Source organism: Rhizobium sp. 01T444, from assembly GCF_056398305.1.
On sequence record NZ_JBFTPD010000002.1, the window covers coordinates 57672 to 113076 of the forward strand.

Annotated in this window: 56 protein-coding genes (2 of these 56 only partly in view); 26 read left to right on the top strand and 30 right to left on the bottom strand. The window is 60.5% G+C overall.

Annotation, left to right across the window (positions count from 1 at the left end; translation table 11 throughout):
- Positions 1-266, bottom strand: the 5' end (the start) of a protein-coding gene (locus AC1DTN_RS03030; RefSeq protein ID WP_037104230.1) for a glycosyltransferase family 8 protein. 646 nt of this gene lie to the left of the window's left edge; 266 of the gene's 912 nt are visible here — the first part of the coding sequence; its start codon is at positions 264-266; its stop codon lies off the left edge, out of view.
- Between the two features lie 283 nt (positions 267-549).
- Here AC1DTN_RS03030 and AC1DTN_RS03035 point away from each other — a divergent pair, with 283 nt between their 5' ends.
- Positions 550-846, top strand: coding sequence for a hypothetical protein (locus AC1DTN_RS03035; protein WP_113181748.1), 297 nt, complete (start codon positions 550-552; stop codon positions 844-846).
- A gap of 29 nt (positions 847-875) precedes the next feature.
- On the opposite strand, the gene AC1DTN_RS03040 is transcribed toward AC1DTN_RS03035, so the two are convergent.
- The 5 genes from AC1DTN_RS03040 to AC1DTN_RS03060 form a co-directional block, all read right to left on the bottom strand.
- Positions 876-2327 (bottom strand): hypothetical protein, encoded by a 1452-nt coding sequence (locus AC1DTN_RS03040; protein ID WP_113322672.1) that lies wholly within the window; start codon positions 2325-2327, stop codon positions 876-878.
- A gap of 133 nt (positions 2328-2460) precedes the next feature.
- Complete coding sequence (locus AC1DTN_RS03045; protein WP_113322670.1) at positions 2461-3828, bottom strand: polysaccharide biosynthesis/export family protein; 1368 nt, start codon at positions 3826-3828, stop codon at positions 2461-2463.
- Between the two features lie 8 nt (positions 3829-3836).
- Positions 3837-4787: a glycosyltransferase family 2 protein gene (locus AC1DTN_RS03050; protein WP_113322669.1), complete on the bottom strand. Its 951-nt coding sequence runs from the start codon at positions 4785-4787 to the stop codon at positions 3837-3839.
- A complete protein-coding gene (locus AC1DTN_RS03055) occupies positions 4784-6535 on the bottom strand; it encodes a tyrosine-protein kinase domain-containing protein (RefSeq protein ID WP_477919938.1) in 1752 nt (583 codons plus the stop codon). The genes AC1DTN_RS03050 and AC1DTN_RS03055 overlap by 4 nt, the downstream gene beginning before the upstream one ends.
- An 89-nt stretch (positions 6536-6624) precedes the next feature.
- Positions 6625-7338 carry a sugar transferase gene (locus tag AC1DTN_RS03060; protein WP_113322667.1) on the bottom strand — a complete coding sequence of 238 codons (714 nt, stop codon included), beginning with the start codon at positions 7336-7338 and terminating at the stop codon, positions 6625-6627.
- A gap of 472 nt (positions 7339-7810) precedes the next feature.
- Between AC1DTN_RS03060 and AC1DTN_RS03065 the strand changes: the two genes are divergently transcribed.
- From AC1DTN_RS03065 to AC1DTN_RS03085, 5 genes are all read left to right on the top strand, one after another.
- Positions 7811-8548 (top strand): Crp/Fnr family transcriptional regulator, encoded by a 738-nt coding sequence (locus AC1DTN_RS03065; protein WP_007820756.1) that lies wholly within the window; start codon positions 7811-7813, stop codon positions 8546-8548.
- 119 nt (positions 8549-8667) lie between these two features.
- A complete protein-coding gene (locus AC1DTN_RS03070; RefSeq protein ID WP_442206924.1) occupies positions 8668-10059 on the top strand; it encodes a glycosyltransferase family 4 protein in 1392 nt (463 codons plus the stop codon).
- Positions 10060-10091: 32 nt separating this feature from the next.
- Positions 10092-11300: a glycosyltransferase gene (locus AC1DTN_RS03075; protein ID WP_442206938.1), complete on the top strand. Its 1209-nt coding sequence runs from the start codon at positions 10092-10094 to the stop codon at positions 11298-11300.
- 77 nt (positions 11301-11377) lie between these two features.
- A complete protein-coding gene (locus tag AC1DTN_RS03080) occupies positions 11378-12859 on the top strand; it encodes a lipopolysaccharide biosynthesis protein (protein ID WP_477919941.1) in 1482 nt (493 codons plus the stop codon).
- Positions 12860-12909: 50 nt separating this feature from the next.
- Positions 12910-13740, top strand: coding sequence for a glycoside hydrolase family 16 protein (locus tag AC1DTN_RS03085; RefSeq protein ID WP_442206923.1), 831 nt, complete (start codon positions 12910-12912; stop codon positions 13738-13740).
- Here AC1DTN_RS03085 and AC1DTN_RS03090 read toward each other — a convergent pair.
- Positions 13737-14618: a LysR family transcriptional regulator gene (locus AC1DTN_RS03090; protein WP_477919942.1), complete on the bottom strand. Its 882-nt coding sequence runs from the start codon at positions 14616-14618 to the stop codon at positions 13737-13739. The two genes, AC1DTN_RS03085 and AC1DTN_RS03090, sit on opposite strands and share 4 nt — an antisense overlap.
- A 93-nt stretch (positions 14619-14711) precedes the next feature.
- On the opposite strand from AC1DTN_RS03090, the gene AC1DTN_RS03095 reads away from it, so the two are divergent.
- The 3 genes from AC1DTN_RS03095 to AC1DTN_RS03105 are packed head-to-tail and all read left to right on the top strand — an operon-like array spanning position 14712 to position 17135.
- Entirely contained in the window at positions 14712-15497 is a 786-nt protein-coding gene (locus AC1DTN_RS03095; RefSeq protein ID WP_162748009.1) for an SDR family oxidoreductase, read from the top strand.
- 10 nt (positions 15498-15507) lie between these two features.
- Entirely contained in the window at positions 15508-16212 is a 705-nt protein-coding gene (locus AC1DTN_RS03100; protein WP_113322662.1) for a ribonuclease activity regulator RraA, read from the top strand.
- Positions 16209-17135, top strand: a complete 927-nt coding sequence (locus AC1DTN_RS03105; RefSeq protein WP_113322661.1) for a dihydrodipicolinate synthase family protein — start codon at positions 16209-16211, stop codon at positions 17133-17135. Before AC1DTN_RS03100 ends, AC1DTN_RS03105 begins: the two co-directional genes overlap by 4 nt.
- A 111-nt stretch (positions 17136-17246) precedes the next feature.
- Here AC1DTN_RS03105 and AC1DTN_RS03110 read toward each other — a convergent pair whose 3' ends face one another.
- From AC1DTN_RS03110 to AC1DTN_RS03120, 3 genes are all read right to left on the bottom strand, one after another.
- On the bottom strand, positions 17247-18218 hold the full coding sequence (locus AC1DTN_RS03110; protein WP_113322660.1) for a D-2-hydroxyacid dehydrogenase family protein: 972 nt from the start codon (positions 18216-18218) through the stop codon (positions 17247-17249).
- Between the two features lie 107 nt (positions 18219-18325).
- Entirely contained in the window at positions 18326-19522 is a 1197-nt protein-coding gene (locus AC1DTN_RS03115) for a LysR family transcriptional regulator (protein ID WP_477919945.1), read from the bottom strand.
- Positions 19523-19553: 31 nt separating this feature from the next.
- Positions 19554-20474 carry a methylenetetrahydrofolate reductase gene (locus tag AC1DTN_RS03120; protein ID WP_113319497.1) on the bottom strand — a complete coding sequence of 307 codons (921 nt, stop codon included), beginning with the start codon at positions 20472-20474 and terminating at the stop codon, positions 19554-19556.
- Positions 20475-20982: 508 nt separating this feature from the next.
- Between AC1DTN_RS03120 and AC1DTN_RS03125 the strand changes: the two genes are divergently transcribed.
- The 5 genes from AC1DTN_RS03125 (at position 20983) to AC1DTN_RS03145 (ending at position 25329) form a co-directional block, all read left to right on the top strand.
- Complete coding sequence (locus AC1DTN_RS03125) at positions 20983-21942, top strand: VOC family protein (RefSeq protein WP_477919947.1); 960 nt, start codon at positions 20983-20985, stop codon at positions 21940-21942.
- A 3-nt stretch (positions 21943-21945) separates the two neighbouring features.
- On the top strand, positions 21946-22674 hold the full coding sequence (locus AC1DTN_RS03130; protein WP_310386047.1) for a PIG-L deacetylase family protein: 729 nt from the start codon (positions 21946-21948) through the stop codon (positions 22672-22674).
- Positions 22674-23345, top strand: a complete 672-nt coding sequence (locus tag AC1DTN_RS03135; protein WP_310386045.1) for a 4-carboxy-4-hydroxy-2-oxoadipate aldolase/oxaloacetate decarboxylase — start codon at positions 22674-22676, stop codon at positions 23343-23345. The genes AC1DTN_RS03130 and AC1DTN_RS03135 overlap by 1 nt, the downstream gene beginning before the upstream one ends.
- On the top strand, positions 23338-24396 hold the full coding sequence (locus AC1DTN_RS03140; protein WP_477919949.1) for a 4-oxalomesaconate tautomerase: 1059 nt from the start codon (positions 23338-23340) through the stop codon (positions 24394-24396). Before AC1DTN_RS03135 ends, AC1DTN_RS03140 begins: the two co-directional genes overlap by 8 nt.
- A gap of 66 nt (positions 24397-24462) precedes the next feature.
- A complete protein-coding gene (locus tag AC1DTN_RS03145) occupies positions 24463-25329 on the top strand; it encodes an NAD(P)-dependent oxidoreductase (RefSeq protein ID WP_113319577.1) in 867 nt (288 codons plus the stop codon).
- Positions 25330-25482: 153 nt separating this feature from the next.
- Here the strand turns inward: AC1DTN_RS03145 and AC1DTN_RS03150 are convergent, their stop codons facing one another.
- From AC1DTN_RS03150 to AC1DTN_RS03160, 3 genes are read right to left on the bottom strand one after another with little or no spacing between them, the layout of a single operon-like run.
- A complete protein-coding gene (locus AC1DTN_RS03150) occupies positions 25483-25809 on the bottom strand; it encodes a YciI family protein (protein WP_113319501.1) in 327 nt (108 codons plus the stop codon).
- A complete protein-coding gene (locus AC1DTN_RS03155) occupies positions 25809-26651 on the bottom strand; it encodes a class III extradiol dioxygenase family protein (RefSeq protein ID WP_310386039.1) in 843 nt (280 codons plus the stop codon). The genes AC1DTN_RS03150 and AC1DTN_RS03155 overlap by 1 nt, the downstream gene beginning before the upstream one ends.
- Positions 26644-27699, bottom strand: a complete 1056-nt coding sequence (locus AC1DTN_RS03160; RefSeq protein ID WP_113319502.1) for an alpha/beta fold hydrolase — start codon at positions 27697-27699, stop codon at positions 26644-26646. Before AC1DTN_RS03160 ends, AC1DTN_RS03155 begins: the two co-directional genes overlap by 8 nt.
- 198 nt (positions 27700-27897) lie before the next feature.
- On the opposite strand from AC1DTN_RS03160, the gene AC1DTN_RS03165 reads away from it, so the two are divergent.
- The 3 genes from AC1DTN_RS03165 (at position 27898) to murA (ending at position 31718) form a co-directional block, all read left to right on the top strand.
- On the top strand, positions 27898-28632 hold the full coding sequence (locus AC1DTN_RS03165) for a GntR family transcriptional regulator (RefSeq protein ID WP_113319503.1): 735 nt from the start codon (positions 27898-27900) through the stop codon (positions 28630-28632).
- Between the two features lie 156 nt (positions 28633-28788).
- On the top strand, positions 28789-30201 hold the full coding sequence (ligM, locus tag AC1DTN_RS03170; protein WP_113319504.1) for a vanillate/3-O-methylgallate O-demethylase: 1413 nt from the start codon (positions 28789-28791) through the stop codon (positions 30199-30201).
- Between the two features lie 194 nt (positions 30202-30395).
- On the top strand, positions 30396-31718 hold the full coding sequence (murA, locus tag AC1DTN_RS03175) for a UDP-N-acetylglucosamine 1-carboxyvinyltransferase (protein WP_477919951.1): 1323 nt from the start codon (positions 30396-30398) through the stop codon (positions 31716-31718).
- A 2-nt stretch (positions 31719-31720) separates the two neighbouring features.
- Here murA and AC1DTN_RS03180 read toward each other — a convergent pair whose 3' ends face one another.
- The 6 genes from AC1DTN_RS03180 to AC1DTN_RS03205 are packed head-to-tail and all read right to left on the bottom strand — an operon-like array spanning position 31721 to position 36618.
- On the bottom strand, positions 31721-32419 hold the full coding sequence (locus AC1DTN_RS03180; protein WP_477919952.1) for an ABC transporter ATP-binding protein: 699 nt from the start codon (positions 32417-32419) through the stop codon (positions 31721-31723).
- Positions 32419-33165: an ABC transporter ATP-binding protein gene (locus AC1DTN_RS03185; protein WP_113319507.1), complete on the bottom strand. Its 747-nt coding sequence runs from the start codon at positions 33163-33165 to the stop codon at positions 32419-32421. Before AC1DTN_RS03185 ends, AC1DTN_RS03180 begins: the two co-directional genes overlap by 1 nt.
- Positions 33162-34196, bottom strand: coding sequence for a branched-chain amino acid ABC transporter permease (locus tag AC1DTN_RS03190; RefSeq protein WP_477919954.1), 1035 nt, complete (start codon positions 34194-34196; stop codon positions 33162-33164). The genes AC1DTN_RS03185 and AC1DTN_RS03190 overlap by 4 nt, the downstream gene beginning before the upstream one ends.
- Positions 34193-35053, bottom strand: a complete 861-nt coding sequence (locus tag AC1DTN_RS03195; protein WP_477919956.1) for a branched-chain amino acid ABC transporter permease — start codon at positions 35051-35053, stop codon at positions 34193-34195. The genes AC1DTN_RS03190 and AC1DTN_RS03195 overlap by 4 nt, the downstream gene beginning before the upstream one ends.
- A gap of 54 nt (positions 35054-35107) precedes the next feature.
- Positions 35108-36283: an ABC transporter substrate-binding protein gene (locus AC1DTN_RS03200; RefSeq protein WP_439016381.1), complete on the bottom strand. Its 1176-nt coding sequence runs from the start codon at positions 36281-36283 to the stop codon at positions 35108-35110.
- Complete coding sequence (locus AC1DTN_RS03205) at positions 36253-36618, bottom strand: hypothetical protein (protein ID WP_477919958.1); 366 nt, start codon at positions 36616-36618, stop codon at positions 36253-36255. Before AC1DTN_RS03205 ends, AC1DTN_RS03200 begins: the two co-directional genes overlap by 31 nt.
- On the opposite strand from AC1DTN_RS03205, the gene ppk2 reads away from it, so the two are divergent.
- Positions 36617-37525 (top strand): polyphosphate kinase 2, encoded by a 909-nt coding sequence (gene ppk2 / locus AC1DTN_RS03210; protein ID WP_477919959.1) that lies wholly within the window; start codon positions 36617-36619, stop codon positions 37523-37525. The genes AC1DTN_RS03205 and ppk2 overlap by 2 nt on opposite strands.
- A 91-nt stretch (positions 37526-37616) precedes the next feature.
- On the opposite strand, the gene AC1DTN_RS03215 is transcribed toward ppk2, so the two are convergent.
- From AC1DTN_RS03215 to AC1DTN_RS03230, 4 genes are all read right to left on the bottom strand, one after another.
- Positions 37617-38459, bottom strand: a complete 843-nt coding sequence (locus AC1DTN_RS03215; protein ID WP_018114719.1) for an ABC transporter permease — start codon at positions 38457-38459, stop codon at positions 37617-37619.
- 3 nt (positions 38460-38462) lie between these two features.
- Positions 38463-39347: an ABC transporter permease gene (locus tag AC1DTN_RS03220; protein ID WP_477919960.1), complete on the bottom strand. Its 885-nt coding sequence runs from the start codon at positions 39345-39347 to the stop codon at positions 38463-38465.
- Positions 39344-40447, bottom strand: coding sequence for an ABC transporter ATP-binding protein (locus tag AC1DTN_RS03225; protein WP_442206918.1), 1104 nt, complete (start codon positions 40445-40447; stop codon positions 39344-39346). Before AC1DTN_RS03225 ends, AC1DTN_RS03220 begins: the two co-directional genes overlap by 4 nt.
- A 165-nt stretch (positions 40448-40612) precedes the next feature.
- Entirely contained in the window at positions 40613-41788 is a 1176-nt protein-coding gene (locus tag AC1DTN_RS03230) for an extracellular solute-binding protein (protein ID WP_442206917.1), read from the bottom strand.
- A gap of 237 nt (positions 41789-42025) precedes the next feature.
- On the opposite strand from AC1DTN_RS03230, the gene AC1DTN_RS03235 reads away from it, so the two are divergent.
- On the top strand, positions 42026-42748 hold the full coding sequence (locus AC1DTN_RS03235; RefSeq protein ID WP_442206916.1) for a GntR family transcriptional regulator: 723 nt from the start codon (positions 42026-42028) through the stop codon (positions 42746-42748).
- Between the two features lie 44 nt (positions 42749-42792).
- Entirely contained in the window at positions 42793-43980 is a 1188-nt protein-coding gene (gene uxuA / locus AC1DTN_RS03240; protein ID WP_442206915.1) for a mannonate dehydratase, read from the top strand.
- 60 nt (positions 43981-44040) lie between these two features.
- On the opposite strand, the gene AC1DTN_RS03245 is transcribed toward uxuA, so the two are convergent.
- The 7 genes from AC1DTN_RS03245 to AC1DTN_RS03275 form a co-directional block, all read right to left on the bottom strand.
- Positions 44041-44451 carry an ACT domain-containing protein gene (locus tag AC1DTN_RS03245; RefSeq protein ID WP_477919962.1) on the bottom strand — a complete coding sequence of 137 codons (411 nt, stop codon included), beginning with the start codon at positions 44449-44451 and terminating at the stop codon, positions 44041-44043.
- A 24-nt stretch (positions 44452-44475) separates the two neighbouring features.
- The gene (locus AC1DTN_RS03250; RefSeq protein WP_477919964.1) at positions 44476-45225 is read right to left on the bottom strand and encodes a GntR family transcriptional regulator; all 750 of its coding nucleotides are present in this window, start codon (positions 45223-45225) and stop codon (positions 44476-44478) included.
- Positions 45226-45466: 241 nt separating this feature from the next.
- Entirely contained in the window at positions 45467-46201 is a 735-nt protein-coding gene (locus AC1DTN_RS03255) for a helix-turn-helix transcriptional regulator (protein ID WP_439016375.1), read from the bottom strand.
- Positions 46202-46267: 66 nt separating this feature from the next.
- Positions 46268-46474: a hypothetical protein gene (locus AC1DTN_RS03260; RefSeq protein ID WP_007820832.1), complete on the bottom strand. Its 207-nt coding sequence runs from the start codon at positions 46472-46474 to the stop codon at positions 46268-46270.
- A gap of 150 nt (positions 46475-46624) precedes the next feature.
- A complete protein-coding gene (locus AC1DTN_RS03265) occupies positions 46625-46993 on the bottom strand; it encodes a response regulator transcription factor (RefSeq protein ID WP_113319520.1) in 369 nt (122 codons plus the stop codon).
- 93 nt (positions 46994-47086) lie between these two features.
- Entirely contained in the window at positions 47087-47734 is a 648-nt protein-coding gene (locus tag AC1DTN_RS03270) for a response regulator transcription factor (RefSeq protein ID WP_113319521.1), read from the bottom strand.
- Positions 47721-49310 (bottom strand): ATP-binding protein, encoded by a 1590-nt coding sequence (locus AC1DTN_RS03275; RefSeq protein ID WP_439016374.1) that lies wholly within the window; start codon positions 49308-49310, stop codon positions 47721-47723. The genes AC1DTN_RS03270 and AC1DTN_RS03275 overlap by 14 nt, the downstream gene beginning before the upstream one ends.
- Before the next feature lie 564 nt (positions 49311-49874).
- On the opposite strand from AC1DTN_RS03275, the gene AC1DTN_RS03280 reads away from it, so the two are divergent.
- The 6 genes from AC1DTN_RS03280 to AC1DTN_RS03305 form a co-directional block, all read left to right on the top strand.
- A complete protein-coding gene (locus AC1DTN_RS03280; protein ID WP_113319523.1) occupies positions 49875-50861 on the top strand; it encodes an HlyD family secretion protein in 987 nt (328 codons plus the stop codon).
- A gap of 1 nt (position 50862) precedes the next feature.
- A complete protein-coding gene (locus AC1DTN_RS03285; protein ID WP_439016372.1) occupies positions 50863-52074 on the top strand; it encodes an ABC transporter permease in 1212 nt (403 codons plus the stop codon).
- A complete protein-coding gene (locus AC1DTN_RS03290) occupies positions 52071-53243 on the top strand; it encodes an ABC transporter permease (RefSeq protein WP_113319525.1) in 1173 nt (390 codons plus the stop codon). Before AC1DTN_RS03285 ends, AC1DTN_RS03290 begins: the two co-directional genes overlap by 4 nt.
- Before the next feature lie 105 nt (positions 53244-53348).
- Entirely contained in the window at positions 53349-54344 is a 996-nt protein-coding gene (locus tag AC1DTN_RS03295) for an aldo/keto reductase (RefSeq protein ID WP_113319526.1), read from the top strand.
- A gap of 33 nt (positions 54345-54377) precedes the next feature.
- Positions 54378-54887 carry a formaldehyde-activating enzyme gene (gene fae, locus AC1DTN_RS03300; RefSeq protein WP_113319527.1) on the top strand — a complete coding sequence of 170 codons (510 nt, stop codon included), beginning with the start codon at positions 54378-54380 and terminating at the stop codon, positions 54885-54887.
- A 1-nt stretch (position 54888) separates the two neighbouring features.
- Positions 54889-55405 carry the start of an NAD-dependent succinate-semialdehyde dehydrogenase gene (locus AC1DTN_RS03305; protein ID WP_113319528.1) on the top strand. 929 nt of this gene lie beyond the right edge of the window, so 517 of the gene's 1446 nt are visible here — the first part of the coding sequence; its start codon is at positions 54889-54891; its stop codon lies off the right edge, out of view.

Sequence of the window (55405 nt, forward strand, 5' to 3'; positions counted from 1 at the left end):
GCCATGGTGCTGACGCTGATACGGCCCATGAAATGCGAACCATCGAGCTTGCCGAGGGATTGGTGCAGTGCTTCCGTCGCATCCATCAGCTTGACGCCGCTCAACGCCAGCAGGCTCTTCAGCTCCTCAAAATTGTCCAGATGTTCCGACATAAGAACACAGACATCCGTCTCAGGATTTGCAAATTTTCGGGCCTGGAGCGCCGAGAGAATAGTCGGAAAGGAATATTCGACATCCGTAACGTAGGCCACGCACTGATTACTCATGGTACAATCCTTCTCGTAGTTTTTCGTCGGCAAGTGTCTTTATTGAGTCTGTAAAAAATTTCTCTTTGTCGAGTTGCTGCCCTGTACTTGTCACAAGCGAGTAATTTCTCATCCGGTCGGGAGCCAATCGTGCCTCGTCGGCGTTTTGATCACGGCGGATTGTGAGAAAATTAACCATTGCTATCGCTCCACTACCAAAAGCCGGGTGTTGTGGATTAAGCCCTGTAATGTGAAGATCGGCACGGGGCGCGTGTGGGACGATAGAAAGGAATAAGGCATCGCAATGCTGAACGGCACGATCATTGTGATACTGATTTCGCTCGCAGCCGGAGCGGCCATTCGCGCCTGGGCCTTCGCGATATTCGCGATCGTTGTCGCCCTCGGTTTCGGCATCGTGGCTCATCAAAACGCGTCGCTGCTTGAAGCCGCGCTTTACGGTCTCGCTATCCTCGTGCTGATGCAGGTCTGCTATGTGACAGGTGTCTTCGTGGCCGGGCTTTGGCGCCGCAGCCGCAAGCCGTCCAAGGAGAGTGCGATCGTCGACCCGGCGCCCGTGCCAAGCAAGCAGCAGCAGGGCTGACATCACCGACATGTTTTCTGCCCCGCACATCATCGTGATGGAAATACCGGCGTACTCATCAGAGATGCCGGCGTCCTCTGCAGACGGGTCATGCGGTTCTGCTGCCCGTAGGGGGCGGTCAGGCAACCGCTTGCGAGCCCGGCCGTAATGCTGAAAAGCAGGCCGAGGTCGGTGCTGCTTCCGGAAATCGTCGCCGAGGCAATCTGCGCGACGGAGGCGAAAACGGCAGCCATCCCAATCGCCCGGTTTTCACGGCTCGCCAGCTTGCTGCGAGCAGCAGCCGTCAGGAGGCTGTAAAGGAAGAGCAAGAACAGGGCCGTCCCGGTGAGGCCGACGTTCGACAGAAGTGCGGCGGCGAAGCTCGATGCGCGCACGGTGCCGAGGCCTGCCCCGAAAGTGGCTGTTTCCACGAAAGAGACCAGCGCCAATGTGTTCCAGGCGGTGCGCTCCTCGCCGGATTGCGATTCGAGCTTATTGGCCAGGGTGACGTTCGCCAAATCGCCGACGGCGTTCCACGCGCTCGGGATCAGGGCCACAGCCATGATCACGCAGGGCACCATGAGCAGAGTGATCAAAAGGAAGGTCGCATAGGGACGTGTGGCCTGGCCGCTCAAAAGCCGCTTGAGGCTAAACAGGATCGCAACACCGATCATGAAGAGGCCGGCGACATAGGCCGTCGTCGAGGTGCAGAGGATCACGGTCAGGCCGACCGATACCGTTGCAAAGCCGGTGAAGCGGCTCGGGAAGCGCTCAAGCCAGAGGATGAGGGTGAAGCTGAAAAACACCAGAGCCGCCGCACCATAGGCACTTGCCTCCGGGAAGGAACCGACGATGCGCTTGAAGCCGCCGATGACCTCGGCTGTGTGCATCGTATAGTTGGCGTTGCGCATGAAATCGAGCAGGTCAGGCTGACCTATCGTGAACGTTGCGATATCGAGCAGGGCGAAACCCAGGCAGACAAGCGCCGTGACGATGAGCTGGCGGGCGATGAAGCGCCCGTGCCCGAGCCGGGCAAAACCGCAGACGACAGCGAAGCAGATGAGGTCGCCGAGCAGGTAGACGGACTGCGTGAGATTGGAGGAACCCGGCGCCAGCGGCGATGCCATGATCGACATCAAGCCGGAACTGCTGCGTGCGGATGAATAAACCAGTGTCGCGCCGGCGAAAATGCGGGGCAGGAAGAAGGCCGATACGGCGGAAAACAGAACATAGGCCGCAAACCAGAAGCCGGGTCCGGGATAGGCCAGGCTAGTCAGGGCCGCCTGTTTCTGGCGCGGACGCAGCAGCACACCGATCGTGACGAAGAGCAGCAGCAGATGGCTAGGCTGAATGCTGCTGCCGCCGAGTGCGGGAAGCTGGAAGGCTGCGGCTGCACCGAGCAGCGTGGAGATGCAGAGCGCCGTGATTGCAAAGCGGGATCCATAGTAGACGAGCGCCAGGCCGAGCAGGAAGACGAGGAAGCCGATCGGTTCAATTGTCATGCCGCTACCTCCGAACCGGGTCGAGGATTCTCTGCCGTCACGCCACGCAGACCCTGCGTGCGGCGCAAAAAGACGGCAAATGCAGACATGAACTGAACTCCGACGCTAACAGGCATAATCCTACAGTGGTCTCCTAGTTCGATCCCGTCTGCGATACCCAGTTCGGACGGGGCGCATCGCTTCGGGCTACATTAGGGATGAGGGCGGCGGCCGGCTGCTGGGGCTGCGATGCAGCAGATGAGGCATCGGCAGCTGCCTCGACGCCGATCTCGATGATGTCATGCGGCAACAGGGCGGTGTTTTCATCTGCCACGATATTGGTGTAGCTGCCGTCCTCGTTGCGGCGAATGATCTTGAAGTTCTTCTTCGTCGTGCCGAGGAGCGTCGATTCTGCACCCATGCGGGCGAGTTCGGCGCTGTATCCGGCCTGATCGCCGAGGAGTTGCGCGACCTGCATGTCAATGCCCGCTTTGTTGATGGCGAGGCTGAGCGTGTTCAGCTCCTGCTGGTTTTCGGCGTTCCGCTTGTTGATGATGGTTGCCTTTTCGCGCTGGCTCTCGTTCAGCCCCTGGCGGGACTTGGTCAGCGCGATCTCGAGGTCCAGCAGTTCGCTCTGGGTTTCAGCCAGGCCGCGGTCCACCGAATATTGGCGGGTATTGCTGGTCAGGCCCTTGCTGACGAGGCTGTTGACGTTGTTCAGCTCCTGCTGCGCAAGATCGATCTGTCGTTTCTGGGAGACGATCTTGGCCTCCAGCGACTGGATTTCCTGCGTATAGAGGCGGCTCAGATCGTCTGCCGCCTCAATCTGGCTGTTGGACTCGACAGCCCGTAGGCGCATCAGGTTCAGTTCCTCCGCCTTGAGCTTGTCGATATCCGGCACGCCGGCGATCTCGGCAGGAATGTCGAAATCCGACTGACCGGCGATCTCGGCGCGCAGGCGGGCTGCACGCATCAAGAGATCTCGGCGATTCAGGAGGGCTGAGCGATAGTCGCCGGCCGACTGGATTCGGTCTCGCTGATAGTAGCTGCTGTCGTCACGCGACCGCATGTAGCCGCCTGCAATGCTGACGGCCTTGATGACGGTCATATTGGCCTCGAAGGGATAGCGTCCCGGCCGCTCGATGCTGCCGTTGACGAAGATCGGCGCGTGCTGGTCGATTTCGACAGCGATGAAAGGCCTTCCGGGAAGGTCGGCCTTGTCGGCCAGTGCATCTGAAATGGCATCCGACAGCTGCTCGGTCGTCTGGCCGGAGGCTCTGATTTGACCGGCGATCGGGATCGAAAGATTGCCCGCATCATCGACGCTGTAGGTTCCATCGAGAGCTTCCCAGCTCGCATATTTGGAATCGGTGGAACGCCATTCCACGACCCGCAGCTTTATCTTATCCTCGGGGACGAGCGTGTAGCTGTCGGCGTGGGCAGCACTCCATCCCATCGCGCAGGTAAAGACGGCGGCAAGGCCAACGAATGGAAGACGATCAAGGAAAGACATGGGCCACATGGCGTCTGTTACCTCCGTTTTGCCGCGATGGATGGTGAAGGCATCTCGCGATTTGAGGACTGGCTGAGTTCGAGGATGCGCATGGGAGATGCACGTCCCATCAGCAGATCGGATAAAGCCAGGAAATTGCCGTTCAGCCGGCCACGACGGTCGACCGCGCGATCATTGAGCAGGGTGCCCCGGGCGTTCGCCAGGATATTCCGGCCGATCTGCGCCAGCGCGCGGGTCAAGGACATGGTGCCCTTGCGCATCAGATGCACGGGATTTGCGACTTGCGAATAGCCGAGCCTCTTGCCGGGCTGGCGTCCGGACTTGACGCCGAGATGGACGCCGCAGGCGCCCGAAATATGCACCGATCGTCCGTAGCGAGCGATGGACCGGCTGAAATCGACATCTTCGAGCCAGCCGTAGAGTGGCAACTCCTCGTCGAAGGCGAGCCCGTGGCCGACAATTGGCGCCAGCCGAACCGCCATGTTGCATCCATAGGCGTTATAGATTTCGGTCACCTGCTCGCCTCTTTCGCCTGTGGTCTTGATGACATGCATGGCTTCGGACTGGGTCAGCCCCTTGCCGAGAATGCCGTCGGCGAGGACGTCTCCGGTCGCGATGACCACATCCGGATTGTCGGCGAAAACGGCTGCCATGCGCGGAATAAAGCCGGGCGCGGGAATGAAGTCGTCGTCGAGGAAGATCAGCACGTCCATATCCGCGCTTGCGGCTTCAATGATCCGATTGCGCTGGCAGGTCAGGCCGCGGGGGCCGACCTTCAATTCCACGCCCTTTCGGTCGGCGAGCCCGGCAGCGTCATCCAGGTTGGGGACGCATATGATGATACGCTCCGGGTGAGGCTGGAGGCTGTCGATATAGGTTACCGTCTCCAGAAGCGTCGCGGGCCGGCCCGCCGAGGCAATGCCGACGGCGATCTTCAGCTTCGGTGCTTGTGGGGTCGGAGCCATCATGTCTGAACACTCGCTGGTGTGTTGTTGATGATCGCGCCAAGAATTTCTGCGCCGACATTGCGCATGCTGTCGATGACGCGAACGGTCTCGTCAATCGAAGTGCGGCCGTAAGAGGTTACGACAAGAACGCCGTCCAGCTCCGGAGCGATCGCATTGGCGTCAGGCGACGAGGTGAAGGCGGAGATATCGACGAATATGGCGTCGAATTCCTTCTTCAGATCGCTGAAGTTGAGCTGAGTGCGGCGCGAGCTTAGACGGACGGCGGGCGTCACGGCGCGGACCTTGCCAAGAGGCAGGAACTTGAGCGTCGGTGTCAGTGACAGGGTGGCGGTGCGGATTGCCTCGATATTGTCGAGCACGTCGATCAGGCCGGCTGAACTGTTCGGCGCAATGGACTTGCTCAGGGAAGATCTTGTCGCCGCGGCATCGATCAGCAGGGTACGCGAACCTGATATTGCCGAGAGCACGGCAAGCTCGCAGGCGATGGTGGATGCTCCTCCGCCCGGGTTAACGGCCACGATGCCGATCACCACGCGCCGTCTGCGGCGAAAGCCTGTGACAGTCGCACCAAGTTCGGCCATTCCGGGGATCATTGGATAGGCGACGGTGCCGCTATCATTGGCAGTAGGCAACGCCGCCGCGCGGCCAGCCCTTTTTGCGCGTCCAAGGGGTGTGACGAAAGACAGGCCGGCCGCCTGCGAGAGCTGGTTGGTGCGCATGATGCGCCGGTCGCTGACATGGCGGATCATGGCCAGGCCAAGGCCGGAACCGGCGCCTACGATCAGCGCGAAGGCGAGGATCAGCGAATTGTTCGGCTGCGCCTTGGAGAGCGGTGAGGTGGCCCGCGAAACGATGGTGGCGTCGGAGACCGGATAGGAAATGCGCTGCTTGGCCTCGGTGTACTGCGTGAGGGTGTTTTCGAAGAGGGTGCGGCGGGCGTCGGTCGCGCTCTGCAACTCAGCAAGCTTGAACTGGTCGCGCGGGTTCGCCTTGAAGGTGGCAAGCGCACTTGCGGCATCGGCAAGTCCGCGCTGCTGTTCATTGACGAACTGTTCTAGCCATTCGCTGTACTGCTGGGCCGCAGCGGCCTTCATCTGGACATTCTTGCGGATGTATTGCTGGGCAACCGCATCGGCGATCTCAACCGCCGTCTGCGGGTTGGATGCGGATGCGGATATTTCGAGGATCGTCGATTGGCCGATGCGGCGCATCGCGACAATATTGCGCAGCCGTGCGATCGCCCGGTCGGTCCGCTGCGCTTCCTGGCTCGTCGCAGCTGGCTGGGCATTGCCCGAGGTTGCATCACCCTGTGCCGTCTCCGGTGGGGCGGTGGTGGTGGCGTTGCCCGTCAGCCAGTCCTTGACCTTGTCCTGCAGGGACAGGGACTGATTGGAGAAGGCCGGATCGTTGGCGAGGTTCAGCGCGCTGGCGGCGCCGCCAAGCACGTCGCTGGACTTCGCTATTTCAAGCTGTGCATCGATGAAGGCGTCTTCGGCGAACGCGCGTTGAGCGTCCGAGCCGTTCACCTGCGGGAAGACCATAAGCTGGGTACTGGCCACGTAGGTCGGCTTGGCGATGAGGAGATAGGCAGCGGCAAGTGCCAGGAAGACCAGGATGGTAGACACGATCCAAGGCCAACGCATCCTGACGAAAAAGGACATGTCCCGCAGCGTCAGCGACGAACTACCGCTGGCCGTGGCCGGCAAAGATATCGGGGAGACGCTGCTGAAGACGTGATTTGAGTTCATAGTGTCCTGATCCAAAGGGCGAGAGTGTCTTCTTCGTTGATATCCAGCAGGTGCGTATGGCCCGGGTCGGGCTATGCGTCGTTCTTGGATTAGTAGCAGCCGCGCTGCGAGAACAGGGCGGGAACGGTCTTTGCGATGATGATGAAATCGCGCGCGAGCGACCAGTCGCGGACATATTGGACATCAAGCGCAACTCGATATTCGTAGCTGACATCGTTGCGGCCGCTGGTCTGCCACTGTCCGGTCAGGCCTGGTCTTGCGGCCATATAGCTCGTGACATGCTCGCCGTAGCGGGCGAGTTCTTCAGCCGTCACCGGCCGCGGGCCTACAACGCTCATTTCGCCGCGCAGGATATTGATGAGCTGAGGGAGCTCATCGATGCTGGACTTCCTCAGGATCTCACCGACAGTGGTGATGCGCGGATCGTTCTTCAGCTTCCGCGTCGTTTCCCACTCGGCCCGCGCTGAGGGATTGGCGCGCAGCAACTCGGCGAGCTGTGCGGCGGCATCGGTCTTCATGGTGCGGAACTTGAGACAGCCGAAGGCGGCGCCCCCATATCCAATCCGCGTATGCGAATAGAAGACTGGCCCGGGATCGCTCAACTTTACGATGAGTGCTACGATCAGCATCAGAGGTGACAGCAGAACCAGAGCGGTGGTTGCCACGACGATATCAACCGCGCGCTTGGATGCCCTTCCGACCACATGAGGCCGTGATACTATGCGACGATCGTTATTCGGCGCGGACTGGTCAACGTTCGGCCAGGATTCACGAACTTCAATACTCTGTGTTTCCCAAGTCATCGACCGACTCCAAAAGTTTCCGGTTAGAACCTTATGAAGTTTGGTGCAGCGCAATGTGCTTGTCTGTGACCGCGGTCATAATGATTAGCAAATTCTTTATGCTAATACTGTAATGCTACGGAGTTCTCTACGAATTCGGCGGCAGGGGATTTCTACATCCTATTTTTATTCGAAAATTTAACTTACATGTCGTCTAAGGCGCACGGCTTGAATAGATGAAGCCGGGCGTTGTAGCTATTTTTTGAACAATTTTGATAGGGACCGCCCCAAAAATAGGCGGTTTGGCTTAATACCTCTCCTGAATTCGACGGATACTAGAAAAAATATAATCTATATAACTGGTGGTATTGTCACTATTATTTGAGATGCTCTTGTCATCTTCGATTGTTATTTGACTCTCAAGTTAGGACAATATAAATGATGCAGTGCAGCATCAGCTACGACCAATCTGTTTTGTTGGGGAGTTATGCGCATGGACGGAGCTACACAAACGAGAGACTATAGGGTCGCTGTGGGCAATGCGGCTATTAGCGTTGTTCCGGATACATCTTTGAACAATCGCATCTCAAGTGACGACGACTTCCCGTTCTGCCGCGCGACTATACGAAATTTTCGTCGCGGCGAACTTATTGCAGGCGCTGGAGTCTTTGTAGATATGTTTGCTCGCGTGCAGCGCGGGCTAGTCAGCGCCAGTACGATGCTGCCAGACGGCAGGGAGTTCATTGTGGAGATCATTCCGAGGGGCGGTTTGATCGGTGAGCTCGAAGTATTACGTAAGCAAATACTGAATCTGGAGTATAGAGCCAGTTCGGATTGCGAGCTATACTTCTTCGAAGGCCGGCTGCTGCGGGAAAGGTACGCCACCGATCCGCAGTTCCAGGAGAAGGTTTTTTCGAGAACGCTTGCGCGTGTTTCCGAGCTGGAGCGCCGCATCATTTCGAACGCCGGATCCAGCCTTCAGTCGCGGCTGGCGGCAATGCTTCTGCGGCTATCTTCGGTCTACGGAAAGGATACGCCGGCGAACCGGGACGTGCTGATAATTTCCCAGAACGATCTGGCGGCGACGCTTCCGGCTTCTCGTGAAAAAGTCAACCAGTGCTTGCGTCGCCTGCGTGAATGCAAGGTGATCGACGGAGCCCAGGGCAGGATTCGTATCCTCAACCGCAAGGCGCTGGAAGCCTATGCCGACGGTGCGGCGTCGGCAAAATAATGCACTTCGTCACGATCCGGCTGCCGTTCGCAGCCGGTCCGTGACCACTTCACCCTCATGGACGGTTAGGGGCCTGGCCGTCAAAAAGCATCCATTGTGTCTGTCGTCGGAGAGCTTCTATGAACGACATCGGCCAACTGCGTCCTGATGAGAATGGGCCTGCCGTTTCGACGTTGCGGTGGCCGGCTTCCGGACGCTACGCAAAAATATGGAGGGACGGCATCGCGGCGCACCCGGCGCTCGACCGTGTGGTCGTCATTGACGATTATTCGACGGCGAGGGGTGGGGCGACGGCCCTTGCGGTCCTGTCGGCGAAGCTCTTCTGCGGACTCGGCATTGCCGTGACCTATATCTGCGGCGACGATGGAGCGAACGAGGAGCTTGCTTCCCTCGGCGTTTCAATCGTCAAGCTGAATAGCCGCGATCTCTTGAGTTCCAACCGAGCCAAGGCCTTCGCGACCGGCATTCATAATCCGGCAGCCGGCAGCATGATTTCCGCCTGGGTGCGGGCCAATGATACGCCCAGGACAGCCTATCATGTTCATGGCTGGCATCAGATCCTGTCACCGGCGGTCTTCGACGCGCTTGCACCCGTTGCCGACCGATGCGTCGTTCACGCCCATGATTTCTTTACCGGTTGTCCCAATGGGGCCTTTTTCGACTATCAGGCGCAGGAGATCTGCCAGCGGCGTCCGCTCGGGGCAGGCTGCATCACCACCTCCTGCGACAAGCGAAGCTATGCGCAAAAGCTGTGGCGCGCGGCCCGCGGCGCCAATCTCTTGCGCGCGCTGAGAAGCCGTCCCGCCTTTAGCAGGATCATCCTGCTCCACGAAAAGATGGCAGAGTTCCTGGTGGGCTCCGGCTACCAGCCGGAACGGCTCGTCACCATCCGCAATCCGATCGCGCCACTGACGGCCGAGCGAGTCATGGCCGAGGACAATGATGAGTTCGTCTTCATCGGCCGACTGGACGAGGAAAAGGGCATCGAAGACGCGCTTGCTGCGGTGCGCAGGGCTGGTGCAAGGCTTTGCGTGATTGGCGACGGACCGCTGATGCCGAAGGTCGTGGCGGCGGGCGATCATGTCCGGGCCATGGGCTGGCAGTCGCATGCGGAGATCGGCCGGATCATCCGCACCGCAAGCGCGCTTGTCATGCCGTCTCGCTATCCGGAGCCGTTCGGCCTTGTGGCGATCGAGGCGGCGCGCAGCGGCCTTCCCGTTATCATGACCAAGGGTGCTTTCCTTGCCGAGGAAATGGAGAGGGCCGGAATGGCGATCTCCTGCAACACGATGGACGAGGAAGCCTTCGCCACAACGCTGATGGCCTTCCGCAAAATGCCGAAGGAGGATGTTCGCCTCATGAGCGAACGCGCCTTCCGGCTGTCGCCCAATCTGGCAACGACACACGAAGAATGGCGCGATGCCCTTCTCGCGCAATACCGCAGTCTGATTCCGACGAATGTAGTGCCCGAGCCGAGGGGCGGGGCGATCGTACAAGGAGCGTTCAGGTGACTGTTAAAGTAGCAAGCTCTCTCCCCGAAGCAATGGCATTCCGGGGCGACGCGCCCGTCGTGGCAAGAAGCCGGGTCGTCGAAGCCGGCAGTAGGGTCGATGCGAAGCAGCCTCGCGTCGCTATCGTCCACTACTGGCTGGTATCGATGCGCGGTGGCGAAAAGGTGGTGGAAGAACTCTGCCGTATGTTCCCTCAGGCAGACATCTTCACGCTGGTGCATAATCCCGAGCGTACCAGCGATTTCCTGAACAGCCGCAACATCCAAACGTCCTTCCTGCAGAAGATCCCGCGTTCTACGCGCCATTACACAAAGATGCTGCCGCTCATGCCCTTCGCGCTCGAGCACTTTGACCTGCAGGACTATGATCTTGTCATTTCAAGTGAATCCGGCCCCGCCAAGGGTGTCATCACCCGGGCGGATGCACTCCACATCTGCTACTGCCATTCGCCGATGCGCTACATCTGGGATCAGTTCCATGTGTACCGGCGCGGTGTTTCATGGATCGGCAAGGCAATGATGTCACTCACGGCTCCGATGCTGCGGGCCTGGGATGTGACGACCGCCTCGCGCGTCGATACGTTCGTAGCGAATTCCAGCTATGTCGCGGGCCGTATCCGCCGCTTCTATGACCGTGACGCCGTTGTTATCTATCCGCCGGTCGCGACCGACGATTTCGCCATCGGGCAGGGCAAGGGCGAATTCTATCTCTATGCGGGCCAGCTCACCGCCTATAAGCGGCCGGATATTGCCGTGAAGGCCTGCACGGAAATGGGCCGCAATCTGGTCGTGATCGGTGAGGGCGAGCAGGAGGCCTATCTTAGGTCAATCGCCGGACCGACGGTACAGTTTCTCGGGCATCAGCCGTTCCCGGTTCTGCGCGATCACCTGTCGCGCTGCCGCGCGCTGCTGTTCCCCGGCATCGAAGACTTCGGCATTCTGCCGGTGGAAGCGATGGCGTCCGGCCGGCCGGTTCTGGCCTTCGATGCTGGCGGCGCACGCGAGACTGTCTGCGCACCGCATGTCGGCTTCCGCTTTGCCGAGCAGAGTACGGAAGCGTTGATGGAAACGATGGCAGCCTTCGAAGCGGTCGAGGACACGCTCGATCCGGTGGCGATCCATAATCACGCCCTGATATTCTCCGCAGCGGTGTTTCGCGACCGCCTCGGCTCGCTCATCGATGAGCAACTCGCCAAGCATGGTCATCAGGCCGCAAGCCCCGTCAGGAGGAAAGTAAGCTGACACGCACAAAAACCCCGGAGCGTCGGCACCCGGCGCTCCCCAGAAGAGGTTCGTTGCTCATGGCCAAGGAATAGATCGTGTCAAGCGTATCGCATAGAACGGCGACAGCAAGCATCTGGACAATCAGCGGAAAATTCCTGGCACGACTGCTCGATTTCGTGAGCCTGCTCATTCTTGCAAGACTTTTGAGCCCGGCCGATTTCGGAATCGTCGCCATTGCCACGTCGGTTCTTGTCATCGTCGAGGCGATCCTCGATCTGCCGCTCACCCAGGCGTTGGTGCGTGTTCCCTTGCCAACTGAGCGGATGTTTGCAACGGCCTTTACGTTGAGCCTCCTAAGAGGAACGGCGATCAGCCTGTTGATGRTCGTCATCGCCTGGCCGATGGCTCTCATCTACAACGATCCGCGGCTTTTCCAACTGGTTGCTGTGGTTTCTATCGCGCCTGCGATGCGTAGTGTGATCAGCCCGCGCATGGTGCTCTTCATGCAGCGCTTCGACTTCCGGCGCGAATTTGCCCTCGACATCATCGCCAAGGGATCGACTCTGATCTTCGGCGTCGGTGTCGCGCTTGCGACCGACAGTTACTGGGGGCTGGCGATTGGCGCCGTTGCCGGACCGACGGCGTCGACCATCKTCTCCTATATCTTCGCGCCGATGCGGCCGAGGCTCAGCCTTTCGGAATGGAAGCACTTCCAGGACATGATCGGCTGGAACACGATTTCGCAGGTTCTCAATTCACTCAACTGGCAGATGGACCGGCTGCTGCTGCCGCGCTTTACGAGCCTTTCCACCTACGGTGCCTTCAGCGTCGCGGATAATCTTGCCGGTATTCCCTATCAGACATTCGTCGGTCCGCTGATGCGCCCGCTGATGGCCGCCTTTTCCAATGTCAGCGACCGAGGCAAGCAGATTACCGCCTATTTGAAGGCCACCAATGCAATCATGGTCGTGGCGGCTCCCATCCTGTTCGTCATCATTTTCCTGGCCGAACCGATCCTGCGCATCGTCGTCGGCGAGAAGTGGGCCTTTGCGGCGCCGATCCTGCAGTGGCTCTGCGCCGTCAGCCTGATCGGTCTGCCGACGACCATCATGCCGCCGCTCGTTATGGTTCTCGACAAGACCCGCTATGTGGCGCTCAGGATGTTTGCTGAATTCGCAGTGAGGGCACCGGTTACGGTGCTCGGCGTCGTGATGTTCGGGCTTGACGGTGCGCTGGCAGCGCGCGTCATCGCCGCTGTCGTTGCCTATGTCGTCTGCCTTGTTATCACGCAGCGGCTGATCGGTGCCTCGATTGGCGCGCAGCTCTATGCGTTTGTCCGGCCGCTTGCGGCCTGCCTGCCGATGATCGGTTTCCTGCTCTGGGTTCAGCCTGTTCTCATCGCCATGCCGCTCGGCATCGAACTCGTCATCGGCGTCGGTCTCTGCAGCGTTGCGGCGCTTGCAATCTTCTGGGTTTCCTCCCTGCTCTTGTGGCAGGCCGTAGGGCGGCCCGACGGGCTGGAAGCCATCGTCGTCAGAAAGATCATGCCCTGGCGAAACGGAGTCGTCGTTTCATGATCGGCTCCCAAAACCCCACAACGGGGTCGAAATCTCCTGGAGGGAGAAACATGCACCACACGAAATTTGCCGGAAGATTTGCGCTTCTTATCGTCATCGGCCTTTTCGGCCCACCAAGTCCGCGGCCGAGCGAGGCAGAAGAGCCGCTCAATCTCGACGATTTTCAGCTGACCTTTGCCGAAGACTTCAACACGCTCGATGCTTCGGCCTGGGGCGAGAACGGATCGCGCTGGATCGCGCATACACCGTGGAATGGCGATTTCGGCGATGCTCAGTTTACCGACCCGATGGACGGTTTCCCTTTTACGGTCAATGACGGCATCTTGCGGATCGAGGCTCGGAAGGATGCGGATGGTAAGTGGCGCTCCGGCCTGCTTGCCTCTACCAATCCGAAGGGCGAAGGCTTCTCTCAGACGTTCGGTTATTTTGAAGCGCGTATGAAGCTGCCGCCCGGCAAGGGCGTCTGGCCGGCTTTCTGGCTGATCGGCCTCGATCGGTCCAAATTTACCTCGGAAATCGACGTGATCGAATATTACGGCCGTGCGCCCGGCGAGTTCAGCATGGGCTATCATGTCTGGCGCCCGAGCAACCAGCACACGACGGACGGCCATCTGACGAATGTGCCCGAAGGCTCGCTCAGCAGCGACTATCACACTTTTGGCGTCGATATCGGCCCGCAGAAATCAACATTCTATCTGGATCGCAATCCCCTTTGGAGCTTCGATACGCCGCCGGAATTCCACATGCCCTTCTATCCGCTGGTCAATCTTGCGCTCGGCTCAGGCTGGCCGATCGATGAAACGCCGAACCCGTCCTATCTGCTGGTCGATTACATCCATGTCTATCAGCGCAAGAACCTGATTTCGGCCAAAAACAATTAGGGCCGGATGGCGGTCTGCGAGCGTTTGAGCGCGTCGAGTACGATGCCGGTCAACCGGCGCGATGGGGAGCTGCGCGGCCACAGCATCCCGACCTCACGCGGTGGAAAGGGCACAGGCAGTTCGAGGATAGCGAGGTTGAGGCCTTCCGGCCAGGGTCTTGCCCAGTCCGGCACCAGAGAGACGCCGAGCCCATTGGCGACCATGACCGAGATCGCTTCGAGGGAATCGAGTTCCAGACGTTCAGCCGGCTTCAAACCCTGTCTTTGAAGATATTCGTCGGCAAGGCGGCCGCCCCAGTTGTTCCGGTCGTAGCGGATGAAGGGGCGGGTCTTCAGGAGCGCGTGCGGGTTCTCGCCCCGGCAATCGGCAGGCGCTACGAGAACCAGACGTTCGGCCCGCAGCAGTTCCCATTCCAATGTTTTCGGTATCGAAAAAGGTGGCTTTACGATGATTGCCGCGTCGATATCCCGGTCTATCAGCCGCTGGTAGAGATCGGTCGACGGGCCTGGCAGCAGGAAAACCTCGACCAGCGGCATACTGGCGAAGACTTCATGCAGGGCTGAGGGCAGCAGTCCGGTCAGCGCTGTCGTGATGGCGCCGAGACGAAGCTCGCCGGAAGGCAGATCGGCATTGGCAAGGCTGCGCAGATCGCGGACCTCTGCGAGGATCCTGCGGCTCTTTTCGATGATGGCGTGGCCGGTATCGGTCGGGCGGACACGGCGGCCAACCCGGGTCAGCAGCGGCACGCCGACATCGTCTTCCAGCGCCTGCATGCGCTGGGCGACCGCGGCCGGCGTGATGCCGAGGCGACGGGAGGCTTCGGCCAGCGATCCGAGTTCGGCAACCAGCAGGAAGGTATCGAGAAAGCGCGTTTCCATAAGAAAAGTTTTTCTATCTTCTGAAACTGGAAAAAGCGAGATTTTTCTTCTTTTCGTGATCGCCATAATGCTGACGAAACCGGAGTATCTGCCTTGGATATGCAATTGAATGGAAAGACCGCGCTGGTGTTCGGCGCTGGTGGTGGTTTGGGTGGCGCGATTGCCCGGTCGCTGGCCTCGGAAGGCGTTCGCGTCGCCGTTGCCGATATCGATGAAGCCGCGGCCAGGAAGACGGCGGAAGGCATCGTTTCCGCTGGAGGGAAGGCGCTGGCGATCGGCTGGGATATCGCCGATCTCTCTGTTATCGAGGCGAGGCTGGCTGTGATCGCCGATACTTTTGGGGCCGTCGATATCCTCGTCAACAATACGGGCGGACCGCCACCAACACCGGCCTCCGGTCAATCGGCGGAAACCTGGTCGAAATATTTCGACATGATGGTGCGTTCGGTGATTGCCGTGACGGATGCCGTATTGCCCGGCATGAAGGCGCGCGGTTGGGGCCGTGTCATTACGTCCACGTCATCTGGCGTCGTGGCGCCGATCCCCAATCTGGGTATTTCCAACAGCCTGCGTCTGGCGTTGGTCGGCTGGTCGAAGACGCTCGCCCGTGAGATCGGCCGCGATGGGATTACCGCCAATATCGTGCTGCCGGGGCGCATCGCGACCGGCCGCATTACTTTCCTCGACGAGCAGAAGGCGAAGCGCGAAAACCGGCCGGTGGAAGAAGTGACGGCGGAGAGCACAGCCGCCATTCCTGTCGGGCGTTACGGCCGGCCGGAGGAATATGGCGACACGGTTGCTTTTCTCGCCAGCCCGCGCGCATCCTATATTACCGGCTCCGTCATCCGCATCGACGGCGGCCTCATCCAGAGCATATGAGGTGCAATCCATGTCTCTAGATCCAGCCGTTATCGAAACTCTGAAGGGCGTCTCCACGGCGACTCTGACAACCGTGCTTCTGAAAAAGGGGCTCAGGAATGTCTGGATGCGCGGTACAAAGCCGCTAAGGCCGGGCCAGGAGCGGGTGGTCGGCCCAGCCTTCACGCTGCGTTTCGTACCGGCGCGTGAGGATCTGGCAACGCCCGAAAGCTGGGCTTCGCCGATCTCCACGCGGGCGGCGATCGAGGATATGCCCGAGGGATGCATCGCCGTGGTCGATGCGATGGGGGTGCAGGATGCCGGTATCTTCGGCGATATTCTGTGCGCCCGGATGATGAAGCGTAAGGTCGCGGCCTTGGTCAGCGATGGTGTGGTGCGCGATCTGGAAGGGGTGCTTGCGAGCGAGTTGCCCGTCTGGTGCGATGGCATGGCTGCGCCGCCCTCGGTCGCCGGGCTGACCTTCGTCGGCTGGCAACAGCCGATCGCCTGCGGTGGTGTTGCTGTTTTCCCCGGCGATATCGTCGTTGCGGACAAGGACGGCGCCGTGCTTATCCCAGCCGCCTTGCTCGATGCGGTGCTTGCCGAAGCGCCGGAACAGGAGCGCATGGAAGGCTGGATCATGACCGAAATCGACCGGGGCGTGCCTCTGCCTGGTCTCTATCCCATGAACGCGGAAACGAAGGCACGCTATCAGGCGTGGAAGGATGCACAATGAGCTTCGGAACTGACGCAAAGGGCGTCTATGCAATTGCGACCACGCCATTCCTGCCTGATGGTACTCTCGACGCGCCTTCAATCGACAAGTTGACCGACTTCTATCAGGACAGCGGCGTTACCGGCATGACCATCCTCGGGATCATGGGCGAGGCTCCGAAGCTTGAGCCGGCGGAATCGCGAGCAATCATTCGCCAGGTGGTCGGCCGTTCAAGAGTGCCGGTCGTTGTCGGCGTCTCTGCACCTGGCTTTGCGGCGATGCGTTCGCTCGCCCGCGATGCGATGGACATGGGGGCTGCCGGCGTGATGATCGCGCCGACGCCGGCGCTTCGCACCGATGAGCAGATCGTCCAGTATTTTGCGCAGGCTGTTGAGGCCGTCGGCACTGACGTTCCGTGGGTGCTACAGGATTATCCACTGACGCTGACGGTCGTCATGTCGGCCAGCGTGGTTGCCAAGATCATTTCCGATCATCCCTCCTGCGTCATGCTCAAGCACGAGGACTGGCCGGGGCTGGAGAAGATCTCAAAGTTGCGCGCCATGCAGAAAGCCGGCGAGCTTCGGCCCTTCTCGATACTCTGCGGCAATGGCGGCATGTTCCTCGATTTCGAGCCGGAGCGTGGTGCTGACGGCGCCATGACCGGCTACGGTTTCCCGGACATGCTTGTCGAACTGGTCAATCTGTTTGCTGCGGGAAAACGCGATGAGGCGCATGATCTCTTTGATGCCCATCTGCCGCTGATCCGCTACGAGCAGCAGCTCGGCGTCGGCCTTGCCGTCCGCAAGCATGTTCTCATGCGCCGGGGCGTCATCACCTCGGATGCGCAGCGCAAGCCTGGAAGCGCGCTCAGTGCAACGGCACGGGCTGAGGTCGACTACCTGCTGCGCCGCCTTGCGCGGCACGATCCTCGCGCACCGGTCTGACGAACAAGGCTCCCCGCGGCAAAGCGGGGAGCCTTGTTGTTCAAAATGCACCGCCGCTCGCTCGATGGCGGCGCTCGCCTGCGAGGCAATGTGTAAGCAGTCGTTCTCGCCCTACTTCGGAGAATTCAGAACCCGGACCGGTTTTCCGTCGATCCACGCGGCGATATCCTCCACGGCATCCCGATAGAAGATGCGATAGGTTTCCTCCGTCACATAGCCGAGATGCGGGGTCGCCACGACATTGGCGAGCCGCCGGAACGCGTGGTTTGCGGGTAGGGGCTCCTCGTCGAAGACATCAAGGCCGGCGCCGCCGAGATGGCCGCTTTCCAGTGTTGTGACCAGTGCCTGCTCGTCGACAAGTGGTCCCCGGGATGTGTTGAGAATTATGGCACCCGGTTTCATGCGGTCGAGTTCGCGCTTGCCGATGATGCCTTTTGTTTCAGCATTGAGGGTGAGATGCAGCGTGACGATATCGGCGGCGGATAGCAGTTCATCGAGGGAGGCGGCGTAGCCGATGCCGAGATCGGCACTTTTCTGCGGCGTGTTGGAGCGCGACCAGCCGATGACGTTCATGCCGAAGGTGCGGCCGTAAGTGGCGACCTGCTGGCCGAGCTTGCCGAGGCCGACGACGCCGAGTGTCAGCCCCCTGAGGTCGCGCCCGACGGAGAGTTGCCACGGATTTTGCGCTGCGCGGAAGTTGGCGACTTCCGAGGGGATATGGCGAACCAGCGCCATCAGCAGCGCCCAGGTGAGTTCAGCGGCTGAGCCGACAAAACCGCGCGTGCCGGCAACCGTGATGCCGAGGCGGGTGGCAGCGGCCATGTCGATCGAGGCATTGGCCATGCCGGTCGTGATCAGCAGTTTCAGCTTCGGCAGCCGACCGAGGCGTTCGGCGTCGAAAGGGGTGCGTTCCCGCATGGCGATGATGATGTCATAGTCCGCCAGCCGGCCGATCAGCGTGTCGGTATCGGCTATATGGTCGTCGAAACGATTGATCTCGACCTTCCCCTCGATGCCGCTCCAGTCGGCCATGGAGAGGGCGACGCGCTGGTAATCATCGAGAATGGCACAGCGTAAAGGCATTCGAAGAACTCCATGAAATATCGGTGTTTGGCGCCCTGGTCAGAGAACCATTATCGCATATTCCGAGGATATGGTGGCCGCTCGCGCAATCGTGAGAGAGGCATAGGCTAGTCGAGTTCTGCCGAATGCTCCCTGAGCAAAGCCAGAAACTCCGCCTGAAGGGCCGTCGGCAGCCAATGGCGGCGCAGCGTGACACCGACGGGGCGGCGCGAATCCGGCAGCGGATAATCCATCGCGGCGAGAAAGCCTGCCTCTAGCTCATAGCGGATCTGATGGCGGGAGAGCAGGGCGAGGTGATCGGACTTCAGGAGCACGCCCCTGATGGCATTGAGCGAGCCGGTCTCGACGCTCTGGCGGGCAGGCTTGTCCTTCGGAAAGGTTGCTGCCACGGTGTTGAAGGTTTCGCGCGAGGGCGTGTCGCGGCGGGCGACGACCCAGGGGTAGTTTGCGAGATCGTCAGGGGTGATCTCCCGGCGCTGCGTCAGGGGATGGTTGGCCCGTCCGACGACGCTGAGATCGAAATCGAAGAGCGGTTCCTGATGCAGCGTTTTCGAGATGAGGCTTCTGCGCAGCGCGCCGACGAGGATATCGATACGGCCGCGCTCGAGATCGTCGATCAGCACCCCGTAGCTGCCCTCCACGATTTCGAAGCGCGCGAGCGGATAGCGGCTGGCGAGAAGTGCGACTACGTCGGGCACCAGGAAGGTTCGGGTCAGTGGCAGGGTGCCGATCGAGATACGGCCGGCATAGTGATTGCGTGCCTCCAGCAGCTCGTGGCGAAGGTTTTCGAATTCAGAAATCGCCAGGTTGAACCAGCGGGCGGCGGAAAGGCCTGCAGCCGTCAGGCGGACATTGCGACCGGAATTTTCGAAAAGGGAAATGCCGATGATGGCTTCGGCTTCGCGAGCGGCGCGTTGTACGGCCGGTTCCGATTGCTCCAGCGTGCGGGCAGCGGCGCTGAAGCTGCCATGTTCGGCAAATGTCGCAATGGCGCGCAGGTGCGGCCATGTGAGGCGCATCTCGATAACGCCGATTGCCGCTTTTGGCGCTGGTCCACAGGCCTGACGGATAAGACCAAGAAGGCGACGGAACCGCTGTTGGGCGATCTTGCCTTCTGCCGTCAGCGTCATGGCGTCGCGTTCGACCAGGGTKRCGTCCAGAAGCTSTTCCAGYCGCCGCAAGGCCTGGGATGCTGCRGGCTGGGTGATACCGAGAATGGCYGCGGCYGATGTCAGCGAGCCGGTCTCGGCGCAGGCGACGAACAGCCTGATATGTCTGATATTTGGATGGTTGGGCGTCGGCATGGCTCTTCCTGAGGACCCGGGGAGGGGCTTCTCAGGGTAGCGCGACCGATGTTTCGACGGAACGGTGTTTGTTCATCCAGTCTGCCGCCACCTGGATGCCGCCGAGCGGGAAGATATGCAGTTGGCCGATGAGGCTTTCAGGCTTTTCTGCTTTGTAATCGGCAAAGGCAGCGACCAGATCGGTCGGCTCGTAGGGCAAGAGCAGCTTGCTCATGTCCATGGCGCGCTTCTGCAGCACCTTGATCGAGGGGCCAATGCCGCAGGAGATTGCGTATTTGATCAATGTCTGCAGCTTGGCTGGACCGGCAATGCCGACATGAATGGGCATGGTGACGCCGGCTGCCTGGATGCGTTCCGCCCAGTCGATGACAGGCTGAGGATCGAAGGTGAATTGAGTGGTGATGGCAAGCTGCGCATCGGTACGCGAGGCGAAATCCTGTTTCCAGAGCAGTGCCCGATCGGCCAGGGCAGTTGATCCGTCCGGATCGACATCACGGCTGCCTTCCGGATGACCGGCAAAATGCAGATGCGTGAAGCCGTGATGGTCGAAAAGCCCGGTCTCGATCAATTGTGTGGAACTGTGAAAATCGCCTACAGGCGTGTTCCTGCCGCCACCGAGCAGGAGAGCCTGGCGGACATCGGCTTCGCCCCGATATCGTTCCAGCCAGTCCGCCAATGTGCTGACATCAGGAATACTGCGGGCCGGGAGATGCGGCATGACTGCAAACCCTTGTGCGCTTAGCCGCCTTGCCGTCGCCACCATATCATCGATCGGGGTGCCGTCGAGATGAGCGATATAGACTCGGGTCCCCGTCGGCAGGAATGCACGAAAGTCATCGATCTTAGCGGCCGTACGTGGCATGACCTCGATCGACCAACCCTCGATCATGTCTGCGAATTCCGGCTCAGGAGTGCGTTCCCTGGATTTGCCGGCAAAATTCAACAACGCCATTTCATCACTCCCTTCGGCACCCCTCTGCGCCTCTCAAAATGTATACATAAAGAAATCTATTTCAATCCAGATGAGTCAATTTCGGGTGAAATTGCGATAAATCTGCAGATATCTCGATCTATAGGTATTCATTTAACTCGAAAAGAACAGGAACGTGCCTGTCGTGTAGGCGGCGCATTCGCTCCGGCAGCGTCAAGAAATCCGGGCAGGGCCGCTAAAGGCGGCATCGAGGGCCCCGACAATTATATCGAGCTGAAAACCATCCATTTTGTCTAGGTGCGGGCGGGGTGGACGGTCGCTAGAGCAGGGCTTGGCAGCCGTCCTTTCAGCCCACTTCTGCCCCTATCTGTAACCTCAGCTTATGACCCGTCAGCAGAACGAAGTTGCCTGCTGCTGCCAACCTTCCTAGTATTTTCAATGGCAGGCGGACGTGGAGGCGTTCGCCTGCGAGGAGGATCATCATGAGATTTTTGAAAGCTGGTGAGGCCATCGCCTGGGAGCCTGCCGGATGACCGAGCCCTGTTTTGACGTCGCCCATCTCGGTCATGTGGAGCTCTACAGCGACCGTTTCGATGAGAGCCTGGATTTCTTCACAAGGGTCTATGGGCTCACACCCAGCCTGATCGAAGATGGCGTCGCCTATCTGCGCGCCTTCGATGATTATGAATTTCATACGTTGAAGCTGGTGCGCCATCACACGACGGGCGTCGGCCATGTCGGCTACCGCACGTCGTCTCCGGAAGCTCTGGAGCGGCGTGTGAAGGTGATCGAGGAAATGGGCTGTGGCCTCGGCTGGGTGGATGGCGATGCGGGACATGGCCGCGCCTATCGCTTTACCGATCCGGACGGTCATATTTTCGAGCTCTATTACGACACGCATGTCTATGAGGCGCCCGAAGGGGAGCGTCCAGCGCTGAAGAATATCGCCCAGCGCTATCATGGGCGCGGCGCCAGTCCGCGCCGGCTCGACCACCTGAACCTGCTCGCAAGCGATATCAGGGCAATCCGCGACTTCATGACGAAAGCGCTTGGCAGCCGGGTGACGGAGCAGATCCAGCTTGACAATGGCCGGCTTGGAGGCTGCTGGTTCACGGTCAACAACAAGACCTATGACATCGCCTATTCCGAGGACCATACCGGTGCGAAGGGTCGCTTCCATCACGTGACCTACGCGGTCGACCAGCGCGAGGACATTCTGCGCGCGGCCGATATCTTTCTGGAGAACGGCGTCCATATCGAAACCGGGCCGCACAAGCATGCGATCCAGGGCACCTTTTTCCTCTACGTCTGGGAGCCGGCGGGCAACCGTGTCGAGCTCGCCAATGCCGGCGCTCGGCTGATCCTCAGCCCCGATTGGCCGACCGTGACCTGGACAGAGACGGAGCGCAAGAAAGGCCAGGCCTGGGGCCTGAAAACGATCGAGACATTTCACACGCATGGCACGCCCCCTGTGGCGAGGAAGGACTAGTTCATGGCAAAGACGGCCTTGGTCATCAGCGCGCATTCGGCGGATTTCGTCTGGCGCTGCGGCGGTGCGATCGCGCTGCATCAGGAAAAGGGTTACGAGGTGACGGTCGTGTGCCTCTCCTACGGCGAGCGTGGCGAGAGCGCCAAGCTCTGGAAGAATGCCGGGATGACCCTGGAAAAGGTAAAGGCAGGGCGGCGTATCGAAGCGGAAAATGCGGCCAAGGCGCTTGGCGTGCACGATATCCAGTTCTTCGATCTCGGGGACTATCCGCTGGTCGTGGATCAGGAGGCAAAGTATCGGCTGGTCGATGTGATCCGTGCCGTGCAGCCGGAATTCATGCTCAGCCACTCCAAGTGGGATCCCTATAATACCGACCATATGTACGCGACACAGGTGGCGCTCGAAGCGCGGATGATCGCGCAGGCCTGGGGGCATAAGCCCGGCGAGAAGGTCCTTGGCGCGCCGCAGCTCTATCTCTTCGAGCCGCATCAGACAGAGCAGATGGAATGGAAGCCCGACGTCTTCCTCGATATTTCACCGGTCTGGGAGAAGAAATGGGCGGCGATCCAGTGCATGGAGGGGCAGGAGCATCTCTGGCACTATTACAAGAATGTCGCCGAGAACCGCGGCAATCATTTCATGCGGAATTCCGGGGGCCAGTCGGGCGGCCGCAAGGCAACACATGCCGAGGGCTTCCAGTCGGTGTTCCCGCGAACGGTGGATGAACTCTGATGGGCGTCGTCGTTCAGAACATCGAGAGGGCGGAACAATCCGTTATCGATCGTCTCGCTGCCTGCGGGGTGGCGACCGTGCATGAGGCGCAGGGCCGCAAGGGCCTGCTCGCAAGCTACATGCGACCGATCTATCCGGGTGCGAGGATTGCGGCGAGCGCGGTGACTATTTCCGCCCCTCCGGGCGACAACTGGATGCTCCATGTGGCTATCGAGCAGATCAGAGCGGGTGATATCCTGCTGCTTGCGCCAACCAGCCCCTGCGAGGACGGTTATTTCGGCGATCTTCTGGCGACGTCTGCCATGGCGCGTGGCTGCTGCGGGCTGGTGATCGATGCCGGCGTACGCGATGTTGCCGATCTCAAGACGATGAACTTTCCCGTTTGGTCGAAGGCGATCTCTGCGCAGGGGACGGTCAAGGAGACGCTAGGCTCGGTCAATATTCCCGTCGTCTGCGCCGCTGCACTGGTCAATCCAGGTGACGTGATCGTTGCCGACGATGATGGCGTCTGTGTCGTGCGGCGGGAGGAGGCTGCTGACGTTGCCGGCAAGGCCGAGCAGCGGGTCGCGGCGGAAGAGGAGAAGCGCCGGCGGCTTGCCGCAGGCGAACTCGGGCTTGATATCTACAAGATGCGCGAACGGCTGACGGAGAAGGGGCTGAAATATGTCTAGGGCCGCCGCGCAAGACGGCGTTCGCTGCATGTGGATGCGCGGCGGCACCTCCAAGGGCGGTTATCTCCTGGCTGAGGATCTGCCCGAGGATCGCGATGGATTTCTGCTGCGCGTGATGGGCTCGCCCGATCCGCGACAGATCGACGGCATGGGAGGTGCCGACCCGCTGACCTCTAAGATCGCTGTCGTCCAGCGGTCCGAGAGGCCCGGCGTCGATATCGACTATCTTTTCCTGCAGGTTTATGTCGACGAGCCCATCGTCACCGATGCGCAGAATTGCGGTAATATCCTTGCCGGCGTCGGGCCTTTTGCCATTGAGCGCGGCCTGATCGAGGCCGAGGATGAGCAGACCGAAGTCCGCATCTTCATGGAAAATACCGGGCAGGTCGCCACCGCCAAGATCGCCACGCCGGATCGCCGTGTGACCTATGCGGGTGACGCTCGTATCGACGGCGTGCCGGGCACGGCGGCGGCGGTGCCGATCACCTTTGCAGATACGGCAGGTTCAAGCTGTGGAGCCCTGCTGCCGACCGGCCATGCCGTCGATATCATCGAGGGTGTCGCATGCACGTTGATCGATAATGGAATGCCCTGTGTCGTCATGCTCGCCAGCGATCTCGGCATCGAGGGGACGGAAACGCCTGATACGCTCGAAGCCGATGGAAACCTCAAAGCAAAACTTGAGGCGATCCGGTTGAAGGCAGGGCCGATGATGAATCTTGGCGATGTCGCGAAGAAATCCGTGCCGAAGATGACCATGGTTTCGTCGGCAAGAGCTGGCGGCGCGATCTCGACGCGCACCTTCATTCCGCATCGCTGCCATGATGCGATCGGCGTGCTCGGCGCCGTCAGTGTGGCGACGGCCTGCCTGCTGCCCGAAGGGCCGGCGGCAAAACTGGCTGTCGTGCCCGATGGCAACGAGAAACTGATCTCGGTCGAGCATCCGACTGGGGAGATGAGTGTGGTCGCGACCGTCAGGGACGGTGTCGTGACCGATGCTGCAGTGCTGCGGACCGCCCGTAAGCTTTTCGACGGATATGTCTTTGCGTAAATGCTGCTGCACTTTGTTGCTGATCAATAAGGACAGGCCGTCATATCCGCAAAACAGGAGGCTGAGATGAGGATCGGGTTTCTAGGTTACGGCGAAGCGGCGCGAGCTTTTCACGAGGGCTTGAGCCGGCCGGGCCTGAGCTTCATCGCCTATGATATCCTGCTTGCCTCGGGCGGCGAGGCCGTGCGCGAAGCGATGCGGAACCGCGGCGCCGATATTTCCGAGACCATTGCGGGGCTCTCAGAAGCGGACTGGGTGTTCAGCGCCGTGACTGCCGACCAGAGCCTGCTTGCGGTCGAACCGCTGCTGCCGCATCTGCGTCAGGGGCAGGTGGTGATCGATATCAATTCCGTGTCTCCCGGCCGAAAACGGGGGACAGCTCTCGCTGTAGAAGCGGCGGGCGGCGATTATCTCGACATGGCGGTCATGGCGCCGGTTCACCCGCGCAAGCACCAGACGCCCGTACTGCTCGCCGGTGCTCCGGCTGAGCGGCTGTTGCCGGAGCTTCTGGGTTTCGGCTTTTCGGCAGAGATTGCGGGGCCGGCAGCCGGTGCTGCAACAGCGATCAAGATGGTACGTTCACTATTTGTGAAAGGGCTGGAGGCGATCACTGTCGAGGCCTTGCTCGCAGCAAAGGCATCCGGCTGTTACGAGGAAATCCTCTCTTCGCTTTCAGGGTCTTTTCCTGGTCTCAACTGGCCGCAATTTGCCGAATACCAGATGGAGCGTACGACGCGGCACGGGCGTCGGCGAGCGGCGGAGATGCGCGAAAGCGCTGCGACGCTCGATGCGCTTGGGCTTCGAGGCGGCTTGGCGATGGAGATTGCCGAGGTGCAGGAGCGCATGGGTGCTTGCGGCCTCGGCCAGACTGGCGAGCTGGAAGAAACTGTCCGACGTGCGCTGGAATTGCGGTTGAGGCCTCACAGGGGATGAGCATCCGAGGTCGGGATCGTAAGGCCCGGATGAGGGGGCCGTAGCTCACAAGCGACCGTCCCTCTCGGTCCGATCGTTCCCTCTCTTGCTTTGCCAGCCCCCTCATCTGCCCCTCTCCGGGGCACCCCTCCCGCTCGTGGCGGAACTAAAACTCTATGTCCTCGGTGTCATCGGATCACGGATGCGTCCGGCCTGGAATGTCGCAGGCAATGGCGTGAGTTCGATCTTTGCCACAATGCCTGCCCTGTTGAAAGGGTCGCCCTCTGCAAAGGCTGTCGCTTCGGCGATACCAGCCGTTTCCAATATGCCGAAATTGCCGATCGAGGTCCCGCCGTCATCGAGCAGGGCAGAGCCGATCAGCACCGTAGCGAGGCCTTCACCGCCGGATTGCACCCAGGCGCGATGGGCCGGGCGGTGCAGGTCGCGGGCGCTATCCTGCCCGGAATGGTGCAAGCAGCGCATGAGGAAGAAGGCGGGCATCAAGCGGCGTTTTCCAGAACGATCATGCCGGCACCGGTCATGGAGGCAGGGGCATGATAGTGCTTGTGGACGAGGTTTACCTGCTCGTTCATGGCGGCACGCATGACCAGCCACATGATGAGCTCTGCGCCTTCAGAACCGAACTGCTCGACATAATCCTCGCGGCTCATGGCGCGATAAGGTTCAGGATTGGCAGCAATGCCGTCCAGCCAGGCGCGATCCGCCGTCTGGTTGATGAAGCCGGCGCGGGCGCCTTGAAGCTGATGCGACAGGCCGCCGGTGCCGAGGATGACGACGCGTTCGTCACCCGGCCAGCTTTCGATCGCCTCGCGCAATACCTTGCCCATTTCCCAGCAGCGCTGCGGGGTGGGGATCGGATACTGGATCGTGTTGACCCAGATCGGCAAAACCTTGACCGGCCAACGCTCCGGCCGGCCGAAGAAGAGTTCCATCGGCACCTGCAGGCCGTGATCGACCTCGATCTCGCGGCAGACCAGCGGATCGAAGTGGCGCTCGACCAGCTTGTCGACGAAGTGCCAGGAAAAATCGACCGCACCTTCGAAGGCGGGAATGGACCGTGGTCCCCAGCCTTCATCGACCGGCCGATAGGTTTCCGCCACGCCGACGGCAAAGGTCGGCACGCGGTCGAGGAAGAAGCTGTTGCCGTGATCGTTGAAGACGACGACGGCGATATCGGGCTTCGCCTCGCGCATCCATTGCTTGCCTGCCTCGTAGCCATCGAAGAAAGGCTTCCAGTCCGGCGTGTCGCGCAGGCCCTTGTCGAGTGCTGCGCCGATCGAGGGAACGTGGCTCGTTCCGAGGCCGCCGATGATCTTAGCCATTTCTTTTCTTTCCCAGTCTTTCGTAGAGGAAATCCTCATGCGACATGCCGGCCTGTGCAGCGCCGATCTGAGTGATCGGTGTCGGGTCGACGGCGGCGATCTTCAGGATGAAGAACAGGTTGCCGCCGAGGCGCACCATCTCGTGCCAGTCACGGTTTTTGACGGCGGCTTTTTCCTCATCGTCCAGGCCGAAGCGGGCAAGATAGGCATCCTCATCCGCCTTGAAGGCGTCGCGGTTAGCAGGCTGACCAAGCGCCATCGCCATCTTGTTGAGCTGGTAGCCACGGATCGAGCCGGCCCGGTCGAAGAGCGGCGTATCGGGAATGGTCGCGGTATTCTCAAGCATAATTCCTCCAAATCTGCGCGTCAGCCAGCTGGCGATTGCGGCCGTAACTTCGACTGGCCGCTCTACGGGTGCGAAGTGCCCGGCATCTTCGATGATGACGAGTTCTGTATCGGATGCCGCGTCCGCGATTTCCTGATGCTGGACGATCGGGCTCCAACCATCGTGGCGCGCTGCGACAAGCAGAATGGGACAGCCGAGTTCGGCTATATAGGCGCTAGCGTTCGGCCGGTTGATCAATGCGCGGATCTGCCGCTCATGCATATCGGGGTCGGCTCGCAGCACCATGGCGCGCAGGCTCGCGATGAGTTCCGCATCCGTCAGCCGAGCTGGGCTCAGCATGGGCGGCAGCCACTCGTCGGCCAGTTCTTCCATGCTGCGGTGGCCAAGGTCGATCATCTGCTGGCGTCTGATTTCCTCGCCGTCGCGTTTCGGGTGATGGCCGGTATTGGCGAGCACCAGGCCGCGCATGCGGTCCGGTGCGATACGTGCCATTTCCATGGCGACGCGCCCGCCCATGGAGTGGCCGACCGCAATGAGATCGCCGTCGGTGGCAGCGAGAATGCTTTCCGCCATGGTCGGTATCGAGGAGGTGCGAGAGACGTCGGCTGCATGCACCGCCATGTGCTGCGCGACAGCCTCGGCAAGTGGCGCCCATACAATGCTGTCGGACACGAGCCCCGGAATGAGCACGAGCGTTGCCATCGATTTTCCTCCCGCAAGACAGACATCATATATGTATACATTGTGTCAAGGGATTGGCGGATATGGCTATGATAATTGCCGTACTTTGCGGACATTACCTCTGATATGCATACAAATCTGTGCTAGAGTGATGGCTTGAAGCGGGGTTTTGTATGCGTTCGCGCTGTTATATACATTTAGCCGGGATTGGAGGCGCCGATGAAGCAGAGTGAAGCCGCAACGCATGGCCGTCGCGCCGTTATCGAGTTGCGGGAAAAGATTTTGAGCGGCGAACTGCAGGGCGGCACGCGCCTCTTCGAAGTGCCTTTAGCGGAGGCGCTTGATATTTCACGCACACCGGTGCGCGAGGCGATGTCGCGGCTGACGGAGGAGGGGCTGCTCGATCGTCTGCCCAATGGCGGCTTTGTGGTCCGTCGCTTCGGCTTTGCCGATGTGGTCGATTCCATCGAGGTGCGTGGCGTCATGGAAGGCATGGCGGCAAGGCTCGCTGCCGAACGAGGTGCCACACCTGATGCGCTTGAGGATATCCGGCAGACGGTGCTCAAGCTCGACGCCTGTTTTGGCGAGCAGCTCGACGATGTGGATTTCGACGCCTATTCCGACCTGAACGAAAAATTCCACCATCAGCTTGCAGCACTTGCCGGCAGCGAGATCATTCGGCGTGAGGTGGAGCGGGCAAGTTCGCTGCCCTTTGCCTCGCCGTCGGCCTTCCTGCCCGACAAGGCTGATATCACCGCCTTCCGTCGTTCGCTGCGCTCCGCGCAGGACCAGCACAAGGCGCTTGTCAGTGCGATCGAAGCGCGCGAAGGCAGCCGCGCGGAAGCGATCGCCAGGGAGCACGCACGGACGGCGCGGCGCAATCTTGAATACATTCTGGCGGAGGACCCAACCCTGATCGAGCAGATCAGGGGGCTTGCGCTGATTCACCGGTAATTTCAGATAATTCGCGCTTCAACAGGGCGGCTCGTGGCCGCCCTTTTTCATTTTCGGTGCATTGAACTGGGCGCTGCCGGGAGAAAATAGGCTTGCAATCTGATCGCTTTGGGCATTTCATGTATACATTATCGCATGCCAATGGGAGGATATCAGGTGGCGAGATCGAACCTATCCGAAGTTTTGAAGTCGGCCGGCAATACGGTGGAGTTGCTGCGCAATTCCAAGGTCGGCATGTATGTATACCCGGTCGTGGCGGCCGAGTTTTCCAACTGGCGTTCGGAGCAGGCCGCGTGGCGCAACTCCGCCGTCCTCTTCGATCAGTCGCACCATATGGACGAGCTGACTGTTGAAGGCCCGGATGCGGAGAAGTTCCTCGCCTATCACGGCGTCAACTCCTTCTCGAATTTCGATACGAACCGCGCCAAGCATTTCGTGCCGGTCACGCCTGCCGGTCATGTCATCGGCGACCAGATCATCTTCCGTGAGCGCGAAGACAAGTTCATCCTCGTCGGCCGTTCGCCGACTTCCAACTGGCTGATGTTCTGTGCTGCCTACGGCAAATGGAATGTGCGCCTGAAATATGATCCGCGTTCGCCCTCCCGCCCGGAAGGCGAACGGGTGCTGCGCACGCATTACCGCTACCAGATCCAGGGACCGGATGCCCCAAAGATCTTCGAGAAGATGAATGGCGGGCCGATCCCTGACATCAAGTTCTTCCATGTCGACAAGATCAAGGTCGGCTCGAAGACGGTGAATGCGCTGCGCCACGGCATGTCCGGCGCGCCGGGCCTGGAAATCTGGGGCCCTTACGAAGACAAGGCCTATATCCACTCGGTCATCATGGAATCCGCAAAGGCGGCCGGCGTCGATCTCGTTCGCTGCGGCAGCCGCGCCTATTCCACCAACACGCTGGAATCCGGCTGGATCCCGTCGCCGCTGCCCGGCATTTATACGGGCGACGGCATGCTGGCGGCCTATCGCGACTGGCTCGGCGCCGACAGCTATGAGGCAACCGGTGCCATCGGCGGCAGCTTCGTTTCCAGCAATATCGAGGATTATTACGTCACGCCGTTCGAACTCGGCTACGACTTCTACATCGGCTGGAAGAAGGACGATTTCATCGGCAAGTCCGCGCTCGAGAAGATGAAGGGCCAGACGAGCCGCAAGAAGGTGACCTTCGAGTGGAACGCCGAAGACGTCGTCAACGTCATCGCCTCGGCCTTCCGTCCGGGCGAGGATCACTTCAAGTGGATCGATTTCCCGCAGCCGAACTATGCCTCGACCAGCGCCGACAAGATCATGCGCGATGGCAAGATGGTCGGCATGTCGATGTTCAACGGCTACAGCTACAACGAACGCTGCATGCTTTCGCTCGGCATCGTTGATGCAGATGTCGAGATCGGCGATGTCTTGACCCTCGTCTGGGGCGAGCCCGATGGCGGCTCCGGCAAGACGTCGGTCGAGCCGCACAAGCAGGCGGAAATCCGTGTGCGCGTTTCGCCCACGCCCTATGCCAGCGAAGCCCGCGAGAATTACGCCGACAGCTGGCGTAGCAAGAAGGGCTGAAATCCGACACCTCCATCCACGGTGTTAACGACGGCGCCCGGGAGGGCGCCGTTTTTTGTGGATTCGTCCCGTCGTCTTGCCTCTAGCCGTCCGTGCGCAGCAGCGCTAAAAACAGCCACACTTCCCGATCAGCGATCACTCCGATGTCACAATGACAACGCAGATATGCCCCCTGAAAATCGAATCGAACAAGGATGACAGCAGTGGCACAGGCCCAGCCGCATGAGCGAATTCAGTACATCGTCGAGGGCGGCCATCGCCTTGCCGGCGAGATCCAACCAAGCGGCAACAAGAATGCCGCCCTGCCGATCATTGCCGCCTCGCTTTTGACCGACAAGCTCGTGCATCTGACCAACGTGCCGCGCATCCGCGATGTCGAAGCACTGGTCGAGCTGATCCAATCCGTCGGCGCCAAGGCGCGCTGGCTCGGCCGCAACGAACTCGAGATCGAGGCGAGTGATCTCAAGCCCGCCGATCTCGATCCGGCGCTCTGCGCCCGCATTCGCGCATCCATCCTGCTTGCCGGTCCGATGCTGGCGCGCTGCGGCGAGATCACACTGCCGCCGCCGGGCGGCGATGTCATCGGCCGCCGCCGCGTTGACACACACTTTCTCGCACTGGAGCAACTCGGTGCGGAGATCAGCGTCAACGGCTCCTATAGTTTCCGCGCCAGGCACCTGCGCGGTGCGGACGTTTTCCTGGACGAACCCTCCGTCACGGCGACGGAAAATGCGCTCTGCGCGGCAGTCGCTGCAGAAGGCAAGACGATCCTGCGCAATTGCGCCTCCGAGCCGCATGTCCAGGATCTCGCACATTTCCTCATTGCCATGGGTGCGAAGATCGAGGGCATTGGAACCAATACGATGATCATTCACGGCGGCGAGCCGCTTGGCGGCGCGTCGCATCGTATCGGCCCTGACCATAACGAAATCGGCTCGCTGATCGGCCTTGCTGCCGTCACCGGTTCTGAAATCACCATCCGCCGGGCGGGCGTGGAACATCTGCGCTCAACGCTGATGACCTTCGAGCGTCTTGGCATCCGCTGCCGCATCGAGGGCGACGATCTCGTGGTGCCGGCGGGGCAGGAGATGAAAATCCAGCCGGATTTCGGCGGGCACATTCCAAAGATCGAGGATCAGCCCTGGCCAGCATTTCCGGCAGACACCATGTCGATTGCCATTGTTACCGCCTCGCAGTGCGATGGCGTGGTGCTGATGTTCGAGAAGATGTTCGAAAGCCGGATGTTCTTCGTCGACAAGCTGATTACCATGGGCGCCCGCATAGTTCTTTGCGATCCGCATCGCGCGATCGTCGCCGGTCCGTCCAAGCTGCGCGCTGCGCAGGTGGAGAGCCCCGATATCCGCGCTGGCATGGCGATGCTGATCGCCGCCATGTGCGCCGAGGGCACCAGCGTCATCAACAATGCCCAGCAGATCGAGCGCGGCTATGAGCGGATCGAGGAGCGGCTGAACGCGCTCGGTGCGCGCATCACCCGTGTACCGCCGCGCGAGGCATAATCTCAGACGCTGAGATGCGCGTCGAGGGTCTCCGGTGAGGCGAGAAGTGCCTCGGACGCGTTGCGGTAGGTGACTGCGCCGCGTTCAAGCACGATGACCTCATCCGTCAGCGGCAGCACCTTGCGAGCCTTCTGCTCGACAATGATCGCCGACATGCCCTCACCGGTGACGATGCGGCGCAGTGCGGCCAGAAGTTCGTCGACGATGATCGGCGCGAGGCCTTCCAGCGGCTCATCGAGCAGCAGGATCTTCGGATTGAGCATCAGGGCGCGGGCGATCGCGAGCATCTGCTGCTCGCCGCCGGAGAGCTGGTTGCCGAGGTTGCGACGGCGTTCCTGCAGACGTGGGAACATCTGGTAGACGCGGCCGACATTCCATGCGCCGGGGCGGGCGCTCGCCGTCAGGTTTTCCTCCACCGTCAGCGAACGGAAGATATTGCGTTCCTGCGGCACCCAGCCGATGCCGAGCGGCGCGCGCTTTTCCGCCCTGAGCCGGGTGATGTCGCGCTGCTGCAGGTGGATGGAGCCGGCGTGGTGGGTGGTGACGCCGATAATGGTGTTGAKCAGCGTCGTCTTGCCGGCGCCGTTGCGGCCGAGCAATGCCAGCGAACGGCCTTCCTCCAGCGAGACATCGACCTTGGCAAGCACCTGCGCTTCGCCATAACCGGCGACGAGGCGCTCAATCCGCAGCAATTCGGCCATCAGGCATCCTCCCCGAGATAGATGGCTTTCACCTGCGGGTCTTTCGAGATCTCGGCGACGGTTCCCTCGGCAAAGAGCGCCCCGGCGGCGAGTACCGAGATACGGTCTGCGAATGAGAAGACGAGATCCATATCGTGTTCGATCAGCACGACGGTGACATTGGCCGGCAGCTCGCGGACGATGCCGAGAACCTCGTGCCGCTCCTCTTCGGGAACGCCGGCGGCGGGCTCATCGAGCAGCAGCACCTTCGGCTGCATGGCAATCGCAAGGGCGATCTCCAGCAGGCGCTGCTTGCCATAGGGCAGGAGTGTCGTCGGCGTGCCCATGACATCGACCAAACGAAAGCGCTCCAGCAGTGCGGCGGCTTCATCGGCGACTTCGCGGTCGGCCGAGAGCGGCCGCCAGGCGAAGCGGCCATGGCCCTTGCGTTCGCTGATCGCCAGCATGACGGAATCGAGCGGCGTGAAATCGCCGAAGAGCTGATTGATCTGAAAGGTACGGGCAAGACCCTTGCCGACGCGGCGATAGGAAGAGACACCGGTAATGTCCTCACCAGCGAGCAGGATCTCGCCACTGTTCGGTGTCAGTACGCCGGTCAGCAGGTTGATGATCGTGGTCTTGCCGGCTCCGTTCGGGCCGATCAGGGCATGGCGGGCACCTTGGCGGATCTGCAGCGAGACATCGTTGGTGGCGATGAAGCCGCCAAAGCGCTTGACGAGATGACGGGTTTCGAGGGCGAGCGTCATTTGCTTTCCTCCGCGACGGCTTGTTGCATGCCGGCTTCGCGCTTGCGGGCTGAGCCTGGTAGCAGGGTCTGCCAGCGTGTCAGGCGCTCGCGGCCGACCAGAACGATGATGATAAGCACGAGGCCGATCCAGAACATCCAGTATTGCGGCGTGATGACCGACAGCCAGTTGCGCAGGATGGAGAAGATCACCGCGCCGAAGACGCCGCCATAGAGATAGCCGGCGCCGCCGATGACCAGCACCAGCAGCACTTCGGCTGAACGGTGGAAAGCGAGCACGTCTGGCGAGACGAAGCTTGTCGTCTGGGTCAGCAGCGCGCCTGCGATACCGGCATAGGCCGCCGAGATCGTGTAGATCGCGACGATGCGGCGGGTAGGCGAGATGCCGAGCATGGAGGCGCGGCGCTGGTTGCGCTTGATCGCCTTCAGCGACAGGCCGAAGGGCGAATTGACGATGCGACGGGCAATGTAGGTCAGAGCGACAAGCACGATAAGGCAGTAGACATAGCCGGTACGACCCCAGAGATCGAATTCGAAATAGCCGAGGATCGGGTTGATAATGATACCGCTGAGCCCGTCAGCGCCGCCGGTAAGCCAGGCCGCCTGATTAACCGATTCGGCAAGCAGCATGGCGACGCCAAAGGTGGTCATCAGGCGGGTGAGATCGGAACCGCGCAACACAAGGAAACTCGTCAGGAAGCCGAAGAGGCCGCTGACAAGGCCAGCCGCCAACAGGCCGATCACCGGCTCGCCGGAGACATGGACGGCAAAGAGGCCTGCTGCGTAAGCGCCGAGGCCGAAGAAGGCGGTGTGGCCGAGCGAAACGATGCCGGCATAACCGAGGATAAGATCCAACGAGACGGCAAAGAGCGCCAGGATGGCGATCTCCGTCAGGATCAGCATCTGCGATGGCAGGACGAAGATCGCAGCGATGGCCGCCAGCCACAGCGCTAATTCCCAGATCTGCCAGCGGCCGGCGTGCCTCAGGAGCCCCATGGCCTGCGTGGAGGCGTTGTTGCGTTCGCCGCTCATCGGCCGCCCTCCCGGGAGAAGAGGCCATGGGGCCGGAGGATCAGCACAAGGATCATCACGGCATAGATGATGAAGGCGCCGAGTTGCGGCACGTAATATTTGCCGGCGACGTCGGCGATGCCGAGCAGAAGTGCTGCGATGAACGGGCCGGTGATGGACGAGGTGCCGCCAACGGTGACGACGATCATGAAATAGATGAGGTATTTCAGCGGAAAGTTCGGATCGAGGCCGAGCAGTTCGGTGCCGAGTGCGCCACCAAGGCCGGCGAGACCGGAGCCGAGCGCGAAGGTCAGCGCGAAGATGACCGAGACATTGATGCCCATGCCGCGGGCGACGCGTCCGTCATCGACGGCCGCACGTAGCTGGCTGCCAAAGCGGGTTCGGGTGAGCGCCAGTTGCAGCGCGACCGTCAGCACCGCGCAGATGACGATGATGAAAAGCCGGTAGCGGCCGATATCGATACCGAGGAAGTCGAAGCGGCCGCTGAGCTCAGGTGGCAGGTTGATGAGTTGCTGCTGCCCGCCCATGAAATAGTCGATTGCCGCGATCGCCATGAAGACGAGGCCGATCGAAAACAGCACCTGATCGAGATGCGAAGCCGAATAGAGGCGGCGGTAAAGCAGCCGTTCCAACACAACGCCGGCAAGCGCTGTGACGATGAAGGCGGCCGGCAGGCACCAGTAGAAGGAGATGCCGTAGCTATTCATCATGATGACGGTGACGTAACCGCCTGCCATGGCAAAGGCGCCATGCGCCAGATTGACGAAATTCATCAGGCCCAGCGTGACCGACAATCCGCAGGCGAGAACAAAGAGAAGCATGCCATAGGCGATGCCATCGAACAGGATTGTCAGCATGAGACCTCACTGCATCCAGGCGGCGGAATTGCTTCCGCCGCCTGTTCCAAAGGCTTACTTAGCAGCCGTATTCGGATCGTGGATCTTCGGGTAAGTCGCGAACTCGACATTGTAGAGTTCGCCATTCTTCTCCTTGACCTCGCGCATGTAGATGTCCTGCACGATGTCGCGGGTATCAGGATCGATGGTGATAGGCCCGCGCGGGCTGACGAATTCCATGCCCTTCATGGCGTCGACAAGCTTCGTGCCATCAGTATCGCCGCCAGTCTTTTCGAGCGCTGCATAGGCGACATGCATCGCGTCATAACCGCCGACCGACATGAAGTTCGGGCGCATGTTCTTGTTGGCCTTGCGAACTTCTGCAACGAAGGCCTTGTTTTCCGGGCTGTCGTGGTCGGTCGAATAGAAGTGGCCGGTGATGACGCCCTTGGCGGCCGGTCCCATGCCGTTCAGGAGATCGTCATCGGTGACGTCGCCRGTGGCGATCAGCTTGATGCCGGCATCYGCAAGRCCYCGRTCGATGAACTGYTTCATGAAGATCGCGCCGACRCCCGARGGCACGAAGACGAAGAGGGCATCCGGCTTGGCATCRCGYACRCGCTGAAGGAAGGGTGCAAAATCGGGGTTCTGCAGGGGAACGCGGAGTGCTTCGACAACCGTGCCCCCTTCCTTCTTGAACTGGTCGGTAAAGCCCTTTTCGATGTCGATGCCCGGACCGTAATCGGTCACCAGCGTGACGACCCGCTTCAGATTGTTCTGGACGGCCCACGTGGCGACCGGAACGGCGGATTGCGGACCGCCCATAGAGGTGCGCACGAAATAGGGCGACTGCTTCATGATGGCCGAGGTCGTGGCCGAGGTGATGATCGCCGGAACCTTCGCTTGGTTGAGAACCGGGGCGACACCCATGGCAAGCGGCGTCAGGCCGAAACCGACCAGCATCTTGACGCCGTCATTGACGACGAGTTCCTGGGCGATGCGGCGGGTCTGGTCGGCAGTGCCGGCATCATCACGCAGGACGAGCTCGACCTTCTTGCCTGCAACCGTATCGCCGTTGATTGCCATGTATGCGCGAGCGCCGGCCTCGACCTGGCGTCCGGTTGAGGCGAAAGGGCCGGTCATCGGCAGGATCACGCCGATCTTCACTGTTTCCTGTGCAAATGCAGGCGCTCCGGCGAGTGTGGCGAGCGCAGCGCCAGCTACGAATAGTCTTCTTGAAAACGAAACCATGTATACTCCTCCCAATGTTGTGCACCATATCTCTCTTCCGGAGACATGCCCGCGACCTGAGCGTTTTCCTTCGCTCCTCCGAAGAAAACGCCGCCATCGCGAAAATTGCTCAGCAAGTCCAATGTATACATAAAACTTGACATGGCACAAGCCGCGGCCATCCGTAGAACCAGTCGATTGCGACCGCCGGGACGACCATGAAAGGCGGGGCAAGCCGGTGTTTCGGCCTTATAATTTTGCGTTTTGCCAAAGCAAATTTTCGATCGTCGCAACTCTGTCATATAGCTATGGCGAGAACGTGCTTTATCGAGCGAATTGAACAGGGAGCGTGCCATGATCGAAAACACTGAGCTCGACCGTATCAAGAACGAGATTGCAGACAGCTTCGATGAAGAGCTGGAAATGCAGATGGAGGAGGACCGGCTCGACGAGCTGGTCGCCGAGGGCATGTCCGGCCCGGCCGAACAGACGCTCGAACGCAAGCTCTATTTCCGAGAGCTTTTCCGCCTGCAGCATGAACTTGTCCGCCTTCAGGACTGGGTCCACTACAAGAAACTCAAGGTCGTCGTGCTCTTCGAAGGCCGCGATTCCGCCGGTAAAGGCGGCGCGATCAAGCGCGTGACCCAGCGGCTCAACCCGCGCGTCTGCCGCGTCGTGGCACTTCCGGCGCCGACCGAGCGCGAGCGGAACCAGTGGTATTTTCAGCGCTATACTCCGCATCTGCCGTCGGCAGGCGAAATGGTGCTCTTCGACCGCAGCTGGTACAACCGCGCCGGCGTCGAGCGTGTCATGGGCTTCTGCAGCAAGGACGAGCTGGAAGAGTTCTTCCGCTCSGTGCCTGAGTTCGAGCGCATGCTSGTGCGCTCSGGCATCAWCCTCATCAAGTACTGGTTCTCSATCACCGACGAKGAGCAGGAATTCCGCTTCAACATGCGTATCCACGATCCGCTGAAGCAGTGGAAGCTTTCGCCGATGGATCTGCAGAGCCGTGTCCACTGGGAAGAATACACCAAGGCCAAGGAAGAGATGCTGGATCGCACGCATATCGACGAAGCACCGTGGTGGGTCGTCCAGGCCGTGGACAAGAAGCGGGCGCGTCTGAACTGCATCGCGCATCTGCTGAGCCAGATTCCTTACGAGGATGTGCCGAAGGAAGAGATCGTACTTCCCGAGCGCGTGCGTCACGAAGACTATCAGCGTATCCCGGTTCCGCCGGAACTCTACGTTCCCGAAGTTTACTGATTTCTTGGAGCCGCTGCCGGTTCTGCCGGCAGCGGCTCTTTTTTTGCATGTCGTTATCGCAAAACCGCTTCACACTTTTGCGCGACATGCTTCAATGCGCCGATTGCTGCTTGGCGCGGGCGACGATCTGCGTCGGATTGACGAATTGCAGCGCGATGATGAGCCAGAAAAGCGTCGTCACCATATAGATCACCGCCATCGCATCGATTGATTGGCTGGCTCGTACGCCGGATGCAAAGACCGCGTAATAAAGAGAGACGACGAGCGTCTGGGTCTGCGGTCCGGCGATGAGGAAGGTCAGCTCGAACATGGCAAGCGTGCGCACTAGAACGAGCAGCAACGCGGCCAGCATGCCGGGCAGCAGGAGCGGCAGCAGAATACGGATGAAGAGGCTGGTCGTACCGGCGCCGAAGACGCGGGCGGCTGCCTCGATGCGCGGATCGATCTGCTCGATGAAAGGGATCATGACGAGCACGACGAAGGGGAAGGATGGCACGAGGTTGATCAGCACCACGCCCCAGAAGGTGCCGCCGAGTCCGAGCTGGTAGAGCACGGTTGCCAGCGGAATGCCATAGGTCAGCGGTGGGATCAGCAGCGGCAGCAGGAACAAGAGGATGATGGCGCGCTTGCCCGGAAAATCGCGCCGTGCCAGCGCATAGGCTGTCAATACGCCCAGAATGCCCGAGATGATGACGACGACAAACGCCATCTCGAAGGTGACGATGACGACGCTGGAAAGCTGGAACTCGCTCCAGGCGCTGAAATACCAGCGGTCCGTCCAGCCGCGTGGCAGCCATGTGCCGAGCCAGCGTGTGGCGAAAGAGTTGACGATCACGGCCGCGATGACCGCAAGCAGGTTGAGGACAAAGAGGGTCGCGAGCGCCCAGACGGCGATGCGCCAGATCTTAGAGGTAAGGCCCTGGTCACGGATCATGGCTCAGCCTTTCGTGCCGCCGGCCGGGCCGCGGTAGAAGAACGAACGCGCGCCGAGGATGGCGACGACAACAATGAGCTCGACGCCACCCATGATCAGGGCGATCGCCGTGCCGTATGAATGGTCATATTGCTCGAAAGCGGCCTGATAGGCTGCAATCGAGATGACGCGTGTCGGACCGGCCGGCGCGCCGAGCAGGACGGCCGATGGGAAAACGGCAAAAGCCTGCACGAAGGAAAGGCAGAAGGTCACGGCAAGGCCAGGCACCAGCAGCGGCAGGAAGACGCGCGTAAAGCGCTGGCGCGCATTGGCGCCGAGCGTGGCGGCGGCCTGCTCGATCGCCGGATCGATGCCGGTGATGTAGGACAGCGTCAGCAGGAAGGCGAAGGGAAAGCCTGTTATCAGCAGCGAGGCAAAGACGCCCCAATAATTGTTGGTAAGCTTGACTGGCGAATCCAGGATGCCGAACAGGATGAGCGTTTCGTTGAACCAGCCGCGCGGGCCGAGAAAGGTCAGCAGACCATCAGCGACGAAGACGGTACCGAGCGTGATCGGCAGCACGAGGATCGTCGTCAGCAGACGCTGGCGGCGCATCAGCCGGACGCGGAAGGCAACGGGGACTGCGAAGGCCAGGTTGACGATGGTGACCGGCAAGGCGAGCCACATGGTGTTGGCGATCGTGCCGAACTGGAACTGGTCGGAGAAGAACTTCGCGTAATTTTCGTACCAGAGCCCGCCATCCTTCGGCATCAGCGAATCCGCGACGCCGTAGATGAAGGGGTAGATGAAGAGCGCGATCATGAAGAGCAGGCCCGGCAGCACGAGCAGCGTCGTGCCGTCGAGGCCTTGTGCGGCTAGCCGGGTTTTCAGTGAGGGGCGGCCGTTCATGCAGGTGAGCCTTTGAAGACCAGAGAACGGCCTGCAACCGGCTGCAGGGTGGTGGCAGAGCCACGCGGCAGGGCATCGTCGGAGCGGAAATAGAGCTCCGATCCGTCGGCCGAGCGGGCCATGCCGAAGAAGGCGCGGCCGCGATATTCGGTGCTCGCGACGATGACGGGAATGCCGTCGGTGGTRGCAACGAGATCTTCCGGGCGCACGGAGAGTACAGCGGCATCGCCGACTTTCAACGTGTCGCGCATGGTGCCGGTCAGCCGTGCGCCGGCGGCTTCGATTTCCGCCTCAGTGCCCGACACAGAGACGACGCGACCGGGAATGCGGGTGCGGAAGCCCATGAAATCGGCAACATTGAGATTGACCGGTCGCTGGTAGAGATCCTGCGGCGTGCCGATCTGCTGAATATGGCCTTGGCTCATSACSACGATRCGGTCKGCMAGCGAMAGYGCCTCATCCTGGTCGTGTGTGACATAGATGGTGGTCGAGCCGATCTGATCGTGGATGCCGCGAATTTCGGCGCGCATTTCCAGGCGCAGCTTGGCGTCGAGGTTGGACAGCGGCTCATCCATCAGGACGATCGGCGGGCGGATGACGATAGCGCGGGCGATCGCGACGCGCTGCTGCTGGCCGCCGGAGAGCTGGCCGGGCAGCTTGTCGGCCTGGCTTTCGAGGCGCACCAGCGCCAGTGCATCGATGACGCGCTTGTCGGCCTCGGCGCCGCGAATGCCTTGCATGGCAAGGCCGAAGCCGACATTCTTGCGCACGCTCATATGTGGGAAGAGGGCATAGCTCTGGAAGACCATGCCGAAGCCGCGCTTTTCCGGCTCCAATTGGTCGATGCGATTGCCGCCGAGGCGGATTTCGCCACCGGTAAGGCCAAGCAGGCCGGCAATGCAGTTCAGCGCCGTGGATTTGCCGCAGCCGGAGGGTCCGAGAAGTGCGATGAATTCGCCGGGTTCAATCGTGAGATCGATGCCATCAAGGGCGTTATAGGCGCCGAAGGATCGCTTGATGCCATCAAGCTCAAGGCGCGCATTCTTCCGCGAAGATAGCGTTGCTGCGTTTTGAACCGGCAAAGTCAATGCAATCTCCATTCATCGGCAATCATGGCCGATAGAGCATCACCGCTCTTGAAGCACGGCGACGCTCTATCCTTTGTTTTCAAGCAGTTCCCGCAAAAACGCTGTGCACTTTTGCGGGAATTGCTTTGGAATTTCGGCGCCGTGAAGCCAGCGCCGGATTATTATGACCAGCAGGGATCAGCCCTTCTTGGCGCCGATCTTTTCGTCCCAGATGCGGAAGGCCTGGACAAGCTGCTTGGGCTCCAGCGGCACTTCCAGAGGGCTGCTGGCGATCCAGTCGGCATATTCCGGCCGGCCGAATTCCTTGATAGTTTCCTGGCTTTCTGCCGGCGCCATCTCGAGGGTGACATCCTTCACCGCAGGGCCGGGATAGAAGTAGCCGGCGTCATAGGCGATCGCCTGCTGCTGCGGCTGATAGATGAAGTTCAGGACGTCGAGCAGAACGCCGATCTTTTCGTCGGAAACGCCCTTCGGGATCGCCGCATAGTGGGCGTCGGTGACCCAGTGGAAGCCTTCGAGCTTGCCGACCTTGGCTTCCTCGGGAACGATGCCGAGCGCGCGCGGGTTGATGTCCCAACCGGTGGTCGTGGCTACGATGTCGCGCGTGCCTTCCCCGAGTTCCTTGAAGACCACTGCGGTGCCGGTCGGGTAATATTCGATGTTTTCGCCGAGAGCGGCCAGATATTCCCAGGTCTTGGCCCAGCCGTTGACCGGGTCGCGCGGATTGCTGTCACCGAGCAGGTAAGGCAGGCCCATCAGCAGCGTGCGGCCGGGGCCCGAGTTTGCCGGGCGGGCATAGAGGAATTTGTTCTTGTTCTGCTTCGTCCAGTCGAGCAGCTCCTGCGCAGTCTTCGGTGGGGTTGCCACCTTGTCCGGCATGTATTCGATCAGCGGGCCGGACGGATAATATGTGATGACGACGCCCTGGTCCTTGGCGAGTGCCTGCATCTTGAAGGCCTGCGGCTGCAGGATGCTTTCAAGATTGGGCAGTGCCGACTTGTGGCTGGACAGGTCGACCCAGAGACCCTGGTCGACGCCGGCCGAAAGCGCGTCCGTGCCGGTCAGTACGAGATCGATATCGACCTTGCCGGCAGCCTGCTGGGCCTGGATCTTGGCCGGTAGTTCCGGAGCAGGGGCCTTGGTGAAGGAAAAGCTGGAAACAAATTCCGGCTTGGCCTTGGCGTAGTTTTGGAACATTCCCTGCGTCAGCGCCAGATTGCCGGCGACATCGACGATGGTGATGGTAACAGGGCTTGCCGGTGCCTTTGCCTGGGCGAAAGCGCGCAGCGGCAACATTCCGGCCACGGCGACGCCGGCAGCTCCGCCGACGAAGGTTCTGCGTGTGATCTTCATTCTGTCCTCCTCCTTTGCGGCGGTGCCGGCCTTTGCCCCGAGCGCCGCTCGTTTGCATCGCAATGCACGTCTCATGCCTCGATCGGCCGGTTTTCCGGCGGCATCAAATGCTCGCAGCTTGAAGCTTTTCCTCCAGGCGCAATGCCATGCCGCTGTTCTCCTCCGCGGCATGTCTTGGCAACAGAATTCAATTGATATACTAGTATGCACGAAAGTGTCAACGTCCCGAGATCATGCATGCGGCAGGCTTCCGACCCTGAAATCCTCGCCTTTCCGACGCCACGCGACGCCGGCGGAAAGATTCGTCGCGTGACGACGGCTGCCGCGATCCATGAGCGGCTGCATGCCGATATCGTCTCTCTCAGGATCCCACCGGGCACGGCGCTGCAGGAAAAGCGCATTGCCGAGGATTTTGGTGTGAGTAGAACGCCGGTGCGCGAGGCGCTTCTGAGGCTCTCGGAGGGCGGTCTCGTCGATATCTACCCGCAATCGGGCACGGTGGTTTCGCGAGTGCCGGTGTCGGCCATTCCGGAGGCGGTCATTGTGCGCAAGGCGCTTGAGGGGACGACGGTCGAGATGGCCGCTGGCATTGCGACGGAGGCCGATATCGCGCGGCTGGATGCGATCATCGCCCGGCAGAAGACACATGCCGCACTCGGCAATGCTTCGAGCTTTCACGAAGAAGACGAGGCCTTCCACGAGGCGATCGCACAGATTGCCGGCTATCCCGGCATCTGGACCATTCTAAAGACAGTGAAGGTGCAGATCGACCGGGCACGGCGTCTGACGCTGCCGGTACTCGGGCGCATGGACAATGTCGTGCGCGAGCATGTGGTGATCCGCGACGCCATTGCTGCGCATGATATCGCCGCGGCGCGCGAGGCGATGATTCATCACTTAAGCGCCGTTATACCCGACGTGGCGGAGCTGCGCTCGCAGTTCCCCGACTATTTCTGCTGACGGCGGAACGACAAAACACAAGATACCAAGGAGAGAAAGAAGAGATGCGGCAAGGTTGGAGATGGTTCGGGCCGGAGGCACCGGTCACGCTGGACGAGGTGCGCCAAACGGGTGCAACGAACATTGTTTCGTCGCTACATCAGGTGCCGATCGGCCGTGCCTGGACCGAGGCGGAAGTGCGCGAGCGCCAGTCGCTGATCGAAACGACGCCGGCCGACCGCTCGCAGCTGACCTGGAGCGTCGTCGAAAGCATCCCGATCCCCGATGCCGTCAAGCGCAAGGGCGGGCAGGCCAAAGCCGAGATCGAAGCCTGGATCGCCAGTCTCGAGGCGGTCGCGGCCTGCGGTATTCCGATCGTCTGCTACAACTTCATGCCCGTTGTCGACTGGACGCGCACCGATCTCGATTACGTGACGCCGACCGGCGCTACCGCCATGCGCTTCGATCATGAGCGCTTTGCCGCCTTCGAGTTGTTCGTGCTGGAGCGTCCGGGCGCTGCCGACCAATATTCTGAAGAGGACAGGGCCCGGGCCACGGCCGTCTACGAAAGCATGACGGAAGCGGAGATTGCCGAAATCACCCACATCATCACGTCGGCTCTGCCCGGTTCGACGACCGAGCCGCTGACCATTCCGGCCTTCCGCGAAAAGCTTGTTGCCTATCAGGGCATCGATGCGAAGAAGCTTCGCCAGCATCTCGTCGAATTCCTCGAGGCCGTCGTGCCGGTTGCGGAAGCGCGCGGGGTGAAGCTGACGCTGCATCCCGACGATCCGCCGCGCTCGCTCTTCGGCCTGCCGCGCATCGCTTCGACGGCAGAGGATTATGCAGCGCTTTTCGATGCCGTGCCGGCAGCCGCCAACGGCATGTGTTATTGCACCGGCAGCCTCGGCGTGCGCGCTGACAACGACCTGCCGGCGATTGCGCGGCGTTTCGCCTCGCGCATCTATTTCGCACATCTTCGTGCCACGACCCGTGAGGGGGATGGCCGCACTTTCCATGAAAGCGCGCATCTCGAAGGTGACGTGAACATGGTTGCCGTGCTGAAGGAGTTGGTTGCCGAGGATCGCCGCCGCAGCGCCGACCAGTCGATCGTCTTCCGCTCGGATCATGGCCATCGGATGCTCGATGACCTGCAGAAGAATGTCACGCCCGGCTATCCCGCAATCGGCCGTCTTCGCGGCCTTGCCGAACTGCGCGGCATTCTGCACGCGCTCGACGCGCCGCCGGCCTGATTTTTTTGTTTTCACGCAATTCTGAACGCAAAACTGCTGCACACTTTTGCTGGAATTGCTTTAGCTCCGGCTAGCCGCTGAAAGCTGCCGCAGCGCTTCGACGGCCCGTTCGGTATCGACGGCAGGCACGAAAATGTGGTCGTGGTAATAGGCCGCGACCACATTGGCGCTGATGCCGGCTTCCGTTAACGCGTGGGAGAAGGCGGCGGTCAGGCCTACGGCTTCAAGCGATGAATGTACTTTCAGCGTGATCTGCCGCAGGGGTGCGCTTGCCTGCAGGCCGGCTTTGTTTGCCGTATCCCGGGGCAGAATGAGCGTCAGGCCTTCCGTTTCGTGAAAGACGGCGAGCGGGCGAAGATGGAGATAGTCTTCCAGTTGCGAGGCCGGAACGGTGCAATAGACGAATTCGCCCGCCACCAATTCCGGCTCCATCGTCGCGAGAAGAATTGAGAGGTCGGTGATGCCTGTCATGTCATCTTTCCCTGACGTCCCGTCCTATGAATAGATGTTCTCCAGCACCGAAAGACCGGTGATATGGTTGGAGCGGATGAGCGCTGCTGCGAGCGTCGGATCGCGATCCGCATAGGCGCGGCATAACCGTTCGTGATCCTCGTAGGATTTCTGCAGGCGGCCAGGCTGGGACAGGCCGATACGGCGCAATCGAAGCGTTCTCAGAAGCAGGGAATCGATGATCTTCTTGACCGTGCGATTGCCGGCGAGTTCGGTATTGCGTTCGTGAAAGTCGACATTTGCCAAGAAATAGACGTTCACGTCACCGGCCTTGCTCGCGTTTTCCATGACCTGCATGATTGGCTGGAGGGTGCGGATATCGTCAAGCGACACGTCCCGCGCAATGTCGCCGGCGATCAATTCCAGCAGATTGGCGCGGACGCGGTAGATATCGCGGATCTCCTTGATCGAGAGGCTAGCGACACGTGGGCGACGGCGCGGCGGGATTTCGACGAGCCCTTCCCTTTCCAGAAGCATCAGGGCTTCGCGGATCGGCGTCCGGCTGGTCTTGTAGCGCCGTGCAAGTTCGACGGAGTTCAGGTCATCGCCCGGTTTGCGAATTTCTTCGATGATCTCGGCTGCCACTTCGCGGGCGATGGTGGAAACCAGCGACGGCCGGTCGTGTTGTTCAGTGACGAGACGGGCGGCAACCGCCTCGGCGCGCTGGCGCGAGTCGATATGCGGCAGATTGCCGGAGGCGTGGGCCATATCGGCTGACGTGTATTCGGCGGACAAGAGAACTCCTGAGAAATGTCCCTCCCGCTAGTAACTTAGCATGTTCTGTCGACAACGGGAACAATAGTGCTGATATTTGTCCTGCATGCGTAGGTTGAGGCGCTTCGCGCGTGAATTGACGGGAGTTGTCGCATTTATTTGACGATGATCTCAGCCGAAATTTCGCAGATATCTCGTCAGCGGCCACGCGGGATAGGTTTGGACGGCCTGAAACCAGAAGAGTTTTAGAGCCTGCAGACCTTCAGATGAGACGGAAACGATAGGCCCTCGCCACGGCCTGCATGCGGTTGACGGCATCGAGCTTGCGCATCGCCGCCTTCAGGTAACCGTTCACCGTATGGGAGGAGATATGCAGGATGATGGCGATCTCCTCGCTGCTCTTGCCGGAGGCTGACCAGCGCAGGCATTCGATCTCGCGAACGGTCAGGCGCTCGTAATCGGCAAGCGGCGGCTCGGTCGCAAGGCTGTAGCTGTCCAGCGCCTTCAATACGGCAAAGACCATGCGCGCGCATTCCTGCTCGTCGAGCGGGCTGCGCAGGCCGGAGAACATGATGACATAGTGCCTGAGAATGGCGTCATGCAGCGTGAAGCTGACGGTGTTGTGAAGGCCGAGATCCTCGAAACGACGGGAGAGTTCTTCCGAGCTGCTTACGCTGGCAGGCTGGGCGAAGATGCCGATGCCGGAATAGATCGGCATGATGGTCTTCTTCAAACCATCGATCAGCCGGCTGCGCCAAAAGAGATCTGAAGCATCGTAGCGATCGATCAGTTCCTGTGGCCAGTTGCTGGCGATGATGTTGGCGCGAAAGCCGAGCTTATCAGCTTGCGGAAAGCTGGAGGCGAGGAAGAAACGAAAGCCATGCACCTGCATGACTTCCTGGAGGGCAGTAGAGAAACTTGTCTTGGGATCGGCCTGTACAGAGGCGCTGGCTGCATCCCCCTGCCAGGGGGATTTTACCGTATTCTTGAGGGTCATGGATCGTCTGCCGGCAAATGCACTGACCGGCCGGGAGGAAATCGGCCAGCGCCAGAAGGGGGAGGATCAGAAATGCGTCCGGCTGATTTCGTCCGGGCGGCGATGCGTGGCAATGCGGACCGGCTGATATTCGTAGATCGGATTTTCCGGTTCCAGGCGCAGCAGCGCACAGTGAAACTTGTAATTCGCACCGGTTACGATGTTAGAGAAGATCACATCCATCAGAATGTTCTTCCCGACGCTGACAAATATCGGGCGCTTGAGCTTTATCATGGCGTTCACCTCGTTTTTTCTATCCATTTTACTGGAAGATACGAGATTAACTATAGTCTTTATTGTTTCCATCTTAAATTATACATAGGTGTATAATTCGAACTGATCTGATGGCGGAAGCAACACCCGGGAACCCGACGCAGTGGGGCCTTACGGCTTCAAAGCTATTTCCAGATAGTTGATGAGGGAATCGAATTCGACCGGCTTGCCCAGAAAGGCCAGCGCACCGCCTTCCATGGCGGCCGTACGGGTTCTCTCGTCGCGATAGGATGTCATGAAGATCATCGGCGGCTTTTCAGGTTCGCCGTTGAGGATTTGCTGCAGTTCGATGCCGCTCAGTCCGGGCATCTTGACGTCGACCAGCATGCAGTCAATCGTCGCCCTGTCGTCAAAGGCCAGGAACTCTTCCGCCGAAGCGAAAAGCTTGCTCTGGTAGCCGCAGGACTGGATCAGATCGTCAAGCGCCTCCCGGATAGCCTGGTCGTCATCGACGACAGCGATTGTGGATGTATGTGACACGAGATTGGTAGCCTTGCTTATTCTTACATTACGTTAGGCTATATTATGAGGATCGGGGCCGTGTCGCGGTACCATACAAGGGTCTAGGTTTCACTATCTCCCTTCCAGCATTTCGGCCTTGCGCACCAGATCGGCCACCGAGCGGACCTGCATTTTGCGCATGACATTGCCACGATGCAGCTTCACGGTGATTTCGCTGATGCCGAGGTCATAGGCGATCTGCTTGTTCATCAGCCCCTTGACGACGGCCGCCATCACCTCCCGCTCGCGGGGCGTCAGTGTATCGACCAGCGAGGCGACGGCATCGCTTGCCGCCATTTCCCGCCGGCGGGCCATATCCTTTTCGATCGCGATGCCGACGGCATCGAGAATATCCTGGTCTCGGAAGGGCTTGGTGAGGAAGTCGACAGCGCCGGCCTTCATGGCGCGCACGCTCATCGGAATATCGCCGAAGCCGGTCATGAAGACGATCGGCATCCTGCTGCCGATCCGTTCGAGATGAAGTTGGAAATCCAGCCCGCTTAGACCTGGCAGGCGCACATCGAGGAGAATGCAGCCCGGCCGTCGCAGGTCGGCGGTATCGAGAAAGGCAGTCGTGGTCGCGAAGGAGACCGCATCCATCTGGATCGACCGGAAAAGATCGACAAGCGACTCGCGGATGGATTCGTCATCATCGACGACATAGACTATCGGTGATGCGGATTGCGAGGCTGCCTTCGATGCGGCGCTAGTGTCGGTCATGGTCGTCCTCAATCGGTATGATCATTTCGAAGATGGCGCCCCCTTCAGGATGATTGCCGGCGATCAGCTGGCCGCCTCTGGCCTCCAGCGTGCTGCGGCAGATGGAGAGCCCCATGCCCATTCCGGAGGGCTTGGTCGTGAAGAAGGGGGTGAAGAGCTTCGCCATGGCCTCCTCGCTGATACCGGGGCCGAAATCCCTGACGGAGAGGCTGACGAATATATCATCCTTCCTGGCGAGCGAGATCAGAATCTTGCGCCGATCGATTGCCGTTTCGCGCATGGCCTGCACGGCATTGGTGACGAGGTTGATGAGCACCTGCTGCAGCTCGATACGGATCGCCTTGACTGTGATCGGCTGTTCGGGTGGGGTCACATCGAAATCGACCATGTCGCGCTGGAAGTCGTGCTCCATCAGGGCGCGTGTTTCCTCGATCAGCGTTTCGAGATCGACCTGCTCGGGCGTGCGATCGCCCTGCGTCAGCATGGAGCGGGTATTGTGGATGATTTCGCTCGCCCGCTGGCTGTCGCGAATGATGCGCTCGGCCGAACGGCGCACGGCCGCGAGATCCGGCGGCTCGCGGTTCAGCCATCTGAGGAGCGTCTGGGCGTTGACGACGATAGCGCCGAGCGGCTGGTTGAGCTCGTGGGCGAGCGAGGCGGAAAGTGTGCCGACGGTCGCGGCGCGCGAGGCGCGGGCAAGCTCATCCTGAGCCTCGCGAATGGCTTTCTGCATCATTTCCCGCTGGGTGATATCCACCATGCCGACGACCACGCGATTGAAGGCGGCGGGATCTTCCGGAAAGCTCATGCTCATGATGACAAGCCTGGTCTCGCCATTCTCCGCAATCAGGTTGCCCTTGCCCTCGAAATGCCGTTCGCCGCAAAAGATGGCATTCATCAGGTCCAGGAAGGTATCGTCATCAGGGGCGATGTAGTGGCGCATCGTGTGCGAGGGCAGGCCGCCGGCCACATGGCCGAGCAGTTCCATTGCTGCGTCGTTGGAGGCGATGGTGCGGATGAGGCCTGTGCAGGTGGCGATGACGCTGGGGTTTGTTCGGTAGTAGTCTTTGAGGTCACTCACACCTTCCGCCTTCAAAGACATCAGGAAGGCTCGCACTGCGGAATAATCGCGTTCCCAGAGTGCGATACGGCTGTGCTCGAAGATGTAGCGATAGCGGGTTTCGCTGTCGCGAAGATGCAAGTTGGCTTCGATGAGGCCGGCACGCGCGGTTTCGTTCCTGAGGATAAGGGCGCAGGTGATGGTGATGGCGGCGAGAGAAACCGCTAACCGCAACTGGGCCGGGACATTTTCTCCGAGGCCGTGAGAATAGAAATAGGCGAAAAGAGTAAGGGCGGCGCAGACAACTGTGAGGAGGGTGGTGCCTATCCTCGTCAGCATTTCTGCCGATAGCAGCAGCACGATAACATAGAGGACGGCGATGGCGCTTTCGATCTCGGTAAAGGCATCGACGTAGAACACGGTGGCGCTGAGCACCAGTGCGATCAGGCCGAGCGTGATCTCATGCGAGAGCGTTCCTCGCCGGTTGATGAGTTTCGATACAATGAATGATCCCATACCCCCTCGCTGTTGGTTCCGGTCTTCTACCCATACCGGCTAGTGCGCGTTTACCTTAATGGCGTGTTTATCGGCGCAAAACTATACCAAAGTGTTGGAAGCATGGGCCGAATTGTCTCTACGCTTGAAAAGGAAAGACCGCCCCGGGCGGCGGGACGGTCTCTGGCGGATGGGAGGATCCGCAGGGCTTCGGCGGAGGGGGACGCCTGCCCTAGAGGTGGCAAGGGGCGGTGCCACCAGCTTGGAACCGTGAATGGTCAGGTCGGTTCCGAGCTACGAGTACAAGTTAAATCCAAGCGTCCTGAGACATAACTATACTTAGGTTTTGGTCCGGCCATACGAAGCGGCAGGTCGGTTTCTCTGGTGAATGGCATTGAAATTTGTTCCGACGACTTCCGCTATCGCAATAATGACGCTGCAGATGGCAAGCAGAACCGTAAAAATTCCTCGGACACGATCACGACTTTACGGCGTGCAAGGAGTCGCAGCGCGCTTGTCATATTGCCAGAGGGATAATCCTGAGACACAGTTCAGCCGGAACACTCCATCTGAACGGGGGCACCGATGAAGGTAGCAGGAATGGTTCGGGCAGTTGTGGGAATTGTAGCCCTCGTCGTTCTTGGTGTTCTCCTGTGGTTTGCGACGCGACCACCGCCGCTGGTGGTGCAGGGCGAGGTTTCCGCCAATCGCGTCGATATCAGCCCGCGCGTCGCTGGCCGTATTCTCAAACTCAACGCCGATGTCGGTGACAATGTCGAGAAGGGCACCGTTATTGCCGAACTGGAAAGCCCGCAATTGACGGCGGCGCTGCATTTGGCTGAAGCGGCAGTCGGCGTTTCAGAGGCCGACCTCACTCGTGTCAACAGCACGCGTCCCGAAACTATCGATGCGGCCAATGCCGAGCTTGCCGCAGCAAGCGCCGATGTCACGCTTTATCAGGAAGAGTCCGCCCGTCAGGCGCGGTTGATCACGACAGGCGCTTCGACGCAGGCGCAGGTCGATCAGACTGCCCGTAACCTGGAGGCCGCGATCCGCAAGCAGGAATCCGCAGCCGCCAATGCACGGCTTGCGACGGCCGGTTCCAGTAAGGAAGAAAAGGCGCTTGCCGCCGCTCAGGTGGAGCAGGCACGTGCGTCCCTCAACCAGCGGCAAGTGGACGTTTCAGAACTGGTCATCCATGCGCCGATCTCCGGTCAGGTGACGACGCGCGTCGCCGAGCTCGGCGAAAATTTCAGCGCCGGTTCGCCGCTGTTTTCGATTATCGACCTGCAGAATCCCTGGTTCACGTTCAATCTTCGCGAGGACCTGCTGAAGGGACTCAAGGTCGGCGACGGTTTTGACGTCACCGTTCCGGCGCTTGCCGGCAGTCCAATCCCGGTCAAGGTGACGATGATCAACGCGCAGGGCCAATATGCGACCTGGCGCGCGACACGCGCGACCGGCGATTTCGACCTGCGCACCTTCGAGGTACGCGCCGTTCCGGTCAATCCCGTCGAGGGGCTTCGGCCAGGCATGAGCGTCATCGCCTCCTGGCCGCCGGCGGGGCGTTGAGATGAAGCCGCCCGGCGGGCTTCGTCCCGGCTTCCTCCTGGTGTTCCGGCGGGAGTTCGACTGGTTCTATCGCCGGCCGTTTCTGCTTTTCCTGACGACGCTCTTGCCGCTGCTCTTGATGGGCGTACTTGCCATCGTCTTCAGCGCGGGACTGGCGACACGGCTGCCGATCGCCGTGCTCGATCTCGACGGCAGCGATCTTTCGCGAACGATTATTCGCGCAGTCGATGCGACGCCGGATACCGCTGTCGCAGTCAATGTCAGCGACCTCACGGAAGGCCGTGCGCTGATCCTGTCCGGCAAGGTTCACGGACTACTGATGCTGCCACGCAATCTGGAGCGCGATGTTTTCGCCGGCCGGCGTCCCGAGGTGGTGTTCTTTTACAATACGCAGACGCTGACAACAGGTAATCTTACGCTCAGGGGCGTCAGTGCTGCCGTGCCGACTGTGGCCGCCGGCATCCGCCTGTCGCTGCGCACGGCGCAGGGGCAGCCGGTCGATATTGCGCAGGCCGATCTTTCGCCGATCCCCGTGCAGGTCAATCCGCTTTTCAATCCGACGCTCAACTATGCGCATTTTCTGCTCGCAGCGCTGATGCCCGCCTTGCTGCAAGTGGTGATCGTTACCACCATGGCTTACACGGTTGGTATGGATGCCGAAACAACGCACCGTCTCGTCATTCTGCGGCGGCTTGGCGGCGGTCTGTGGCCGGCAATGGCTGGCAAGATGCTACCCTACACACTGATCTTCCTTGTGGTTCTCGGTCTTTCAGACGCCATTCTTTTCGGCGTGCTCGACATGCCGCTCAGGGGCGAGCGTTGGATCCTCGTCGTGGCCGGATTGCTCTTCATTCTCGCGAACCAGTTCATCGGTGTGCTGTTGGCGCTTTTCCTGCGGCCGGTCGCAAGCGCCATCAGCATCGGCACGCTGATGTTCGCACCATCCTTCGGTTATATGGGCATCGGCTTTCCGCGGTTGGCGATGAACGACTTCTCCTACTGGTGGGGCGAGCTCATTCCTGGCACCTGGTATCTGACGGCTAGGATCGATCAGACGATCCGAGGCACGCCGGTCGATCTGTCGCTGAAGCCCTTGATGGTGCTCGGCATATTCGTTCTGGTGCTGGCGATCGTGACGGCGCTGCGGCTGGAACTGTTCCGCATTCGCCGGCAGCGACAGGTGGCGCAGCGGCTGAGGGAGGTCACGCCATGAGGGCCTTGCTGGCGATCTTCCGCATCGAGCTGATCCGCATCCTCACTCTGCGCCCGGCACTCGCGGTACTGGTCTTCGGGCCACTAATCTATGCCCTCTATTACCCACAGCCCTATGCAAACGAGGCGCTGCGCGACGTGCCGATCGCCGTCGTCGATCTCGACGATACGACGAGCAGCCGTGAGCTGGTGCGCCGTATCGATGCGTCGAGCGATGTCGCAGTGGCCGCGATGCTGCCGGATCAGGTCAGTGCCGAGCGGGCGGTGCAAGGACGCCAGCTTTACGGCATTCTGGTCATCCCGCAATATTTCGAACGTGATCTGCTGCATGGGCGGCAATCGCCGGTCGCGCTTTATGGGGACGCCAGCTATTTCCTGATCTATCAGCGCATTTCCGGCGCCGTCGTGGCCGTTGCGAGGACCATGGGCGCGGAAATCGAGACGGCGCGGCTGATTGCGGCCAATATCGACCCGGTATTGGCGGCAGCTGCCCCCGATCCCATGCCTTTGACGACGGTCGCACTGTTCAATCCGCAGGGCGGCTATGCGACCTATATCCTGCCTGCAGCCTTTGTTCTGATCCTGCAGCAAACGCTGCTGATCGGCGTTGGCCTGCTTGGGACGATCGGCAATGATGCGGCGGCGCGGGATCCTGCCGCCTCGGCGGCCGGCCCCTTTGCCCGCGTCGGCGGCAGGCTGCTTGCCTATCTCGTTATCGAGGCGATTGTATTGCCATTCTATCTGATCGTGCTGCCTTACCTTTACGGCATTCCGCGGTTGGGTGGTTTGCTGACGATCTTTGCTTTCTGCCTGCCGTTCGTTCTGGCAGTTGCCACGCTCGGGATGGTGATTGCCTCCCTGTTCCGCAAGCCGCTCGTCGTTCAGCTCGTCTGCGCCACGCTCGGGTTGCCTTTCATGTTCCTTGCCGGTTTTTCATGGCCGAGCGAAGCCATACCCGAGCCGTTGCGGGCGCTGACCGTTCTGCTGCCAAGCACAAGTGCCATCAACGGCATCGTCGAGGTGTCGCAGCTCGGCGCTCCGCTTCAGGCGGTCAGGGAACCGTTCCTTACGCTGTGGATACTTGCTGCGGTTTACGGGCTCGTCGCGGTGCTGCTGGACATCAGGTCCGCAAGGGAAAAGCCTGCGGCACAGGCCCCTGCGGGCGGTTGATGGCGCCATCTCATTTTGAGATAGCCGCATCGAATAAACCTATTTGTCACAATAGTGTCGCCACGGCATAGTCTTAGGAGGGAGAAACACTTTTAGGACATTGCTGTGGAATATGTGCGCTTTGGCCAGACCGGCCTGAAGGTTTCGTCGCTTTGCCTTGGTACCATGGGTATCGGGACATCCAAGTGGAAGGGTTGGGTGTTGGACGAAGAAAAATCGGTGCCAATCCTGAAGAAGGCGCTCGATGTCGGTATCAATTTCTTCGACATGGCGGACTGGTATTCGACCGGCGTCAACGAGCAGGTCGTGGCCCGCACACTGCTGTCGCTGACGGAACGCGAAAAGCTGGTGCTCGCCACCAAGGCCTTCTATCCGATGAGCGACGATCCGAACGACAAGGGCCTGTCGCGCAAGCATCTGATGGCCTCCATCGACAAATCGCTGAAGCAGATGGGCACCGACTATGTCGACCTTTACGTCATCCACGCCTTCGATCCGGAAACACCCATCGAAGAAACGATGAACGCTCTGCATGACATCGTGAAGTCGGGCAAGGTACGCTACATCGGCGCTTCCACCATGTATTCCTGGCAGTTCGCCAAGATGAACCATGTCGCCGACAAGAATGGCTGGACGCGGTTCGTCAACATGCAGTGCCAGTATTCGCTGCTCTACCGGGAGGAAGAGCGCGAGATGATGCCTTACTGTCAGGATGAGGGCATTGCGGTCACGACCTTTTCGCCGCTCGCCCGCGGTTATCTCGCCGGCGGCGGCTCGGCGCCGCGCATCGCCCATGACCTCTATCTCGACTGGTTCGGCGATGAGATCGACCAGGAGATCGCCAAGCGCGTCAACGAGATCGCTGCCAAGCGCGACAAGACGGCCAGCCAGATCGCCCAAGCCTGGGTCATCGGTTCCGGCAACAGCACGGTTCCAATCGTCGGCACGGAGAGCCCCGAGCATGTCACTGCTGCCATCGAAGCGGCTGCGATCGAGCTGACGGGCGAAGAGCGTGCCTTCCTGGAAGAGCCCTACCGCCCGCGCGACATGATCAATGACTATAACCCGGTCCGTCGCCCGCGCGCCCTTTCGAAGGCATAATGGGTTCGACTCGCATCGCTACTGGAGATTTCAATGCTTTATATTGGTGAAGGCTTCGAGGGTTCCGGCCCGAACGCTGCCCATATCAATCTCTACATCGGCCCGAAGAACGGCCCGATTTCCGGCGCGCTCGCCGGGGCGGCAGCGAGTCCCGGTCCTGGCCACCTGCCGTTCCAGGCAGTGCTGAAGCCAAACCTGCCGGCAAAGCCGGTGACGCTCTTCATCGCCAAGGCGGTGATGGAATCGGGTTCGTCGCATGAGCTGATGACCTGGGGTCCGGCGCAGGCCGGTGTCGCCGCCGGTATTACTGCAGCGCTGCTCGATGGTTCGCTGCCGGCGGAAGCTGAAGATGACTGGGTCGCGATTGCCGCCGTCTGGGTCAATCCTTCGGCCAACGACGCCGAAGAGGTATATCATAATAACAAGGCTGCAACGCATCTTGCCGCCAAGCGCGCTTTGCTGAAGGGCTGGCCGTCGCGTGCCGAGCTTGCCGAAGGCGTGGCAACGGTCGGCAATCCTTTCTTCACGCCGAAGGTCGCCTGATATGAAGCTTGTCGAAGACAATGCGCTGATCGGTGGAGGCTGGGGAAGTGCTGCTGACAGCAAGCGCTTTGCCGTGCTCAATCCCGCCGATGGCAGCGAGCTTGCGACCGTGCCGGATTGCGGTGCGGCGGAAGCGCAGCAGGCGATCGACGCCGCAGCGAAGGCCTTCAAGACCTGGCGCAAGACGCTCGCTTCGGAGCGTTCTGCCGTGCTGCGACGCTGGGCGGATCTGATGCTTGCCAATCAGGAAGACCTCGCCCGATTGTTGACGGCTGAGCAGGGCAAGCCGCTCGCTGAAGCGCGTGGCGAGGTCGCCTATGCGGCCGGTTTCCTCACCTGGTTTGCCGAGGAAGGCCGCCGCTCGCATGGTGGCGTCGTGCCGTCGCACAAGGTCGATGCGCGCATCGTCGTGATGAAGGAGCCTGTCGGTGTCGTCGCGGCTGTAACGCCATGGAACTTCCCTCTGGCGATGATTACCCGCAAGGTCGGTCCCGCACTTGCTGCCGGCTGCACCATCA

What these genes read in the sequence shown, in the direction of transcription:
- AC1DTN_RS03035 (WP_113181748.1), top strand. Translation starts at nt 550, where the DNA reads ATGCTGAACGGCACGATCATTGTGATACTGATTTCGCTCGCAGCCGGA.
- AC1DTN_RS03040 (WP_113322672.1), bottom strand. Translation starts at nt 2,327, where the DNA reads ATGACAATTGAACCGATCGGCTTCCTCGTCTTCCTGCTCGGCCTGGCG.
- AC1DTN_RS03045 (WP_113322670.1), bottom strand. Translation starts at nt 3,828, where the DNA reads ATGTGGCCCATGTCTTTCCTTGATCGTCTTCCATTCGTTGGCCTTGCC.
- AC1DTN_RS03050 (WP_113322669.1), bottom strand. Translation starts at nt 4,787, where the DNA reads ATGATGGCTCCGACCCCACAAGCACCGAAGCTGAAGATCGCCGTCGGC.
- AC1DTN_RS03055 (WP_477919938.1), bottom strand. Translation starts at nt 6,535, where the DNA reads ATGAACTCAAATCACGTCTTCAGCAGCGTCTCCCCGATATCTTTGCCG.
- AC1DTN_RS03060 (WP_113322667.1), bottom strand. Translation starts at nt 7,338, where the DNA reads ATGACTTGGGAAACACAGAGTATTGAAGTTCGTGAATCCTGGCCGAAC.
- AC1DTN_RS03065 (WP_007820756.1), top strand. Translation starts at nt 7,811, where the DNA reads ATGGACGGAGCTACACAAACGAGAGACTATAGGGTCGCTGTGGGCAAT.
- AC1DTN_RS03070 (WP_442206924.1), top strand. Translation starts at nt 8,668, where the DNA reads ATGAACGACATCGGCCAACTGCGTCCTGATGAGAATGGGCCTGCCGTT.
- AC1DTN_RS03075 (WP_442206938.1), top strand. Translation starts at nt 10,092, where the DNA reads ATGGCATTCCGGGGCGACGCGCCCGTCGTGGCAAGAAGCCGGGTCGTC.
- AC1DTN_RS03085 (WP_442206923.1), top strand. Translation starts at nt 12,910, where the DNA reads ATGCACCACACGAAATTTGCCGGAAGATTTGCGCTTCTTATCGTCATC.
- AC1DTN_RS03090 (WP_477919942.1), bottom strand. Translation starts at nt 14,618, where the DNA reads ATGGAAACGCGCTTTCTCGATACCTTCCTGCTGGTTGCCGAACTCGGA.
- AC1DTN_RS03100 (WP_113322662.1), top strand. Translation starts at nt 15,508, where the DNA reads ATGTCTCTAGATCCAGCCGTTATCGAAACTCTGAAGGGCGTCTCCACG.
- AC1DTN_RS03105 (WP_113322661.1), top strand. Translation starts at nt 16,209, where the DNA reads ATGAGCTTCGGAACTGACGCAAAGGGCGTCTATGCAATTGCGACCACG.
- AC1DTN_RS03110 (WP_113322660.1), bottom strand. Translation starts at nt 18,218, where the DNA reads ATGCCTTTACGCTGTGCCATTCTCGATGATTACCAGCGCGTCGCCCTC.
- AC1DTN_RS03120 (WP_113319497.1), bottom strand. Translation starts at nt 20,474, where the DNA reads ATGGCGTTGTTGAATTTTGCCGGCAAATCCAGGGAACGCACTCCTGAG.
- AC1DTN_RS03125 (WP_477919947.1), top strand. Translation starts at nt 20,983, where the DNA reads ATGACCGAGCCCTGTTTTGACGTCGCCCATCTCGGTCATGTGGAGCTC.
- AC1DTN_RS03130 (WP_310386047.1), top strand. Translation starts at nt 21,946, where the DNA reads ATGGCAAAGACGGCCTTGGTCATCAGCGCGCATTCGGCGGATTTCGTC.
- AC1DTN_RS03135 (WP_310386045.1), top strand. Translation starts at nt 22,674, where the DNA reads ATGGGCGTCGTCGTTCAGAACATCGAGAGGGCGGAACAATCCGTTATC.
- AC1DTN_RS03140 (WP_477919949.1), top strand. Translation starts at nt 23,338, where the DNA reads ATGTCTAGGGCCGCCGCGCAAGACGGCGTTCGCTGCATGTGGATGCGC.
- AC1DTN_RS03145 (WP_113319577.1), top strand. Translation starts at nt 24,463, where the DNA reads ATGAGGATCGGGTTTCTAGGTTACGGCGAAGCGGCGCGAGCTTTTCAC.
- AC1DTN_RS03150 (WP_113319501.1), bottom strand. Translation starts at nt 25,809, where the DNA reads ATGCCCGCCTTCTTCCTCATGCGCTGCTTGCACCATTCCGGGCAGGAT.
- AC1DTN_RS03155 (WP_310386039.1), bottom strand. Translation starts at nt 26,651, where the DNA reads ATGGCTAAGATCATCGGCGGCCTCGGAACGAGCCACGTTCCCTCGATC.
- AC1DTN_RS03160 (WP_113319502.1), bottom strand. Translation starts at nt 27,699, where the DNA reads ATGGCAACGCTCGTGCTCATTCCGGGGCTCGTGTCCGACAGCATTGTA.
- AC1DTN_RS03165 (WP_113319503.1), top strand. Translation starts at nt 27,898, where the DNA reads ATGAAGCAGAGTGAAGCCGCAACGCATGGCCGTCGCGCCGTTATCGAG.
- murA (WP_477919951.1), top strand. Translation starts at nt 30,396, where the DNA reads ATGACAGCAGTGGCACAGGCCCAGCCGCATGAGCGAATTCAGTACATC.
- AC1DTN_RS03185 (WP_113319507.1), bottom strand. Translation starts at nt 33,165, where the DNA reads ATGACGCTCGCCCTCGAAACCCGTCATCTCGTCAAGCGCTTTGGCGGC.
- AC1DTN_RS03190 (WP_477919954.1), bottom strand. Translation starts at nt 34,196, where the DNA reads ATGAGCGGCGAACGCAACAACGCCTCCACGCAGGCCATGGGGCTCCTG.
- AC1DTN_RS03195 (WP_477919956.1), bottom strand. Translation starts at nt 35,053, where the DNA reads ATGCTGACAATCCTGTTCGATGGCATCGCCTATGGCATGCTTCTCTTT.
- AC1DTN_RS03205 (WP_477919958.1), bottom strand. Translation starts at nt 36,618, where the DNA reads ATGGCACGCTCCCTGTTCAATTCGCTCGATAAAGCACGTTCTCGCCAT.
- AC1DTN_RS03215 (WP_018114719.1), bottom strand. Translation starts at nt 38,459, where the DNA reads ATGATCCGTGACCAGGGCCTTACCTCTAAGATCTGGCGCATCGCCGTC.
- AC1DTN_RS03220 (WP_477919960.1), bottom strand. Translation starts at nt 39,347, where the DNA reads ATGAACGGCCGCCCCTCACTGAAAACCCGGCTAGCCGCACAAGGCCTC.
- AC1DTN_RS03230 (WP_442206917.1), bottom strand. Translation starts at nt 41,788, where the DNA reads ATGAAGATCACACGCAGAACCTTCGTCGGCGGAGCTGCCGGCGTCGCC.
- AC1DTN_RS03235 (WP_442206916.1), top strand. Translation starts at nt 42,026, where the DNA reads ATGCGGCAGGCTTCCGACCCTGAAATCCTCGCCTTTCCGACGCCACGC.
- uxuA (WP_442206915.1), top strand. Translation starts at nt 42,793, where the DNA reads ATGCGGCAAGGTTGGAGATGGTTCGGGCCGGAGGCACCGGTCACGCTG.
- AC1DTN_RS03245 (WP_477919962.1), bottom strand. Translation starts at nt 44,451, where the DNA reads ATGACAGGCATCACCGACCTCTCAATTCTTCTCGCGACGATGGAGCCG.
- AC1DTN_RS03255 (WP_439016375.1), bottom strand. Translation starts at nt 46,201, where the DNA reads ATGACCCTCAAGAATACGGTAAAATCCCCCTGGCAGGGGGATGCAGCC.
- AC1DTN_RS03260 (WP_007820832.1), bottom strand. Translation starts at nt 46,474, where the DNA reads ATGATAAAGCTCAAGCGCCCGATATTTGTCAGCGTCGGGAAGAACATT.
- AC1DTN_RS03270 (WP_113319521.1), bottom strand. Translation starts at nt 47,734, where the DNA reads ATGACCGACACTAGCGCCGCATCGAAGGCAGCCTCGCAATCCGCATCA.
- AC1DTN_RS03275 (WP_439016374.1), bottom strand. Translation starts at nt 49,310, where the DNA reads ATGGGATCATTCATTGTATCGAAACTCATCAACCGGCGAGGAACGCTC.
- AC1DTN_RS03280 (WP_113319523.1), top strand. Translation starts at nt 49,875, where the DNA reads ATGAAGGTAGCAGGAATGGTTCGGGCAGTTGTGGGAATTGTAGCCCTC.
- AC1DTN_RS03285 (WP_439016372.1), top strand. Translation starts at nt 50,863, where the DNA reads ATGAAGCCGCCCGGCGGGCTTCGTCCCGGCTTCCTCCTGGTGTTCCGG.
- AC1DTN_RS03290 (WP_113319525.1), top strand. Translation starts at nt 52,071, where the DNA reads ATGAGGGCCTTGCTGGCGATCTTCCGCATCGAGCTGATCCGCATCCTC.
- fae (WP_113319527.1), top strand. Translation starts at nt 54,378, where the DNA reads ATGCTTTATATTGGTGAAGGCTTCGAGGGTTCCGGCCCGAACGCTGCC.